The sequence below is a fragment of the Rhodococcus globerulus genome (assembly GCF_019334125.1).
GTDB lineage: Bacteria > Actinomycetota > Actinomycetes > Mycobacteriales > Mycobacteriaceae > Rhodococcus_F > Rhodococcus_F globerula.
Genome location: NZ_CP079698.1, coordinates 2,686,000 through 2,743,670 on the forward strand (window position 1 = coordinate 2,686,000; position 57,671 = coordinate 2,743,670).

The window sequence follows — 57,671 nt, forward strand, 5'->3', positions numbered from 1 at the left end:
CACGTACACAGCGCCTTCCGCACCCCGAGTGTCGCGTTGAGCGTCGTTGTTGCCACCGTGCTGGTCGGCGGTGGCACGTTCGCCGTGATCGGACGAGGCGTGTTCTTCGAAGATCTGCGCCTCACGGTGCGGGCAGCCGTGATTGTCGCCTACGCGCTGGTCGCGATCAGTTCCGTCGTATTCCTCACGCGCATCGGCGAAGACACACCCCGCGTACTTGCCGCAGCGTCCTGTGGCAGTGGTGCGGGCGCAGTTGTCCTCGGATACCTGGTGTACGCGAACATCGTTGATCACACGTACATCGCACCGATCGCAGTGCTGGTGATACTCAGTTCGGGCACACTATGGCAGTTCTATCTGCGTCGTCGCAGCCCTCAAAGCCTCCTGCACATCGGTGCCTTCGATCAGCCCGAAACCGAGGACGTACTTCCCGGCGCCGGAGTTTTCGGCACCGATGCCGCCGGCAATATCGTGCTGGTAGGCGAATCCGCTGCCGGTCCGCGCTGATGGTCGGTCGCCCGCGAGATCTCGGTGGACATGAACCGAGAGCAGTCCAGCGTGCATTGGCACTGCTCGAATCCGCAGCGCAACTCGGTTCCGGCGCCACCGCCAAGGACATTGCGGCGCTGGCCGGCATTCCTCCTGCGACCGCATACCGATTGCTCAACATCCTTGTCGCCGACGGCTACCTGGTCCGGATCGCGGATCTCTCCGGATTTGCACTCGGCCGACGCACCCGCGAATTAGCTGGAGCTGCTGCCGAACCCACCCCCGTGGACAACTCCGTACTTCTCGAAGAACTACGCGAACAAGTGCGCTACGGCGTGTATCTCGCGTCGTACGACAAGGGAAAGGTCCGGCTGATCGACCGCGACCCCGATCACGAACTCAGCGGCGAGCGCACCCTCGTGAGCGCGCTGCATGCGTCTGCCATCGGAAAACTGTTGTTATCTTCGCGGCCCGAACTGGCAGCCTCACCGCTCAAGAAGATCACCGCGCACACCATCACCGACGCCGACCACCTCGAACTCGAACTCTCCCGCATCAGACGCGGTGAGCCGGCGCGGGAGGTCGACGAGATTCGCATCGGCCGCTCAGCGCTCGCCGTGCCGATCAGCGACGGTCAGAACGGTGTTGTGGGCTCGCTTGCCGCTATCGGCCCGACCGGCAGATTGTCCACCGAGGACACCGGACTGGAAGCTTTGCTCCGCGACTATGCCGGCCGGATGGTCTCTCCATCATTGTGCCGAGCGAGCTGATCATCACAGCCCGAAGATTCGTTTCACGAAACCGAGGTGTTCGTCTGCCCACCCGATGAGTCCGAGCGTCTGATCCAGATTCTGCGGCGGAGTGCGCACCAGCGTGTCTCGTCTGACGAGGCGATCAAAATCGACCGTCGGGGAATCGAACTGCACACCGGCGCCGGCCATGATGTTCATCAACTCTTGGGCCAGAACCCCATAGGCCGCCGTGGTCGGATGAACGCCGTCCAGAGAGAACAATCCACCCGACGCTCGGCCGCCCATACCGTCCGCGGCCAGGAATCGTGAATCCGGCACGGGTGCAAGATCAGTCAATGCCTTGGGCAGTGGGTACGGCGTCCACCACGACGGTCTTGCGTTGACGTCGTCGACATACCGCCTCGATGCGACGCGCTCGAGTAGCCCCGCGACGTCGAAGAGGTGCCAGTCCTTGCCCACCCGGCGTGCACTCGCTACCGCCCGCTCGATCCCCGTGTTGTACAGGTCGATCGCCGTATCAACACTCCACGCCTGCGCTCCCGTGATGTGCTGATCGCGTCGTGGATCGAAGTCTGCGTCACGCACCCACGGCCGGGCGTAGTACGGAAAATATCGTGACCCTGTCTCGACTTTGCCACCCAACCCCCGCGCGATCGGGGCGATTGTCACGTGCGGCACTGTGCACAGGATGACGTGCTGAGCGTTGATCTTTCGGATAGCGGCAAGCACCTCGGCGTACTCCTGGGCAAAGTGATCGGGCTGCCACACTGTGTAATCCCGTTTGCCATCCGGGTCCCGAAACTTGTTGCCACTCCACTGCACTCGCAGGTCGGTCACGGTCCGCAGCGCATTGTTCGCCCCGAGAAACACGACCAAGGTTTCGATGCACTCCTTGCCCAGTTCGGCTGCCGCGTCGAACACCGTCATCTTCTTCTCTGCATCGGACCCTCGCGGCAGCACTCGCAATGCCGTCCGCTCGCCGTTGTTCTCGACAATCTGGCTGAGCAGATCGTCGTGTGGTTGATGCAGTGCCGCTTCACAACTCGCAGCGGTTTTCGTCAGAGCGTCGCGCACATCCCACCCATACACCGACAGGTTGTGATTGATTGCCGAGAACGTCGGCGCGACGCTACCCGGGCCACGCTCCCAGTAGTCCTCGACCTGATCCATGAATCCGCGCGCCGCGAACAATGCCAGCGGAATCTCCCACACGTCCGTCGAAGTTCCAAAGCGCTCTTCCAGTGTGCGCAGCAACAATTCGATGTTCAGCGGTAGCCCACCCGGGCCGCCGTAACGCGGGAATCGGAAGCTATCGAACCAGCCGAGTTGCCACGCGATGATCGACGGATACGACAGGTCCGTATTGAAGACCGCTCCACTCTGAAACCCTTGTGAGAGAGAATCTCCGATCACCACCAAGCGGTGGCCGACCGGCCCGGCGGCCGGAACTACCAGAATACCGAGTGTGGAATCAAATTTCGGAACGCGCGGACCTGCTGCCGCAGCCTCGACCACATCGGCCGGAGTGTCGGACGGCAGTTCCATGGCCGATCACTTCTCGGTCTCGGGATCGGTTTCCGTTTCGATCGACCTGGCCAGCTCGGCAGACCAGTCCTGATCGCGGATTTCGAAATCAGCGCGGTCGCGTCGGGCGATGGCTTTACCCCAAATAATGGCGATAGGCACGGCGCAGGCCACCCAGAGGATCAGTCCGCCGACAACAATCCACCACATAACCTGCAATTATGCCCGGTTTGGGGGAGATTCCCCATAGCTGACGTCTATCTGCCTGCTATCGCCGTCCGAAACGATTCCCGCGCCTGCGATTACCCGCCACAAACCATCCCCGTGCCGCAATACCGAACGCCACGAATGAGAACAGATCCGACACGGTGAGGCCGTTCTCCGGAGTCAGCGACCACAACACTTGCCCTTCGAGCGGGCCGTTGAGGAGCAGCCACATCAGCGCGGCAAACGCGGTGGCGATCGCGCTGATCCGCGAAGGCTTGACCAAACACACCGTGCTCGTCACAAACAGCAAGTTCATGAAGACCATGCCGTAGAACAACGCGGTCATACGTGCGGACTTCCGTCAGCCCCGGTTGAAGTTCAGGTACGCCTTCGACGGCGTCGGACCGCGCTGCCCCTGGTACTTGGAACCGGCCTCGGAACTTCCGTACGGAAACTCTGCAGCGCTCGACAGCTTGAGCAGACAGAGCTGACCGATCTTCATTCCCGGCCACAGCGTGATCGGGAGATTCGCGACATTCGACAGTTCCAACGTGATGTGGCCACTGAATCCCGGATCGATGAAACCAGCAGTCGAGTGCGTCAGCAGACCCAGACGGCCCAAGCTCGACTTACCTTCCAAGCGTCCGGCAAGGTCGTTGGGCAGCGAGCACACTTCGAGCGTCGAACCGAGGACAAACTCACCGGGGTGCAGCACAAAAGGCTCACCCTCCGCGGGCTCCACCAGGCTCGTCAGCTCGTCCTGGCGCTGCGCCGGATCGATATGCGTGTATCGCGTGTTGTTGAAAACCCGAAACAAACCGTCCAGGCGCACATCGACGCTCGACGGTTGGACCATCGAATCGTCGAACGGGTCGATTCCCAGGCGTCCAACGGCAATTTCGGCACGGATGTCACGATCGGAGAGCAGCACAGGTAGAGGTTACCGGGTCGCCACTTCAGCACAGACCAATCACCAGGCAGATCACACAATGCTGTGACGAACAGCTCGGGTTCTTGTGTCGCGAGAAATCGAGTGTAAGCACTCGTTACCTGGCGGGGCTCCCACACATCGGAAATGGCGTCTGATAACCTTCGGAAAGCACGTTGATCGGGGGCGAAAACCCCTCCGACCGGCTGCGACGCCGATGTAGTTCAATGGTAGAACATCAGCTTCCCAAGCTGAATACGCGGGTTCGATTCCCGTCATCGGCTCCATCTATGAACCGGGACCAATCGTTCCTCTGCGAACCGTCGCCGCCACTCAAAAGCCGGCATCAGATTCGCCTGCACACCACGGTGTCTCGAGCTCAGAATGCCGCGCAGTCGGTCGGACTCGATTTGCTCTGACACAGGTGAGAAATCGAGAGCTTTCGAATCGCAATCAGGCTATATCTTCCCTCCACGTCAGCGAAACATTACGGTTAGCCGTAAGGCAGGACTTTCGACCCTAGAATGCAATGTCAAAATTCCCATTCTGGTACCGAGAGCCAGTCCGTCTGCTTCAGTCCGCATCACCAATATTCATAAATACAGCAGCATGAGGTATGGATATGGGAGATGCGGCGCCGAGCGGACCAATCGCGGTAATACATGTTGCTACCGATTCACCAGGAAAGAGATATGACACCACCGAGTCCGACAGACGCAACAAGTTCCGATAATGCAAGCGACGACGGCGCGGGTCAACGCGAGCAGACGATCGCGGATTCTGCCGAACGCCCCATTCGCGACCCGTTCGCTGCGATCAACGAGGTGTATACGGATCCCGCGCTTGTCGCCGTCTTCGAAGGGCTGCGTGCCGCTGTCAGCGGCGAGCAATCACACGTGTGGTCGGCACTCAACGACAGTGCCCGCTTGCGCGCTGTCTACGACACCGGACTACTCGCGCCCGGACCACATCCCGAAGTCGATCAGATCGTCGGACTGACCATCGACGCGGTCGGGATCCCGAACGCTGCACTGAACATGATCACCGACGTCGAGCAAGTCAACGCCGCGATCGCCTCCCGCTCAGGCGACACCGGGGAACAACGGACCCATCCCCTCCCCGACTCACTCTGCGTCTACACAGTCGTGAGCGGTTCCCCACTCATAATCGACGACATCGCCGACCACCCGGTACTCAGGGATCATTCGGCCGCCCAAAGCGGCGTAGTGGGCGCTTACATCGGCATCCCGATCATCGACGACGCAGGTCATCCAGTAGGGACGCTGTGCGCGTGGGACAGCCAACCGCATCATTGGTCGAGTGGTGAGGTCCAGATCATGACCGACCTTGCCGACGTCGTCCAAAACGTAATCTTCGACAAATAAAAATACCGCTGCCGAGTATCTTTCGATTGCTGACTGTGACGCCGAGTCGCATTCAAACCAAGCGCGAGTTGCTACGGCAAATATCGTTAGGCCCCCTATAGAATGCGATTAATGGTGAATGTACGAATTGTCTGATTAATTCGGGATTGTCGTGGATGGAGTGGGAATTGCCGCAATTGTTGGAGGTCGAGACTTCGACCGCCCCCGGAGGCCCCCCACCTACTTCTTCGAATTCTCGTAAAACATTCGGGCAGCTCATTCGGACCGATCCGCTGAGCACCATCGTCAGTGTTTCCATCGATGTGTTGTCGGCGACAATCGCGGTGGCACTCGCATGGTGGTGGGCGCTCACATCAGTTTTGGTTCATCCACCCATGTGGTGCTTCGCACTCTTTGTTCCCCTGGTCGTAATCGTCATGGGCGCGCGGTCGTTGTATCGCCGCTCGCTCAACCGCCGATTCCTCGACGAGTTCTACGGGATCCTGTCCTCTGGCTCGATCGCAGCAATGCTGCTGCTGTGCGCGCTGGTCCTGTTCGGGATCACCGATCGCCCCGGTGCTGCCGTGACCAAACTGTGGGTGTGCGCGAGCATCCTGATTCCATTCGGCCGTCTGGTTCGCGTGGTGGTCCAACGACGCCTGCAACAGAACTCCCATCTCGTGTCCCCCACGTTGGTCATCGGATCCGGACAGCTCACCCAGCACGTGATCGCTCGGATGATCGCGGCTCCTGAACACGGCATGAACCCAGTCGGAGTGTTGTCGGACGAGTCCCCCATACGCAGTGACCAGGGGATGGAGACCGACCAGGTGCCGTACCTGGGCGCTGTTGATCGCCTAGAGTCCGTCATTGCCGAAACCCAGGCCGAACGCCTGGTCATCGCATTCACGAGAGTTCACGGTGAGCTGCTGACCGGAGCGGTCCGCATCGCCCACCGCCACGGACTTCGGGTATGGGTGGTGCCACGCATGTATGAAGTGATCGGCTCGAAGAGCCTCATCGACCACATCGGCGGCATGCCCTTGTTGTCAGTGCCTCACACCAATCCCCGAGGCTGGCAGTTCCGGGTCAAACACATCAGCGACAGAATCGTCGCCGGCTGCATCCTTCTCGTGCTGTCCCCCCTCTTCCTCACTCTCATGCTCTTGGTGCGCTGGAGTTCGCCGGGACCGATATTCTTTGCTCAAGAGCGGGTGGGGCGCAACGGCCAGATCTTCGGCTGCCTCAAGTTTCGTTCGATGCGGCTACCCGATCCCGACCACGTGACGTTTGTTCCGAAAACCGGTAGCGCACCGGGCGGCGTCGAGGGAACCGATCGACGGACCCGGATCGGAAAACTTATGCGGTCGACGTCGATGGACGAACTCCCCCAGCTGCTCAATGTCCTCCGGGGTGACATGAGTCTGGTCGGACCGCGTCCCGAACGTCCAGAGTTCGTAACCCTTTTCGAGGCGCAGATTCGCCGCTACGGTGAGCGACACCGGGTCAAGGCGGGCGTCACGGGTTGGGCTCAGGTCAACGGCTTGCGCGGACAGACTTCCATCGCCGACCGCGCCGAATGGGACAACTACTACATCGAGAACTGGTCTCTGTGGCTCGACATCAAGATTTTGATGCTGACCGTGCTGGCAGTTTTCAAAAAGGCCGAATGACGGGCGAGGCAGTCTTCATGCCTTCTCGGACGCGAGTCCGTTCGCTCGCTTCCCGCTGAGGAAGACCGAGTTGTATTCCGGCGCTAACCTCGCAGCAGCCACGTGATAGGGCACGAACATGAGCACCTCGGTGATGACAAACGAAAGAAATACTGCAGTGCTGGAATGGAAACTGAACAAGAAAGTCAGTCCGAGCACCACGTAAAGAGCAGTGTTCGCCGCCCTGAGCCAGAACACCATTTTTGTGCGCCCCGCCCGGCGCAGAGCCGCAAAGGGGATGGTTGTCACCAACATGCACAACTTCCACGCACAGGCAACTGCCAGAGCAACATACAGTGAACTGTTCCAAGCGGGGCCGAAAATCAGGCTCCACACACCCAGATAGGCACTAGCGAAGATCGCCACTGTTCCGACCACAATGATCATCGCAACGTTGGCTACCTCGCCTTTGTGTCCGTGGGCGAGTTGACGTACTCGGCCGTAGGCAAGAATCGGTTCGAGGATCCCCGAAATGGTTGATACAACCCGGAATCCAACAGCAGCTGACGGTCCGAGGACGGCCAGGATGAAAGATGCCAATGCCGGCTGGACCATACCGACTGTCGCAGTTTCGCCGGTGACCCACGCAGCCTTGGTCAGGTCAGGAGGAAAGCCCAGATCTCGGCGAGCAGGCAGAGGCCAACATCTGATGAGGATGGCCACGAGAGCTCCCGCTGCAAGAACCCTGACACAGTTGGAGTTGTCGTACACGGCAAGGACCAATGCGCTCAGGCAACCGGCCATAAGGATCGAAGCGGCAACCGATTCCAGCTTCCATCTACCCCGCACCACGCCGATCGTCCGGGCCATCAGCAAGCCCGACGACAGTCCCAGGACTCCGATCAGTGTGATGGCCGTTGGCGGAACCGCCGGACTCACAATGAGGAGGGTCCCGGATGCCAAGCTCATCAATGCTATCCACCAGGGCATCGATACTTTGTGATCCGCTTCCGGGGTGGCAAGGCGCGACTCGACGACGAATGCTGACAGCAGCTGCGCCACGTAAGTTCCGATCGCCAGCGAAACGGCAAGGCGGCCTTGTTGTTCGATGGGTGCAATGCGTGCGAATACTGCGATGAAAATTGCCGGGAAGGCGTTGAGTGCCAGGCCCGCGACGATTTGCACCAGTGGCTCAACGCGCTTCACGTCTAGCACTGATCGAATGCGCGTCACTCTCTGGCCTCGGAAGACGCGGTCCACATCATCGATTCTTCGAAATTGATGGCGATAACTGCTCCGTAACGCGGCAACCTAACGGTAATCACGTTGGCACTCAATTTGATCAAGTTAATTCCGAGTGGCCAGTGCGCATCCGCGCTTCTGTCCCGTAATGCACACTCCACCTGTAGTAGTGTATGCCACGGATTGGCTGCCGTGCTCGCTGAGATCGAGCCACTTTAAAGATGGAGGGAGCTCAGCGATGTATGGTTCGAGATCCTTTCCCCCTGATCGAAGTTTCATTCCTGCGCTGCCGCAGAATGATTCCGCAATGATGCACCAAGACAAACATGCATTTTGATTTCTCGCCGAAAGCGGCTGGCGATAACTCGCCCCAAAGCAGTACAGCGACATGGTGGCTCGCACCGGCCGTCCTAATCCTGTTACCCGTCCTGGGATCTTTCACTGCATGGGCGTCCCTGATCGGTTGGTGTTCGGCCGGCAAGTGTCCGGCCGGCTCACTGCTGAATTTGCGCGGATTCCTCCAACCCGCCCCTTTCACCATTGCCGGCGTGACGTTGCTTGCGGTTTGGTACGGCATGGTTGTGGTGCTCGCAACGATCGGTTGGAGATTGGGACTGGGCACAACGCCGACACGGGAGTTCGTCGAGCGAACAACCAGCACGAACTTCGAACGGCGCTACTTTTTCCTCATCCTCGCAGTGTCCACGATCGGCGTGGCGTATGCGTACTACCGAATTACTGCGGCGACATCCATTGTCGACGCCTTGACCACCCAGACCGGGAACGCCTTCACGGAGGCACTACCCGACTCGGCCGGAATCGCGACGCTTCGATACGCGACCATCCTGGCGGCACCCATCAGCGTTTACCTCTGGCGAAAAAAGGTGCTCCATCCTGGATTCGTACTGTGGGCCGTTCTTCTCCTGGTGGCAAACTCGATGGTCGCGTCCCGCCTCTCGCTACTGATGGCGGTCGTGGTGTACGTCGTCTTACAGACAGCGGTGCCCCGCAAATCCGTGGGCGCGGACCGTAAATCTCTGCGGCCTTGGCACATCATCACCGCTGTAGCGATCATGTTCCTGATGCTCACGGCGCTCAACTACGTCCGGAACGGCAACTACTACCGCGATGCGGGAGTCTCGAACCCGATCGCGATGAATCTCTATCAGTCCGGCGCCTATCTCGCCGTGCCGGCTCAGGTGTCCATGGGCGTGTCAGATGCGATCATGCGCGGCACTTTCGACAAGCCAGGGAGTGTCGTCGCCTCCGTGTCGGCGGCGCTGCCCAGCTTTCTGGTTCCGGCACATGAGGTCAGAGCAAAGGAGTCGCTCGGCGCAGACTCCTACGATTTTTCGGTCTCGTTTGCACCGAATTTCACAACTAACTCTGAATTCGCTGACATCTATACGGATTTCGGAGCGTGGGGGTGGCTATACACGCTCCTGCTGTTCCCGCTGGCCGGTTACGTTTTCGGTCGGTTCCTGACATACGGTCCAGTGATCGCCGGATCGGCAGGAGTTATCGCCTACTGTTTTGCCGAGGTATGGCGGATTCAGCTGCTTACGCAAGGAATTACCGTTTTCCTGGTCCTCCTGACGCTCGTCTGCGTGTTCGTGGCGGCACGAGGGCAGTCTCCCACCAAACTGGAAGACATGGTTTCGAGAGGAAATGTGAAGTCAAGTGACTGACAAGTTTGCAGGGACTACATATCGGCCGGGCAATGCTGGCAACGAATGGCTCCGCTCAGCGGTTGGCGCAGTTCGCAATCGATGGATCATCCTGCTTGTGTGCGCACTGTTCGGGGGCTTCCTGGGAGCGATCTTGACCAGTGTGCAGTCGCCGAGCTACGAATCTTCCGCGGTGATCTACCAGACGCCTCACTTCGGCGACACCGACGGTACAAGTCGTCAGCGTACTGAGGCGTACACGAAGTTGCTGAGCTCCGACTTCCTCATCGAAACTGCTCTTGCCAACACCGGATTGGAGATGTCGAACTCTGATGTGCGCGAAATGACCACGGCCAGTGCCAATGTCGGAAGCGCGATCCTGACGGTGACCGTGCGCGCGGAGGACGCCGATACCTCGGCGGAGCTCGCTAATGCTCTAGCGCAAGCACTTCCCGGTGCCGTTGCTGTTTTGGACGGGAGCACACCTGCACAACCGGCACCGGATCAGTCGGAAACCGTGGTTCCGGACCCAGTGCGATTGTCGGTGATCAGCCCGGCGGTGCCCGACGACGCTGAGGGCGGACCGCAGTATGTGCGCAATACCGCACTCGGTGTGATCGCCGGGCTTTTGGTGGGGTTGCTCTACGCATATCTGCGCAGTCAAATGAGCCGGAAAGTTCAGGATGTCGCCGCACTCGGCAAGTTTCTGTCCGGGCCGGTGCTGGCCGCCATTCCTGCGGACAAAGCGCTGGAAACCGGTGTTGTCGACTTCTCGAGAGAGAGCCCTGCCGCAGAGGCATTCCGCCGTCTCCGCACCGTGATCGCCGACCACGAACCCGGTCGGGGCGAATGCCGAACCATCATCGTTTCGAGTGCAGTCACCGGCGACGGCAAGACAGCGGTCGCGCTGAACCTCGCAATCGCTCTCGCTGAGAGCGGCAATGAGGTCGTATTCGTCGATGCCGCAGGAAGAGACGAAGCGAACGTGCGCTCCGGACGCCATGGTTCTGATCATGAAAAGAACCCATCACCAGCCGGGTTGATCGATTACCTACTCAATGGTGACGACATCGACCGATACATCTCTGCGAGTTGGCATCCGAAGCTTTCGTTCATCCCGGCGGGACGCACCGCGCCCGGCAAGTCCGAACTACTCGGGAGCACTCGGATGCGCAACGGACTCGCAGATCTTGCTGCTCGCGCAAACTACGTCATCGTCGATACCGCACCGATGGCTGACCGATCCGACGCCCTTGTGCTGGGACGCTGGGCCGACGGTGTCCTGCTGGTGGCGCGATCTGACCATACGAGGTACGCCGAACTGGGTGCTGTCATCGAACGTTTGTCGTTGGCCGAATTACGAGTCTGGGGCGTTGTACTCAATGACTCCCCGAGGCCACTGGCACGCAGCGCACGCAAACGCGGCGCACGATTGTCAGCGGCAAAGCTGCTCACACGCGAGTCCCGCCCGGTCAAAACAAACGTCTGACAGAAAACCGAGCGGCATCGAATTCGTCATCGGCAGGCGACGAAGACCGGCTCTCCCTTCGGCGGAGTGGTTGTCACGGTACCAACGCTCACTTCCGGGTTCGTAGGCGTGCCACCGACACAACTGTCACTGAAGATCAAAACAGGTAGCCACGACGAAGGGGCTTGCTCCCAAACCAAATCCGCAGCAACCACTGTCCCGGATGAGCCCTGGAACACGGCGAATGGTCCGCCGGCTTCGGAACCGAGCGGCGGACCCGTCACGGTCACGTTGAGCTGATCTATCGTGAACTGTGCCGAGTTGTCGGCTGAGAACGCCACCGCAGACTTCGCCGTCGTGATGGAGACGGTTCCCAGTGAAACATCTTGGGTCCTCTGCAGCCCGACAGCTCCGGTACCTGGACCTATTTCGGTGTCGATCACCGTGCAATCGATCAGCGAAATCCCGGTAACAGGCGGGGTTGCAATAGATTCCACGAGAACCGACCAGTAAAGACAGTTGTTAACGGCAACGCCCGTTACCTCTAGGTCGAACCGGCTGAAAGTGTCGCCAGGCGACCCGTTCGGTCTTGCGAGTACGTGCAGCCCTGTATGAGAATCCTCAACGGTGATCCCATCCAGCTGCACGCCGCGCGATGCCACATAGTGCCACCCGGCGCCCGAGTCCGGCGATGCCGAGTCGACCATGACACCTGCGCCGTTCGATACTCCGTCGACCGCTACTGCAGCTACCGTTGATCGATTGACCCCCGCCAAACGCACTCCGTTTGCCGCACCGCCCGACACTTGGACGTCGGTGACATCGAAGTCGGTGTTCGACCACTCGGTCAACGACGGGAAGGAAAAGGTCTCGGAAGCGTTGTCGAACTGGGCTTCTGGAGAGTAGTAAGTCACCAGTGCCAAACCGTCGTCACCAGTGTTTGTTGCTGAATACCTTTCGACGGTTCCACGTCGGCACGCGTTGAAATGGAGTCCGTCGGCCATGGTGTTCTCGACGTGAAGTCCGTCAACAGTGATGTCGGAAACGCCCATCATGATCACACCTGCCTGCGGGCTCGACTCGACTCTGCAGTCGCTCAACGTCACCCAACTAACCGGCCTGCCGGGTCCGGTCCATCCATCGGGCACTGCCGACGTGTCCGATGCATATCCCACAACTCGGATTCCGTCGCCCATCGACCGCAGCGCCGGCTGGCTTGCCCACCGCACTGCCACGTTGTGAAGAGACACACGCTCCAGCGGACCACGCAGCACGATGCCGTGGCTCGTGCCGGCGCCGTTGTCGTCCAGGTTGTCCATCAGAAGTTCGGCACCGGTGTCGAAGTCGATCGAAACGTCAGAGATCCCCACTATCGAGATAGCAGCGCCGCCTGCTGGATGACGCTGAGTAAAGCGGTACTGGCCGGACGGAAAAAGTAAGACGTCTCCAGATTTCAGTTCGGCGACGGCATTGCGAATGGCAATCGAGTCATCCTGTGTCCCATCACCAACCGCACCGAAATCGCGAACATCGATGACGTCACCGCCGCCCTCGACGCGGCGAACGGCGTTGAAGGATTCAGGCAGAGCGGCAGGCAGAGCCAACGCTGCCGGGAACATTCCGAGAAATTTGCGGCGCGACAGCGCCGACGACCAGTTAGCCAATGGGTACCTCACTCAGGAAGGAACATATCTTCTCGGCAGTAGCTGTTGACACGATCTCGGACTGGCGCCGCTTGACATGCAACTCTCCGCGATGACTCAACGACGCCCTGGCGTCTTCGTTGTCACAGTACTTCTTCACGAGGTCGGCCAAGGCTTCGGAATCATGCGGATCAAAATACTCTGCTCCGTCGCCGCACGTTTCCCTCAACACCGCGATGTCGGACGCCAGAACCGCGGTACCGGACGCCATTGCCTCCAGCGGCGGAAGACCGGCACCTTCGAAAAGTGAAGGCATAACCAATAAGTCCGCCTGAGCCACCAGAGCACGCAGACTGTCGAACGGAAGTCTGCCCGTTAACTGCACACGTTCACCCAGGCCTGCCACAAGCTGGTTGATTCGGTCGTCGAGTGTCCTGAGTGACTCATCGCCACCAGCTATCACCAGTGTGTGTGGGATGGAATCCGAGATCGTCGCAAATGCGTCCAGAAGCACCGGCAAGTTCTTGTGCCGCTTGATATTGCCGACATACAAAATGTAGGGGCGTTGAATTGGCGACGACGCCGGGTCGGCTTCAGAGAACCACACGTCGTCTACTGGGATCGGCGTCACCAGCACCTCGGATGAGGGTGCGATTGCAGCCATTGAACGGGCGGTGGCCTGGGACGGGGTGAAAATCGTTGCGGCCCGTCGTGCGCTGAGTTTCAGCATCGTCCACGCGTACGCGTTCTTTGCGCGATTCTGGTCGCTCAGCTTTTTGTCTTCGATATGGAGGGTGTCATGCACCGTGGAGAAGTATCGAACGTCCCGATTACGAGGAGACGTTAGTGCAAAAGGAAAGGGGTAGTGCGGAACCCACAGTGCCTGCGGACGGGTTGCCGACAATGCGCGACGCCACACACGTTGTTCATCCATTGAATACATTCGGGCCGCGGCGGGATCCGCAAAAATCACACGAGTTTCTTCGCTGGTGTCAGGTGCCGCATTTCGGTCGGCGAGGATGGCCAGCCGGAATCCACGTTCTTTCAGCACCTGCTCGAGCACGGGAATTTGGGTCCTGATGTAGGTGCCGATACCACTCTGACGAATATGTCGGGCATCGAACAACAGATCAACCGACTCGCCATCTCGGCTCGCCTGACCGGCACGGGGAGTATCCATAAGTGAATTGTTGCAGGTCCGTCAATTTGATGGAGATAATGATGCCCTGTCAAATGTCCGACTTTGCAGATGAAATGGTACCTTCGGCACGAAGGAACTGATCTTGTCGGATCACCGGTAGTTTCAGGTGCATTCACGGCAGCAAATGGCGACTTCGGCTGGGTATCAACAAAGCTCGATCAGCCGGATCGTCAGATAAAAGGGCACACACCAAATAACTGTCACACGTTGCGGGAGTCTCGAAGCAAACATGAACGAACCCAAATTAGCGATAGTGCACGAGCGATTCACTGAGATCGCGGGTTCCGAACATGTGGTCGAGCAACTGTCCTTGACCTGGCCGCACGCCGCCGTCCACGTGCCTCTTGCCCGGCCTGCAGGCATACCTGCAGGACTTTCGTCCCCTCCTGTCACGACATGGGTCGACGGTGCCTACCGGATGCTGGGAAGGTCTTCGTACGCACCGCTGATGCCGCTGCTGCCCAGCGCTTTTCGCGGCATGAAGCTGGGAGAGGTCGATGCGGTGGTGGTGAGCCATCACGCCTTCGCCACACAAGCAGCCTTCGCCACCGATGCGCCCGTGATCGCATATGTTCACAGCCCGGCGCGCTGGGCCTGGGATCCCGCCTTTCGCGCGCAGGAGTCGGGTGGCGCAGCTGGCGCAGCCGTGCTCGCGGCACTGGCGCAAGTGGCGCGTCGGGGCGAGTTGAAAGCTGTGAGTCGGCTCGACCAGGTAGTCGCGAACTCGACCGAGGTTGCCGACAGGATTCAACGCTGGTGGGGCAGAGAAGCCGTGGTGGTGCATCCACCCGTGGACACCCATGGCTTCACCCCTGATTTCTCGATCGACCGGGAAGACTTCTTCCTTCTTGCCGGCCGCTTGGTGCCTTACAAACGGCCAGACCTTGCAATTAGAGCCGCACGGCAGGCGGGCAAGAAACTCGTCGTTGTGGGCGATGGCCGATGGATGGACGTCTGCAAGGAGTTGGCAGCCGACGACACCGTCTTTGTCGGGCGAGTCCCCCACGATCAACTCCTGGATCTTTACCGGCGGGCCCGAGCCCTGCTGATGCCCGGTGTCGAGGACTTCGGCATCGTCCCGGTCGAGGCGATGGCAACCGGCACCCCCGTGATCGCTTTGGGCGAAGGCGGTGCGCTCGACACGGTTATCCCTGGAAAATCCGGTGTCCTCGTGTCCCCTGGCGACGACACAAAGGTGGTCAGCGGTCTCGCCGAAGCAATGGAAGCATTCGATCCAAGTGATTTCGATTCGAAGGTAATCCGCGCATGGGCCGAAGGCTTTTCACAGAAGGCCTTTGGAGAGAACATGATGAGAGTGGTTGACGACGTGCTTGGGAGTAGATGACCGGTAGGCGGTCGAACATGCCCAAGTAGAACCGGACGTGGTTCCGACGCCGGCAACACGAATTCGACACTGCGGTCCGCCGGAGCCCAATCCTTTGTGTGCGTCCGATATCAGGCAACGCAATCCCAGATTTCGATTCGGGTGGCGTAGCGGGTAATCCGCGTCCCGCAAATGACGGTACGACCGCAACTACACGGCGTGCCGAGTCGGCACTCGCGTGACTGACAACAACTCGACGCTCTATCGGTACTACAGCTATTCCCGCATAGCGCAGTCCGAGGTTTTCCAGTCCCCGTCCACCAAAACCCAGGGCATGTTCGTATCGAAGTCGGTTTCCTCAGCGAACGAGATGCCGACAGTTCCCTTACCGCTGTCCACTTCGGCGGTCACATCGGTCACTGTCCGGGGCGTCGCCTGAGCGACGTCGGAAAAGGCTTTGAACTCCTCCTCGGAGAACTTCTCTTGACATTCTCGTATGAAGAGAGCGTAAGCGGCCGACGCATCGCCCGAGTAGAAACTGGTAGCCCACTCTTCAGCAGCAGACTGCAGTGTGCCCACCGGATCTTCGGCCGCAGTCGGCGTTGATTCTCCACTGCAGCCAACGGTAAGCAGCGCAAAAGACACAACACCGGCGAACACAAACCTCTTAGCCATGAATTCTTCCCCTACCTCGGCATCACAAGTGCCACGGAGCATATGCCCAACCGACCAGAATGACTGCGTCAGCTGATTGTCGAGCTCTTAATCTGACATCCCTGGAAGAACATGGAACTCACACTTGTGGCGCTTGAACGCAATCGCGTCACAAATTCCGACATGTTTGACGCTGACCCGTTCCTGGTCAAAGCTGTAGCTCAGCGAGACGGGGTCATAGCTGTTGTCGCGCACAGCGATTGATATGTATCCCGGTGATCGTCGAAAATTTCGACGGAACGTGACATGTGCCCACATGCTGATCGGTTCGAGACAACGCAGACGGGAGAAAACCTTCAAACAATCGGGTTGGCCGGGACGCAGAGCGGTTAAACGATGTTCGCCATGGCGATACTTTCGACATCTCCTTCGATAGATCGGTCCACGAACCTTGTTGTCGCGCTATGTAGTACGGTCCTCCCGATCCGGGTTTTCGCGGAGTTGTTCCCACTGGCGGAGCCGGTCGGCGATGATGTGTTCGTAACCGTTGTCGGTGGGTTCGTAGAACCGTTGACGCGCCATGCCGTCAGGGAAATAGTTTTGGCCCGAGAATCCTGTTGCGGTCTCGGGGTCGTACTCGTAACCCGCTCCGTATCCGATGGACTTCATCAGACCTGTAGGGGCGTTGAGGATATGCGCGGGCGGCGGGAGCGATCCGGACCCCTTCGCCGCTCGCATCGCCCGGTTAAGGCCCCGGTATACCGCGATCGACTTCGGCGCGGTCGCAAGATATACGACGGCTTGTGCAATGGCGAGTTCCCCTTCGGGAGAGCCGAGCCTCTCATAGACATCCCATGCCGCAAGCGTCTGATGCACTGCGTGCGGATCTGCGATCGCGATGTCTTCATTGGCGAACCGCACGAGTCGCCGCGCGATGTAGAGCGGGTCCTCACCGCCGTCGAGCATGCGCGCCAGCCAATACAACGCAGCATCAGGGTCTGATCCGCGCATGGCTTTGTGGAGGGCGGAGATGAGGTTGTAGTGCCCTTCTTGCGACTTGTCGTACAGTGGCGCTCGTTTGTGCACCACCTGTGCCAGGCCGGCGGTGTCCAGCGGCGCGCTCTCCGGTGGCAGGGTGAGGAGTTGTTCGACGAGGTTCAGCAGGTAACGACCATCACCGTCGGCCATAGCGATCAAGGCCTCCGCAGCCCCCGTATCCACCGGGAGCGTACGGCCGGTGAGCTGCTCGGCGCGATCTACGAGGGTGCGCAACGCCGACTCGTCGAGCCGTTTGAGGACGAAAACCTGGCACCGAGAGAGCAAAGCGCCGTTGAGCTCGAAGCTGGGATTTTCGGTCGTCGCTCCGACCAACACAATCGTCCCGTCCTCGACGTACGGAAGAAACGAATCCTGCTGAGCGCGATTGAAACGGTGAATCTCGTCGACGAACAGCAGGGTGCCCTGCCCGATCTCTCGCCGCTTGCTGGCCGCTGTGAACACCTTACGAAGGTCCGCAACCCCGGAGAACGTCGCCGACAACGGCTCGAACATCAGATCTGTGCGTTCGGCGAGAAGCCTTGCGATTGTGGTCTTCCCACATCCGGGCGGCCCCCACAAAATCGTGGAAGACAGTTTTCCCTGTTCGATCATTCGCCCGATCGGGGCGTCCGGGCCAAGCACATGCCCCTGTCCGACGACATCCTCGAGTTGCGTGGGACGGAGCCGATCTGCGAGCGGGCGTGAGGTGTCATCGACCTCGAACAGCGACGCCGCGTCAGGATCTTTCGTCATCGCTGTCCTCTTTTCTCTGGCTGTCGGCCGCGCCCGCCGATCTGATTCCGGTTTGCTTCAGGTCTTCGATGCTCGGGCGCAATAACGTTCGCTGGGAGGCTGGAAGCTGCTCGGTCACCAATTCGTAGGAGTTGTGGACGAGTCTCTCGGCCAGCGAGGCAGTCACCGATTCTCCAGACCCAACGGACACCCAATGACGTTTGTCGAAATAACGTCCTCGCTCGATAGTGTCGTGTTCACCGATCAGGGCCGCCCCATGAGCAGGATCGACCTTCACAGTGATGATCGGCTCGCCCGGATCCTGCGTGACGACAAGGAACACGCGTCCGGCGACTTTGAAAACCAGCAGATGCTCGGTGAACGGGTATCCCTCCGTCACCCCCGGCAGCCCCTGGGCGGTAGTGCAGGCGAGCCGCTGTAACCGGGGCCCAGTCAGACTCACCCGTGTCGTCCGAACGTGTCGGGGTCGACCGGCCGCTCCCGCTTGGGCAACTTCTCGACAACCAACAGATACGACTCGACGACCAAATCGTCGACAAGCCCGGCATCGACAGAACCTCCCGGGTGAACGGTGATCCAGTGCTGCTTGTTCATGTGATAGCCCGCGGTGATATCCGTGTGCGACTGCCGGAGTGTTTCCCCGTCCGCGGGTGCTGCCTTGACGATCACGATCGGCTCCCCGGTCACCTCGGTCTGCAACATGAACACCTTCCCGCATACCTTCCACACCTTCCAGTCCTCACCGAACGGATACGTCAGCTCCGCGCCCGGCAGTTCCGTCGTGCGGGCTGCAGCTCGCTCCTGAAGTTCCATGCCCTGCACCATTACCCTCCCACCTGAATGTACGTACAAACGTACGCACCAGCGCCGACACACTTACACCGATGCGATCGCCCACGCCCAAGACGAGAAAGAGGTTCGCGAGATCCTGGTCGACGCAATCTGCGGGGACAGCCGAGCCACCGAACGAGAACTGCGACCAGCGCGCGAAATGTACGCCTACGGATCAATCAGTTCCGGAGTAGGCGACCTGATTCGTGCGGGCGAAGCCGCCGCCATCGCGGCCCTTGCCGTCCGCTTCTCCGAGCGAGCTGCCCACTCCCCGCCTCGCCGCGATTGTCGGCGAACAACCGGGCGTCGCCGTGTTGCACGTGCGCCGCGCACCCGGGGACGGAAACCCGCACGCCGCAGTCGTCCACTGGCTGAGTCTCGGCACCGGAACATACGGAACCGCATCATTTCCGACGCTCGATGCTCAACCCGTCACCATTCGTCCGGGCTCGGGTCAGGTCATCGCATACGTCGACCCCCAGACGATCGGAACACCGGGATTCGGGACCTTCTTCGTTCCCTGACACGGCGAATACTACAAAGTCGCCTTACTACCTTGAGCCGGAACGCTATTCGCACGTACCGCATCAGACCCGACGCACAAAAGATCGACCATGCTCACTCCATTGGGCCAATTCCCTTCGAAGACAATCCAAACGGCGGACCGCAAACCAGCCGACAAATGTGGCACGTAGCGGTCCGCGCGGTGGTGAGATGCCAGCATGGCTACCGCCGCCTTAGCGCGTCACGGCCGAAATGCTAGGAACTCCGGCCGCGGCGCCGTTCCCGAGAACGGCTTCCCGAGCGAATTCTCGACACTGTTGAAAACCACGAAGATGTTCGCTCTCGGCACCGGGGAGATGTTTCCTGACGATGCATGTAGAAGGTTGCTGTCGAACACAGTCATCGAACCCGCATCCCCCGCCAACACCTCTATTCCGTGGCGGGCGTAGAGCCTGGTGATCATCTGCTCGGCAGGAACACCGACCCGAGGCACTTCCTCGACCAAGGACTCCTCGAAGTAGCGGTCCGGCGTCGCCCCCGCGCACTGCAGGAAAGTTCGATGCGATCCGGGCATCACCATCAAAGGCCCATTGAAAAAATGATTATCGGTCAACGCAATTGACGCGCTCACCGCCCGGGGAGCCGGCATCCCGTCCTCTGCGTGCCACGTCTCGAAATCGGCATGCCAGTAGAACGCTCCGCCGCGGAAACCGGGCTTGTAATTCAACCTGCTCTGATGAACGTAGACCTCCGAACCGAGGATCTCGCGTGCGAGGGCTGCTGCCCCGGACTCGTCTACCGCCGCGCGCACCACCGGACTCAAATTCACGATATCGAAGATCGATCTGACCGCCGAGTAAGTTTTTTCCCGCACGATCCGCTCGTCACCGACAAGTTCGGGTGCGGTTCCCAAACGTTCGACTTCACTCAGGCACCGTTGCACTGAGCTCGTATCAAGGACACCACGACGAACCGTGAACCCGTTATCCTCGACATCGCGATGCTTCACTCGCATCTGCTCGCTCCACACAATCGGGTCGACACGGTCCAACTCGGTCGGGACGGTCGAGATCCGTGTGGCGTAACGATCAACAGTGACAACCATCAGTGTGAATTCTCCTACTCGTTGCTCGAACCGCGACGACGGCAGATGCGGCGCAACACACACGTGCGCACTTTCAAAACTTGCATCTACCGTGCGTCGAAAGGTCTTTCGTTTATAACACCGCGAGCAACACACACCCAAACGTGTTGGAAAACAACAGCTCTTATCCAACCGTGCACGAATACGCGATCCACGGACTGGGCCGCTGCAAAAACGCAGTGGTGGGCCCTGATGTCGCCCCAGTCGGACGGGGCGCAACGGACTGCGCACAACATGTGGCGCGGTTCCGGGTTTTCGGAACACGACCGAACTCGGTACCGATCTGGCGTCGATCACAAGAGGTGGCCGAAGCCTGGAAATGCTGGGTATCCTCCGGCGGTAGAGCACCCCAACCCAGGCTTGACGCAGCAACTGTCACAGCCTCAGTCGAGTCTGGTCAGCTCCGTCCGGTCGAGGGCACAATGATCACCTACCCAGCGCCCTCACGAGCTCAGGTGCTCAGTGCGTTCTCAGATCGATGGGTGACATTGAATCCGAAGTCCTTGTTAGACAAAGGATGTGGGAAAAGTTCTGGAACTAGCGCCCGCAGAGGCCTCTGCTTCCAGACCTGAATATCGCCCTGGACTTGGCGTGCGCCAATCCCCTCCCCACCGAACTCGCGCATTCCGCGGGCCCGACCATCCGGCACCCCATTTACGGCGCCTCACGCGCCGAGCGCATCACCGGCATCCATCCAAGGCACTACAACGATCAGATAGCGAACCCCCGAGGATCCGAACCAAATCGTCACCACAAGCAATAATTCGTTTCGAGGACCAGTACCGGACAGTGATTTCAGCCAAACATGATACTCATCATCGACCACGAAAAAGATTGTCATCGAAAGGAACCCATGAAGACAGAAATCAGTTGCGGGCCCGCATTCGCGCTGGCCGAAATCAGCGTCCCCGCCGGCGGATCCGTCCGTGTCGAAGCAGGAGCAATGGCGATGATGCGGGGCGACATCTCGATCACCACCTCGACCCGAGGCGGCTTCATGAAGGGACTCCGCCGATCCCTGGGTGGGTCGAGCTTCTTCGTCAACGATTTCGGCAGCGACCAAGGAGGTGTCGTAGGCGTCGCCGGCGCACTACCAGGCGACATAGTCGAAACCACCATCGACGACGAGACACCGCTGCTCGTCCAATCCGGCTGCTGGCTTGCATCAGACCCAACCGTCGACGTCGACTCCAAATGGGGCGGCAGCAAGGGATTCTTCAGCGGAGCCGGACTTGTCCTGCTGCGATGCAGTGGAACAGGCGAGATCCTGCTCTCCAGCTACGGCGCCATCCGCCCGATTACCCTCACCACGGGGGAAACCATGACACTCGACTCCGGCCATGTCGTCGCATTCGACGAATCCGTTCAGTACCGCATCCGCAAAGCCGGCGGCTGGAAATCGATGATCCTCGGCGGCGAGGGCATCGTCACCGAATTCACCGGGCCAGGCCGAATTTGGATGCAAACCCGCAGCGCAACAGACCTCGTCGACTGGCTCCGCACCCGAATGCCATCGAACAGCACCAGTAGCAACAGCAACAACAGCTGAGTCCTGAACGCAACAAACAAGTCGACGGCAGTCTCCGGGGGCGACATGCCCCCGTGTCCGTTCCGGACACCGATGTCCGCGATGTTGCGTTGCGGCCCAAGGTTCACCGAACCCGGAACAGTCGACATGTCATTTTCTCGTTGGACAGGTCAGGCCCTCGCCTTCCAGCGAGGGCCTGACCTGAGGACATGTTCGGTGCCGGTCGGAGGCGCCACTTCTTCCGGCTACCTACCTACAGGGGTGCAGTGATCGGGGCCTCGGGCGCATGCGTGACGGAGGTACGCCCCGTCTCGAGGTATTCGGTGACGGCCTGATCGATCACCGCGTTACCGCCCTGGATGCCGGCGCCGTGATCGCCGCCTTCCACGGTGACCAGGTTCGCCCCCATGTCGCGGGCTAGCTGCACCCCACCCTGATACGGCGTCTGCGGGTCGCGCAGCCCCTGCAGAACGAGCGGCGCCGTCGCCAGCCCCCGGTTGCTCAGCTCGGGCAACGCGGTTACGGGCGGCGCACCGGCGCAGAAGGTCCCGGCACTGTAGCCATACCCGATGAGCTCGAAGAGATCTCCGGTGATGAAGGTCGAGAAGAGCCAACCCGAGATACGGTCCGGCCGATCCGCGACACTGTTCTCGTTACACAACATCAGTGATTGCATCATCTGGGACTGAGCAATTCGCTCCAGCTCCAGCTCCGATATGTCGTTCATCCCGGCACCACTGGGAATCGCGTCGACACCGTCGCGGACTACCCGGGCCATGAGCGGCCAACTGTTCCGAGCTGGAAGCACCTGCCGCGTCATCACGTAGATACTCGACGACATTTGCGTGTGCGACGGATCGGCGAGTCCCCGAATGAATGCCTCGAACTGAACGCGCGCCGGCCCAGTCAGATCGACCCCGCTGCGGTAGGCATTCGCGAGTGCTTCGAGACCGGGCGGTACGTCACCGATTTGCGCAGGCGGCGGCGCAAGCGTCGGGTTACCACCGGCCTCCGCGACAATCCGGTCTGACCATCGCTGGTAGACCTTGAGCGGAGTCTCACCAAGCCCGTAGGTGTCGTTGTTGGCGGCGATCCAATCCATGAGGTCGTAGAAGCGAGCTTTGTAGCCGTCGTTCTGCTGCCACAACACGTCGTTCCACAACGAATTTTGGTCGACCGCGGAATCGAGAACCATGCGACCGGTGTGCTGCGGGAAAAGCGTCGCGTACGTGGATCCGAGAATTGTGCCGTAGGACAGACCGTAAATATCGATGACATCCTCGCCGAGCGCAACGCGGACCTGCTCCCAGTCCCTCGCCGTGTTCTCGGTAGTCAGGTGCGCAGTGGTGCCCGGCGCACCTGCCTCGCACGCATTTCGTGCCGCAGCCCCACCGAAACCGAAGCCTGCCGCCGTCGCCAGCTCAGGGCCCACTGCGCACGAAAGCGCGCCGGCGTACGGGAGTCCGCGCGGTTGAACTCCGATCACGTCCCACTGTGCGCGAATCGCGTCGGGCAGGACGTCGACGAACATTCTGTTCGAGCCGATCGCGTCTCCACCAGGTCCTCCGGGATTGGTGAACAGCACGCCTTTGCGCGAGCCCGGATCTTCGGCGCGGTGACGGGTTACGAGCACGTCGATCGTGCCGGCGTCAGGTTCTGCGTAGTTGCGGGGAACGGTGACCGAAGCACACTGATCGGATGCCGGATCAAGCTCGTATTCGGCCGGGCAGGACTCCCAATGAAGATCTCCACTCGGTGCCGGCTCCGCGGCGGCGATGGGTGCGACTCCGACGGAGATCACCGCGGTGACGCCGACGGTAAGAGTCACGAATCGACTGCGCCGTGAGAACGTAGTTTCTTTGCGCCGCATCAAATGCAAATTCCTGTCAATCCCCGACATACTCTCGCAGCCCCCTCGTAGTCAGTGTCGCAACGGCGGTGGCACCCACCCCGCCGCTTCGCTGCCAGTATTTCAGACGCACCACTGAATTCAGGAGTCACCCTCGAAGGTGTGGGCACCGATTCCTATGCTGCTGTAGCCGACATAGCCACGTGCTCGATCGAATCACTCTGCCCGCGAAACCATCTCGCCAAACGACGCGCAGAACGCGCAATAACGTTGGCGCACTGGCCCAACTGTGAAAACCACGGATCGGTGACGGTGTGCAAAGGTCAACGGCCCGTTTCGCGGGCGATGCGCATTGCGACGCGGCGGCCACGCCAGCGGCAATGTGCGATGATCGCCGCACGCCACAGCGGCTGATGATGGTGTATGCCGCCGCGCGAGTCGAAGTATGTGCGCGATCAAGGGTCGAGGCCGCTCGGAGTGAGTGCCGCGTGGGAGTCGAAGGCTTCGTCGAGGATGGTGAGCCAGTTGACAGCTCCCTCGTGCGCGCACCACTCGTCGTCGGCAAAGCTCACGATGGTGAAAGCAATTGCGGCAGTGAGTCGAACGTTCCGGTTGTCAGGGAAGGTACCTGGTCGTTTCGCCAGGACAGCTGCGACCTCGCGCTGCCATCGTTGAGCGACCAAGTGGGCACGCCCACGCAACACGGGAGTGTCAGCAACCACGCGGTGCTGACGCAGGCGGCGCTGACGCTCATCCCCGTGCACCTCGCGCACACGAAACATGCGTAACACCTGGTGGATCGCCTCGAGGTCCGGCTCGTGCGTCGGGCGCGCCTCGAGCGCGGCACAGAAGTCAGGGACCGTCCATTCGGCGTCGATGAAAAGGACTTCCTCCTTCGACCGAAAGTAGCGAAAGAAGGTGGTTACCGACACCTCGGCGTCGTTGGCGATTTCCTCGACCGTGGTTACGTCGTAACCATTTTCAGCGAACCGCTCTAAGGCGACATCAACAATGCGATGCCGCGTTGCAAGCTTCTTGCGTTCTCGTAAACCCATAGTGACCTCAGCGTACGGTGGACTGCCCAGGACCTGCCACACACGCGGCGTCACAGACAGCATCAGCCAATTTCGCGGACCAGTGGCGCGGTTTGAGAGTGAATAAAAAAGTGGTAGTTGACTAACATTTGGTAGTTGACTTATGATTTTCACGTAGTCGAGGCCTCCACAACTTCAGGACAACCCCACACAACGTGCCTGAAGGGCGCCGACACTACAGACTTGGTCACTGCCTGGCTTGCCACAGAGCGAGCGCCGGCAATGACCTGTGTACCGATGCGCGTCGCCACGAAAAGGACTGCGCGCCAAAGTGATCCAATTTCTGATCAATCGCATGTATCACCAGACGCGGACGCTGTAACTCAGCACCTGAATTCGGCCGATCCCCAAGAGAGGTAAAGAAATGGGTTCATCTAATCTTGCCGTCGATTCTCAAGCCCCCGATGTACACGAGAGCCGGCGCATGCGCATCACACCACTAAGTGCCAACATTGGAGCACTCGTAGAAGGGGTCAGCCTCAACGCCCTCAACGAAGACGAGTTCGACGAACTGCACCAGACCTTACTGAAGCATCACGTGATCTTTCTCCGCGATCAAAACTTGTCGGAAGCGGATCACGTCGACCTCGCAAATCGGTGGGGCACTCCGATGGCCAACCCGGTAGCGAAACTCCACGGCGACGAAACAGTCTTACATTCCGTCGAAAACAACGCGAAAAAGCCGCCGCTTGCAGACGGATTCCATACGGATCTCACCTACTGGCCGGAGCCACCTAACCTGGCCATCCTCTACGCGCTCGATATCCCCGCAGTGGGAGGCGATACCCTCTGGGCCAGTCTGTACGCCGTCTACGACAGTCTGTCTGACGAAATGAAGCGAGTGTGCCAGGACTTGCGCGCATTGCATAAGCCCTCCGACCACTTTATTCAGGCAAATGTGGCCATGTACGGAGCTGAATCCGAGCAGGTGATCCGGCAGAATCTTCAGGGCGCGGTTCTTCCGTTCGTCCGTACCCACGAAGAGACTGGGCGTCAAGCCTTGTTCCTGAGCTCCTTCATCGATCACCTTGTGGGCATGCACAGGCCGGAGAGCGATGCACTTCTCGGTTACCTGGGCAATCTCGTCAATAATCCGAATTATGCGGTTCGGTGGCGTTGGCGAGCGGGCGACGTCGCGATTTGGGATGAGCGCTGCACGAATCACCGCGCGCTTTCGGATCACTACCCTCAGTACCGGCTGATGCGCCGCTGCACGGTCGAAGGAGGGCGGCCCTTCTATCGCCCTGACGGAGCGTCGGAACCCTTGTTTGAAGGAACCTTCGCCTGACAACGATTCACCCTTTCAGGCGGACAGCGCAGAATGTCTCAATTGCGGGCGCGAGGTCGGACCGTGCCGAGATGCACGGTACACCTTGCCCCGAGATATCGTCCCAACTTGTAAACCACCGGTCACGCGCCTGTCGGGAACAGGTCGACGTCCTTGAGCTGCAACAGATTTAAGCCAAATGTGCTGACAGACAACCGCCTGAAAGAGGTGAATTCCAGATGGAACGAATGGAAACATCAATTGAGGTCAACTATGTAGGCGCCCTCGCTACACCAGTACAACGCGACGGCGAAGAACTGACCCGAAGGATTTTGGAAACAGACACCTACCGCACAGCGATGAGAAGCGTCGAAATGCTCTACGCGGCCGACCCGCAGGGCTCGACACCGGCTGGAAAAGCGACGATCGGCAGAGCTGCCCATTCACTGGCCACCGCAGCGACCCAATATGCCATCTGCTCGGACCCGGAAATTCCGATGCTCATGTGGGGCGTAACCGCTCCACACGAGTTTCAAGGACTGAGTTCCCCCAGGTCCGGTTTCGGAATCGAGAACCCGGACAACGTTTACCGGCACACAGCGGTATCAGGGTCCTCGACATATGAGATCCGCGGGAAGATCAACTACCCGAGACCTACTGAGCAACACTTCGAGCTGCGCGACGCCATCCCTGGGACCACCTCCCTCACCGCCGAAGGCGGCATACAACTCGCAGGGTTGCACAGCGACGACATCGCGGTCGAAGCGGACGGGTCTTTTGTCATCACTCTGGACGCCCAGCCCGCCAACGGGCGGACCAACCACATCCGGATCCCTGCAAAGCAAGATTCGTTCTTGATTATCCGGGACCTCCTCGACGACTGGTCAACGGAAAATGTTGTCCGCCTCGATCTGGTTCGGACTTCAGGTCCTGCGGCTCGCGAACCGCGAAGCTTGGAACAGCTCACTACACGTTCGGTAGAGTTGCTGACGCAGATGGCGCCGTTCTGGCTCGACTACTTCAACAAGTATTTCTATAGCGAGGCAACAAATTACGTGCGCCCGGCGCGTCTGCGTCCCGCAGGTCGCGGACTCTCGACGGGGGGATGGTTTGACCTGAACGATGGAGAAGCGTTGGTTGTCACCGTCGATCCACTGGGTGCTGCGTCCCTCGGCATTCAACTCTCCGACCCGTGGGGAGTGGCGTACGAGTACATCGATCGAACAAGTAGCTTGAATACCGTTCAGGCAGAGCCTAATCCGAATGGTACGTACTCGTTTGTCATTTCCCGTGAGGATCCCGGCGCCTACAATTGGCTCGACCCCGAAGGGCACAACTCGGGAATGGTTGCAGTCCGCTGGCAATCCCTGCCAGTCAACGCCCCCGTCGAGTTGGCCATCCGGCGCTCCGAGGTTGTCAAACTGGATCAACTCAGAGAGCGTCTACCGGCAGGTACTTCCTTCATCACCGCGCAGCAACGTGAACACCAGCAGACCTTCAGAGCCAGCAACTTCTTGCGCCGATACACCGACTAACGCAGTTGCAGGGGAAGGAAAATGACCCAAATCGATTTCGATGGAACTTCCATCACTATGAGCGGCGCGTCCGACATCGATGTGTCGGTCGAAGTGGACCGTTGAGCTATTATCGTTCCCCGCCTTGGGAACTGCGCATAATGACCGATCACTTCCACCAACGCGGGCAACGGAACTTGTCTCACAGGCGATACACGAATGCAGCCCGAAATTTGCGTGCTCGCAACAGAACCCGGCCGTCCGCAGGTTCCGGTCAGCGGGACAACTCAACCGCCACCATGGTGCACATCACACAATAGGGAATCTTCGCTGAAGATTTCACTCATCCTTCCATTTGGAGGCGTCCCAATGACTCGTAGCTCCCTTCGTCGTCCGCGCAGATTGACGGCTACCCTGGCGATCACCGCAAGCATGTTGCTCGCTTCGTGCGCAAACAGCGAATCAAACGGCGGTGCAGGGGAATCCGCAGATTCAGGTTCCGCGCTCGAGATCGGCATGGTCAACGAACAAACAGAGCCCGGCGCGCCCAACAAGGGTGGAACCTTGACGTTCAGCGGCTTCTCCTCGGTGACGACACTTGATCCGGCGAAGTCTCAGGTTGCCGGAGCCGTCGGTGGCAGTGAACTCGGAGCGATCTACGACTCGCTGATGCGCTACGACCCTATCGAGAAGACATTCGTTCCGCAGTTGGCACAGTCCCTCGAGCCCAGCAGCGACAGCAAGACCTGGACGTTGAAGCTTCGTGACGGCGTCAAGTTCAGCGACGGAACAGGTCTCGATTCCAAGGCAGTTGTCGACAGCATCAACCGTTACGTCACCAACAAGGGACCGCAGTCCAGCCTCTGGGCAGCCAAAGTCGCCTCCATGGACGCTCCGGACGCGTCGACGGTCATCTTCAACCTCATCGATCCGTGGACCGGCATTCAGTCGATGCTCTCCACCGGACCCGGCATGATCGTCGCCCCCACGGCGCAGCAGGGTGATCAGTTCACCCCGATCGGCGCCGGCGCATTCACACTCGAAAAGTTCACTCCCAACGAGGAACTGCTGCTCGCAGCACGGCCTGACTACCACGGCGGCGCACCGAATATCGACAAGCTCAAGCTCATCAGCATCGTCGGAGCTCAGCCCACCGCCGAGGCCCTCAAGACCGGTGGCATCGACGCGGCATACATGCGCACACTCACCCCGATCCTCGATCTGATCGAGTCCGGCTACCCGGGATTCATCGACATCCCGTCGCTCGGCTACATCGCAAACGTCAACATGGCAGAAGGTCGCCCCGGCTCGGACCTTCGTGTGCGCCAGGCAATGGCACTGGCCATCGACCCCGAAACGCTCAACACCCGCGTCAACAACGGCAACGGCCTGCCCGGCCAGGAAATCTTCCAGGACACCTCCCGCTGGCACAACGACGTCGCCCCAATCGGTGTGGATCCGGCCAAGGCCAAGGAACTGCTCGATCAGGCCAAGGCAGACGGCTACGACGGCAAAGTCACCTTCCTCTCCATCCAGGAGCCGTCCTCGCAGGCAACAGCCCTTGCTGTGCAGGCAATGCTCAACGCAGTCGGATTCGATGTACAAATCGAATACGTCACCAGCGCAAGCGACGTCACTAAGCGCGTCTTGGTGGATCACGACTACGACATGGGAACCGGCGCGCTCAGCCTGTCCGAGGCCGATCCTTTTGAACGCCTGTATACCAATCTCAAGACAGGTGGCCGCAACAACGCCACCGGTTACTCGGATCCCCAAATGGATGTCCTACTCGATGAACTCGGAGTCGCTACCACCGACGAGGACAAGAAAACCGTCCTCGCCGAGATCCAGCAACGCGCCACAGACACTGTCCCCTGGCAGATTTGGGGCAATGTCCCCACGCTGGACGTGTGGAACAAGAACGTGCACGGCCTCCAGCAGAGCATCGACGGAATCATGTTCTTCGACGAAGCGTGGAAGGAGTGATCCTGTTGGAGGCCAACAGCACAATGCCGGCTTCGACGTTCGATAATTGCGCCTCGCCGCGCGCACCATACCGGACTGCGTCATGACGCTGCCTGCGCAGGCTAGCGTTCCTGCAGAAGCATTCACCTACCTCGCCGACATGATCAGGGACTTCCCCGAAAAATTCGCACAACTGCCGATGCCCGACAATGCGATCGACGCCGCCGAGGGCAACCGACTGTTCCTGCGATATCTGACGATCGGGATCGAGCAATTCATCGAGTATACCGACCCCGCCTACCCGGACTTCCAGCAGAAAACCCGAGCCGGAGTGCGAAAGTTCGCGGGAGACAGCCCTGCTCAGCTATACGACTCGAGCCCCGTGTCGTCGAAGTACCAGTACATCGTCACGGGAAGCATGGCCGAGACGGAGCTCATCGAACTCACCGTCTACTCAGGCGATTTGAGTGGCGCCAACAAAACACCGCGACGTCTCATCGATGCGATCACAGAAGCCGAGATCGACACCACGACGGACGGCAACTTCACGCTCACAGTTGCCGCCGGGCATGAAGGACGCAACGGGGTAAAACTCGATACAGACGCCAGTGTCCTTTCGGTTAGGCGATATCTCCGTGATCCTCGCGTCGACAGGCCGCGGCCATTGTCCATTCGAAGAATCGGCGGGCCCGTAAATCCACCTCCCCTCACCGCTGATGCCTTGGCCACCGGACTCGAGCGCGCCGCGCAGTTCGCGTGGTTCAACACCCGAACTTGGGCACAGTGGGTGGGGACAACCAAGACCGAGAAGTTCAACGCCCTCAGCCCCATGCACGATTCGGGCGACATCTTTACCCCGGCCGGACACAAATACATGAACGGCTACTGGGCGGTGCCGGAGGGGTATGCGCTACGTATCTCGTTCACACCATCTACGGGAGCCTACTGGAGCTTCGTCCCGATGAACTACTGGATGGAGTCCCTCGAATGGCGCTTCGGCAACCGCGTCTTCGCCACCAGTTTCGATACCGAATCTGACGAAACCGGGCGGATCGAATTAGTTCTGGCGCATGATGATCCCAAGATTCCTGGCGCGACCTGGATAGAGACGCTCGGGCACAACGAGGGCACAATGGCGTTCCGATTCGCGCGCTGCCACAACGAATTACCCGAGACGACGATTGAACTCATCTGCCTGACAAAGGACTCGGGACAGGAGTAGGAGGGTCCGTTTCCGCCGGGTCGGCGCGGCCGGCTGGCCCGGCGATACATCGCATCACAAACGCTAGATGGAACTCCCGATGACACTCGGTATCGGACATGATGACCAGAGCGGCGGCGCAGTCATTCAAGGGGCGCGCGTTGCCGGTAGTGACAGTGCCTCGCGCGGAACGAACGCGTAAGCCTGACGCGCCTGATGACGCCGTTCGATCCGCTCTCGCAAGTCCTCGGTCATGTCGTGGTCGATCGGATCGATCTCCACCAGCCCCGGCAGCAGAGTGAACCGTTCGTTGCGCACGTAGTTGTAGACGAGGTGACGCGGCTTCGGAATTCGGTCACCCATCCACGGTCAGGAATCGATCCACGCTTTATCGAAGAGCAGGACCGCGTCCAGACTCGGCTGTACCCCGTGCACGTTCGCCTGCCACGGGATGAAGCTGGACAAGGCCCCAAGGGTGAGAAACGGGGTCGTCTCGTTCACCAGTGTCTGCACGTCGGTGAGTGCCGCTCGCTTCTCGGCATCACCTCGTGCGGACTGGACGGCCGCGAGAGCGGCGTCCATCCGAGGGTCCGCGTATCCGAGCGCGTTGTTGGTCGACGTCGACTGCATCGAACTGTAGAGCCTGATGAACGGCGCCGATTCGAAGAGGTTGAACGCCCCGTATGCGAGATCGAAATCATGCTGCGCATACATCTTTTTCACAAGGTCGGCCGTACTGTTCTGGTATTCGATTGTCACGTTGAAGCCGACCGACTGCAGCATCGCCTGCACTGTCAATGCCGATTGCTGTGCAGTGGGGTCGTTGAGGCCCACAAATGTGACATTGCCGTCGAATCCGTCCTTCTTCGCGGCATCGAGTAGCTCCTTGGCTTTTTCTGGGTCGACACCGACCGGACTCACGTCACTGTGCCACTGCGACCATGGTTGGAAAATCTCCGCGCCGGGTAGGCCCTTCCCCGCCAGCACACGCTGGTTGAACGTTTCGGTGCTGGTGGCATATGCCATAGCCTGCCGGACCCGAATGTCCGAGCCCGGACGCCCGGGACGATTGTTGATCAGCACGACGCTTCCCAAACTCGAAGTGTCGATATAGCCCGGTTGCTCGGTCGAGCGCATTTGGTCCACCAACTCAGCACCCCGCAGGTAGGTAGCCTGGACATCACCGGATCGCAACGCGTCAAGTTTCGCTTGGTCCCCGATAATCGGAACGAAGCGCAGCAACTCCAGGTTCGGTGCTCCGTCCCAGTAGTCGCCGCGCCGCGCGAGCAATAGTTCCTCGTTCGGTACGAACCGTTTGACGGTGAACGGTCCGGCTCCGACAGGTTCCAGACTGCCTCCCACTGTGGCTGTCGGAGCCACGATCATGCCGTGTCCACCGGCCAGCATCGCGGGAAACTCGGACCAGGACTGTTGCAGTGAAAATACGACCGTACCCGGGTCCGGCGTCTGCATACCGGCAACACTGCTCGTCCACACCTGCGCATTCGGGCCCTTGTTCGCGTTGTATCGATCGATGCTGGCCACTACCGCCTCCGACGTCAACGGCGTGCCGTCGCTGAACGTGACCCCCTCACGCAAGGTGAGGGTCCACGTACGTAATTCGTCACTGGGTTCGAGCGACTGCGCGAGCTGCGGCACGAACTCCCCGGACTCGATGTCGTACCTCATCAGAAGGTCGTAGATCGCAGCCATTTCTGTTCCGCCGGTCGCGCCCGATGCCTGAGACTTCGCTGGATCGAATCCTGTGACGAACGCGTACCCGGCATAGGTCAATGTGCCTCCCGGCACTGGGTCTCCAGCTGCCATCGGTCGCCCGACAATTCCGTTTTGCACCGTCGACGGCCGGGCCGAACTACCCGACTCGGTGGCGTTGCCGTCGCCGCCAGCGCATGACGTGAGAAGCAAACTGCCGACCACTAAACCGGTCACCACCCTGCCTACACCGAAAAACACCGAAAACCTCGAACGAGCCATTCTCAACCTCCAAGATTCGACGGGTGTCGCGCGTGGGAACCGGTGCTCGACGTGAGAGCGGAGGACCGGGAATATCTCTGGCGACAGTGCGGCAATTGTCTGCGGGAATCCGGGTGCGACTGAGATTGTCCCGGCCAGCGAGACTTCGTCTGGATCCCACCACTGTCCCAGATATCTTCCAGCCGTGGATGTTCCGAAGTCCGGCGACGCCGGCCACACCCGATGGAGCTTGCAGGGGTCCAGCGGCGCAAAGACGGCTCCCTTAAGCTGAAAACTTAATACCGGCCACATCACTGACCGAATCCACGGATCCATTTGGAGGCAACATGCCCGGCGGCGCCCGCAGCATCACAACTGCGTCGAAAGCCGACGGCCCTCCTACGCCGCCGTCGATGATTGCCCGCATGACTCTGATCCTCAGTGTGTTCGATGACCAATCGGCGCTGTTGAGTTTGGAAGAAGTAGCCCGTCGCACCAACTTGCCCCGATCGAGCACTCATCGGATCCTCGATCAGATGGTCCAGGCCGAATGGATTGACCACGGTCCCGACGGCTACCGCCTCGGACCCCTCGGTCTCGGCAAACGCACAGTCGACGATGTCGAACGGAAGGCCGCATTTCAAAATGAAATTCGTGCGGCCGCTGCCGATCTCCTGCATCAGCTGTACCTCCGCACCGGCATGGTTGTTCACCTTGCGGTATGGGACAACGGCAGCGAGGTCTTCGTCGACAAAATCGGGGGGCACTATGCCAGCGAACTCCAGATCAAAGTCGGCCACCGCGTTCCCGCGCATCACACGACCGGTGGTCGCGCAATGCTGGCCTGTCTCCCCGCCGAGCAGGTCGACCGTCACCTTCGACGCCGATTCGCTCGCGTCGGTGGAAACGCAGGCTGGGACATGAGGAGCTTGCACGCGGAACTCAACCGGATCCGTCAGCGGCAGGGCCTGTCCTTCGAGTCGGGGGCAAGCTCGGAGAGGCTCACCGGACAGGCCCTGCCGAGTATCGCTGCCGCTGTCCGCGGACCTCACGGACCTGTCGCTGCAATCTGCCTGTGTGGCGGCCAGAACTTAGACGCATTGCATCGCGCGTGGCCGCTAGTGCGCGATGTGGCCAACCGCATCTCCCGCAAACTGTTTCCGGACGCCACCACTGCTCAGGCGTCCGACTGACAACCCGCGGAGGTGGAAACATTTTCCACCGCCGCGGATCCGAAGCTGTTCAACCTACGGGGTTCTCGGCCACCTGCCGAACAATGTTGGCCTGCACTTCCTTCGTCCAGGACTCGACAGCCTTACTGGTGTCCATCTCGAATTCGAACCGCGCGACCATGTCCGGCGTAATGTCGGCGACGTCGACGTAGAACTGCTCGTGCCACCGACGCAACTGGTAGACCGGACCGTCCTCGGCGGAGAGCAATGGATTGTTGATCCGGGTTTTGTTCTTCCAAATCGCGACGTCCTGCTCGAAACCCTGAGAGATGAACGTCGAGTGGTTCCTGGCCAACTCGACAGCCTCGTCACCGAGCAATTCGGGGGTCTTCTTCACCGTCACCCCGTACATCAGCACGAACTTGTTCGCACTCACCGGATAGTGGCACGTGGCGAGCACCGAGTTGAGAGTCATCGTGTCGTACTCGTAGTCGAGTTCGTCGATCATGAACGACGGTCCGTAATAGGCGGCTGTCGAGTGACTGGCGACCAGGTTCGGTTTGCTGCCGTCGGTCACTTTCGGTCGCACATCCTCGCGGGAGCGGCCCTCGAAATACTGTACGGCAACATGATTTTCGAATACGTTCTTGAAGTAGACGGGGAACGAGAGATGAACATAGAAGAAGTGGGCCATGTCGACCACATTGTCGATGATCTCGCGGCAGTTGGTGTCTATCGTCAGCGACTTCCACACCCACTCGGTCCACTCTGCGTCCGCAGTCCTCATTACAGGGACAGCCACTTCCGGGGGCGGCGGATTGCCTTCGGGATCGTTCCAGACGAACAGTAGATCGTCCTGTTCCATCGCCGCCCACGACCGTGTCCGTGCTAGCGGCGGCACCCGGCGGGCGTACGGGATGTCCTTACAACGGCCGTCGCCGCCCCAACGCCAGTCGTGGAACGGACAGGCCACCGTGTCACCCTTGATGGCTCCCTGAGACAGATCTCCACCCATGTGGCGGCAGTATGCGTCCAGGATCTTCAGGGTGCCGGTGCTGTCTGCGAAGACGACCAGCTTGGTCCCGAATGCTTCTACGGGGTGCGGCTTTCCACCCCTGAAACTATCGGCAAGACCCAGGCAGTGCCAGCCGCGGGCAAATCGTGTGGGGGCCGCTCCATCGTCGATAATGCGGATCTCGGTTTCGTCGATCTGTGTCGAAGTCACGCGCTGTTGTCCTCTCAGCAGTTCGGGTGATTCGCAACAACGGTGCGGTGATGTCCGCCCCGTGCCGCAGTATCGGGACTGTAATTGCGGCAGAGACTCTTCCCGAATTCGTCTCGATAATCGAGACCACCGTGACCAGCTGAAGGACCGGCCGATATCGATGAGCGAGACTGTTCCGGAAGAGCCCAATTCGACGATTAGCCTCCTGTCTTTGCGGTCTGCCCGGGACCGCGCCGGCCGGAACCGAATCGACCAATGCTGGAGGCACGTCATGAACACCCGCACCGGAAAACCAAAAATCGATGTCTTGTCGCCCGGCAAACTGGGCCCGCTTACTCTGCGGAACCGTGTCATCAAGGCTGCGACGTTCGAGGGGTTGACCCCGCAAGGCGTTGTCACGGACCAACTCATCGAGTTTCACCGCCAGCCTGCAGCCGGCGGTGTCGGGATGACCACGGTGGCGTACTGCGCAGTTGCGCCGGACGGACGCACTGCGGCCGGCCAATTGCAGTGGACAGATGAAACAGCACCCGGCATGCGCCGACTCACCGACGCCATCCACGCCGAGGGCGCCGCGGTGTCCGCGCAGATAGGCCATGCCGGGCCGGTTGCGGCATCGAAGCACATCGGTTATCCCGCGCTCGCCCCCTCACGTGCCTTCCGTGTGACGACTCAGAACTTTTCCAAGCCCGCGACCGTGGCTGACATCACTCGCATCACCGAGGCCCACGCTAACGCGGCCCGACGTGCGGTCGAGACCGGATTCGACGCCGTGGAAATGCATTTCGGCCACAACTACCTGATCTCGTCGTTCCTGTCACCAAAGGTGAACAAACGCAAGGACAATTACGGCGGGAGTCTCGAGAACCGGGCACGCTTTGCCCGAGAAACGGCCCGCGCCGTCCGCGACGCGGTCGGCGACAAAATCGCGATTCTTGCGAAGCTCAACATGGACGACGGTGTGCCGGGTGGATTTTGGCTCGACGAGTCCATTCAGGTCGCCAAGTGGTTAGAGGCCGATGGCTCGGTGGACGCGCTCGAACTCACCGCAGGTTCATCGTTGTTCAATCCGATGTACCTTTTCAAAGGTGATGCCCCACTGCGCGAGTTCGCGGCGGTCATGCCCCAGCCCACCAAACTCGGAATCCAGACTGTCGGCAAGCACTTCCTCAAGGAATACCCATACAAGGACGGTTATCTACTCGACGACGCCAAGCAGTTCCGGTCCCAACTGACACTTCCCTTGGTACTTCTCGGCGGTATCACGAACAAGAAAATCATGGACGAAGCTATGAACTCCGGCTTTCAGTTCGTGGCTGCCGGACGCGCACTGTTACGGGATCCGGACATGGTCAACCACCTGATCGAGGACGCGACCACCGAATCGTTGTGCAATCACTGCAACAAATGCATGGTGGCTTTCTACGGCGGGACGCACTGCGTGCTTCGCGTTCCGAATCCCACTGTGCACAAACGATAGTGTTCGCGGTCTCGATCACCGGAATGCTTCGCTTCACATCTGGTTCCGGCGGCACTATCTGATTGCGGAAGTTCACCACACCACCCACCGCGGTCTTGCCTTCCGTATTCGACACAAGCGAACTGGTCTCACCACACGTATTGGAGTTGCACCGTGACAACTAGCCAAAATCCCACCGATAACACTGCGACAGAGCAGGTTTGGGACGAAGAGTATGACGTCGTCGTTGTCGGGTCAGGTGGTGGCGCACTCACTGCGGCCTACACGGCGGGTGTCGAGGGCTTAAGGACGTTGGTCCTCGAGAAAACACCTCTTTTCGGAGGCGTCACCACGTACGCCGGAGCGGCAATATGGTTCCCCGGCAACCAAATCGAGATGGAAGGTGATCCGGGCGATTCCATAGACCTGGCTCGCGAATACCTCTCCCACCTACTCGACGACTCGGCGAAAGCCCACTACGAGACGTATCTCGAGACCGGGCCTACACTGGTCGACTTTCTGACAGCTCACCCGGACATCAGCTTCACGTGGAACAAGTTTCCGGACTACTTCGATCGGCCCGGCCGACGGACCGGAGGGCGGTCCATCTGGCCAGCACCTATCGAATACGAGAAGGTAGGAGAGTTCCTCCCGTTCCTGCGGCCCGCGTTGGTGTTCGACCGAGCGAATGAGCCTCACCCCGAAGCACCGATCACTCAAGGCCGCGCTCTGATCGCAAGTCTGCTCCTCGCTGGACGAAGCACCGGTAACGTCACTTTCCGCACCGAGACGCCCGTCATGGATCTCGTCGTACAGGACGGCCGCGTGATCGGGGTGCAGGCTGAACATCACGGCCGATCGATCCATGTCCGTGCCACCCACGGCGTCGTGATCGCCGCCGGCGGTTACGAATCCAATGCAGGTCTGCGCACCGCAACGAATACCCCCGGTGACGCGGCCTGGACCATGTCACCGGCCGGCGCCAACACTGGAGATCTCATCACCGCGGGCATCCGCATCGGTGCCGCAACGGAACTCATGGGTGACGCATGGTGGAATCCCGGCATTGAACTCTCGGACGGCCGGCCCGCCGTACTCGTGTGCATCGCCGGAGGAATCATGATCGACGGTTCGGGGACGCGATTCTGCAACGAGGCCTCACCGTACGACCAGGCAGGACGGCGAATGGCCGGCAACCTCGCAGACGGCAGCACCTCCGGCGGGACACCCCGCGAGCCCGCCTGGTTCGTCTTCGATTCCCGCAACGGGGGCAAACTTCCCGCCATCTCGTTACCGGGCGATGCCCCGGAGAGGTGCATCGCTGCGGGCACCTTGGTGCGTGCGGATTCGGTTGTCGAATTGTCCGAAAAGATCGGTGTGCCGCCGCAGGCTCTGGCCGACACGGTCACAAGGTTCAACGACGCGGCGTCGACCGGTGTAGACGCGGACTTCCACCGCGGCGAGGATCCGTACGACTTGGCATTCGCTGCCGGAACCGGCCCCAACCCGGCACTGGTGCCGCTGGATCAGGGACCCTATTACGCCGCACGCATGGTGATCGCGGACCTCGGAACCAAGGGCGGTCTTCGCATCGACACCGATGGCCGAGTACTGAAGAAAAATGGCGGTGTACTTGGCGGGCTCTACGCTTGCGGCAACAGCACTGCGTCGATGACCGGGCACACCTATCCCGGACCGGGCCTTCCGATCGGCTTGTCGATGCTGTTCGGATACCGAGCAGTCAAACACATCGCCGCCGCGCGCTGAGTACGAAATAGCGAAATGGTCCGGGAGATAATCTCTTCCGGACCATTTCGGTTATCACTCGCCTCAGGAGACTTGGATATCTCCCGGGCCCCAATAGGCGCGCATCCGCATGATCTCACCGCGCTCGTTGAACGTGAACGTATCTATCGGCGCGGACGTGTACGTCTTGTCGCCGGCCTTCGAGATAACGCTGAAGTGCGCGGCGGCCTCGTTCCCCGCGACCCGCACCACGCGTGCCTCGGTGACGTTCTCCATGGCTGTGGCCCGGTTGTAAAATTCCTCGAGTGCAGCCCGGCCGACCTTCGGCGCGCTGCCCACAGGATCCTCGGCGCTGCCGTCTTCGGCATAGAGTGAGGCTATCTCCGCACCGGTCCCCTCCTGCAGCAAATGGATGTAGCGCTCCACGACGTCGCGCAGTTCTTCGGACGAAGCCATTGTGAACCTTTCTCTCAGAGTGGTGATGCAGGTATAGCGACGAAAACGCGATTGCGCGTCAGAGGCTGCGGGGACGGTCGAGGTGGCCCGCGATGAACAGACCCTCCGCCGAAACGCAGACGCCGCCGTCCGCGGCGGCAATCGCGCCCACGGTATGGATCTTTCGCCCCTCGACGGACGTCTGACGGGCAGTGACCACAAGCGGTTCGAACAACGGTGTAGTCCGGTGATAGCGGACCTTCAGCCAGCCGGTCATCCCACTCGTGCCTGCATATCCGTTGGCACACCCGAGTGCGTGATCGAGGACCAGTGCCGCGACGCCACCGTGAACCATGCCCGGAGGGCCTTGATACGGCAGCCCGAGCGTGGCCTCGCCGCGAATCGATCCGTCGGATCTGCCACGAAAAAGGAACGGCGGGGCAATCGGGTTCTCGGTACCGGAAACCGGATCGTGGCGGTTCGTTCCGTCGCCCGCCCACATCTCGACAAGGCGGGCGTCGATGCCGGACGAGTGCTCGTCGAGAGTGTCGGCAATTGCGTGAAGTTGGTCGCGGATCTGTTCGAGATGCGGGTTGTTCCTCCCCGTCCGCAGCAGCGAATCCATGATCCGTCGGGCCGCGTCCGCGGCGTCCTCGATCACGTGCCCGGCGCGCGGCGCGGACACGTCGACTTCCAACGGATCCAGGACCTCGTGGTGCTTGTTCACAATGCTCTCTCCTGCAAGGCTGTTACGGCCGAGTTCCCTCGATGACCACTCTGCGCATCAGCCGCGGCTCGGTGTAATCGGGTACGGCGTAGTGCTGAGTACAGCGGTTGTCCCAGAACGCAATCGAGTTCGGCTCCCAACGGAATCGCACCTGAAACTCCGGCTGCTGGACGTGATCGGTCAACAGAGACAACACTTGCGCATTCTCCCGTTCGGACAACCCAACCAGTCTGGTGGTGAACAGGCTGTTGACGAACAACAGCTTTCGCCCGGTGTCCGGATGTGTGCGGACGACGGGATGCTCACGTGGAGGGAAGCGCTTGTGGACTGCCTCTCGATTTCCCTGCGAAATCTTTGCGGCATCGTTGACCGCGGTCATCCCGTCAAGCATCCGCTGCATCCGCGAAGACAGCCCTTCATAGGCAGCGTACATATTGGCCCATAGCGTATCTCCGCCCACGATCGGTAAACGGATTGCTCGCAGGATGCTTCCCAGCGGCGGAAACTCCATATAAGTGGCGTCGCTGTGCCAGTTGTCGGCAGATTTGTCTGGTGCACGATCCTTTCCGCCGCCGTCGTTGTCGAGGCGATGCACCTCGGGAATCTCGTCAGAGACGGCGGGCGCGAACGGGAAGTGCTGCAGGGTACCGAAGTTCGCACCGAAGTCGCGATGCTGGGAGTCGGTGATCGACTGGTCGCGAAAGAACAGCACCAGGTGCTCGTGCAGTGCCTTGGTGATGCTCTCGACAGTCGCTGTATCGAGCGGCTTCGTCAGGTCGACTCCACCGATCTCGGCTCCGATAACGCCGGTCGACTGGATCACTGTCAACGAGGTCGAACTAGTCATCGCATTCCTTTCGTCGCACGGAAAACGTACGGATTCCATTGCTGTCCAGCTATTTCCGTTCGTTCGAGGACGAACATATGCGGAATTCGCTGGTTGCCTACAACCGTCCTGCTGATCGAGACTTCCACTTGGCGGCCAGGGCATTCCCGCTGATCGAGACAATGGTGAACGCGCGCGAAATGGCGATTAGCGTCTGGTTCCATGACCACCACGACAGTGACTCCCGGCGCGTCGTCGGGCACGTTCATCCTCGGCGGCGACGTCGAAGTCAACCGGCTGGGATACGGCACCATGCACCTCGCCGGCCCCGGTGCGTGGGGCGCTGGGCGCGACCGCGACGAAGCCATACGCGTGCTGCGCCGAGCCGTCGAACTCGGCGTCACATTCTTCGACACTGCCGACGTCTACGGCCCCTTCGTCACCGACGAACTGATTCGCACCGCGCTGCACCCATACCCGGACGAGCTGGTCATCGGTTCGAAAGTCGGGTCGTCGAACCAGGGCGCGGGTAAGTGGGCACCGATCGGACGGCCGGAATACCTGCGCCAACAGACTCTGCTCAACCTCCGACACCTCGGCTTGGAACGTATCGATCTGCTCCAGCTGCACCGCATCGATCCGCAGGTGCCGTTGGAGGACCAGATCGGCGAACTGAAATCGATGCAGGACGAAGGGTTGGTGCGGCACGTCGGACTCTCCGAAGTGTCTGTCGACGAGATCAAGGCCGCGTCGGCCATTACACAGATCGTGTCAGTACAGAATCGCTTCAACCTCGCCGACCGCGCATCCGAAGACGTCCTGGACTATTGCACTGCCGAAGGCATGGCCTTCATCCCGTGGTTCCCACTGGCATACGGGAAGCTGGCACGGCCGGGCGGAATTCTCGCGTCTCTCGCGAGTAAGTACGACCGAAGTCCCAGCCAACTCGCCCTCGCGTGGTTGCTGCGACGCTCCGGCGCCATTCTCCCTATCCCCGGCACGTCCTCGGTGCGGCACCTCGAAGAAAACATGGAGTCCGCGCGTATCGACCTCACCGACAACGAGTTCGACATGCTCAGCGCGCTAGGCCGAGCCGAAACGGAAAAAGGAACCAGATGAATCTTCACGGCCGGAAGCCGAAGGTAATCCTCGCGATGAGCGAATTGTTCACCCTGCTCGACCCTTCCGAGGAGCACCGCCACATCGAATTCGCCCGCGTAGCCGAGGAAGCCGGCATCGAGGGTCTTTTTGTCAGCGAACACGTGGTCATGGGTCCCAGCGCCGGAGCGATCGGCAGGCCGGAGAATCCGAGACAATTCGTGAGGCCGGGGATGCAGGATCCTGCCACTCCCTGGCCGGCTCCGCTCATCAAGCTAGCTGCGTTGGCAGGTGCGACATCAACCATCCGGCTGATCTCGGCTGCGCTGATCGCACCGCTTCGCCACCCGATCCTGTTGGCCAAGGAGATGGCCACGATGGACATGATGACCAACGGCCGCTTCACCGTCCTGCCGAGTGTCAGTTGGCACGACGAGGAGTATCGCTCCCTGCAGATCGATTTCAGCACCCGCGGAAGGCAGTTGGACGAGCACCTGGCGATCTGGAAAGCATTGTGGGAGGAGACACCGGCCGCGTACGACGGCGAGTTCTACCAGTTCTCAGATACGTACTTCGCGCCGAAACCACGGGCCGATGGAATCAAGATGTGGTTCGGAGGTACCGAACTTCGCCCAAGTCTCTTGCAGCGCATCGCAACTTATGCAGACGGCCTATTTTTGGGCTTTCCGCTCGAGATCGAGCATCGCACGGCACTCGACAAGGCAATGAAACAGGTCGGACGCACGTCCGAGGATCTCGAGATCACCGGCTGGCTGGTACCGTCCTTCACCGACAACCACAGCGTTGCCGACATCGACGCGACCCTCGACGCCCACCTGGAGAGACTGGTCGACCACGGCTGCGACCTCATTGCGATCAAACCGTCATGCTTTATCGATGATCCGGATGAAATGGGTGAGTTCTGTCGCCACGTCCTCACCCGTATCGACGAGAAGTTCTGATCGGAATCGACGTCGCCTCTGCCGCAACAACAATGCTCACCGGCGCAGCCACAAAAACCGACATATCGCTGCTGGCAAAAACCTTTCCATCCGTCTCGTCCACACGGATCGCCAACCACACCCAGACCACGGGCGGTGGAAAGTCATGTGGACGTGAGGATTCAGTTCGCAGATTGTGCCTGTGCTCTTCCGAGGTGTATGAGCCGCCATTCGAATCGTCGATGACCACGAACGTCGCGGGGATCGGACGAAATGAGCCACGACGCTACGGATTCTGCACGTCACCAGGCCCGAATTCCGGCAGTTCCATGATCGCGCTCAGCAGATCAGCCATCCTCAATTCGATATTGACACGGTCGGAGCCCGCAACGCCTGTGTTGTTCAGGATTTCACTTCCGAACAGGGACCAGCCGGCAATAGCAGCGAGCCCGAACATGATGCGTACATCCACCGAGTCGGACGACTGACCGCTCCGAGCGAGGATGGTGCCACCGTCGGCTTCGTCTGTAGGAAGTAAATCCGTTCGACCGTCCAAAGTCAGCCACGTTGCTATTCGTACATAGTCGGGATCTGCAACACCTACAAGAAAGAGACGACGCATAGCCTCTGAAAGTGATTCCACATTTTCGACGACGCTCGCAGATTGTTGACTATTGCGCGCAAGGACCGCGCGCAGGATGTCGTCCTTGTTGCCTAGATGTTTGTGAATGAGTCCGAGATTGACCCCGGCATCTTGAGCCAGCTCCCGAAGCGTTACCGACATCCCCTTGGCAGCGAACTTGGTTCGGGCCGCTCGCAATACCGCGTGCCGTACTTCGTCTCTGCCCCAGGCTTTTCCCACTGACTTCTGCTCGACCACCCCTTGACAGTAGACGCTTGTCTACTGTCAAATCAACGGGCACCGAAAAGTGACCTAACTCATTTCGTACTTGCTGTCGGGTCGTGCTGAGGTGATGGTCCGCGTCCCCGAGACGCATCCTGCTCGCCGAGCACAGCAATACACCTGGACACCGGGCCTCACCCGGGGTCCACGAACCGCCCCGAGCCCTGCCGATTCGTCACGACGTCAACCAAACCAGTTCAGCCGAACGTCTGACCACATCGGCAGTTCCACGACCAGTCAGTGCCGTAGCCGCACCTGCAACGATCAGAGGGAAGGACAACTTCTTACGCCATGGAACGACGCGTTCCACGTCCCCATCATATTTCGAAGGACAGTGCTGAGTTGATCACCACAGATGAAGAGAGTGAATTACCCTCTCCAACTACGCCTTTCTGCTAGTCCAGAACGAGACGGCAAGCGTCCGAAATATCCTGGGAAGTTCATCCAGGGTGGACACCATTTACTTGCTACTCGTTCATTACCGATCTCGACCGAGCCGAGCATCGTCCGCAGGTCGCATGGTCAGTCCCCCAGTACGAAGGACTTTCAGTAGATCTACGCCCAATAGATATTAGCGACGACAACTTTCGTCGCCTGGACCGTCGGAGCCTAACCCCGGAATTCAACTTCCCGGGCAGAGGTGTACGCACACATCGACCGAACGAACACGAATACCGGCCAGACAGAAGCAAATCCGGATCCCGGGGATATCCGCTACTTCCGGCGAGCGGGACAACATTCAACACCAGGCACATCACATAACGAGGAATCTTCGCTGGAGATTTCACTCATATTCAACTTGGAGGCGTTCACATGATTCGCAGTCCCCTTCGCCGCAGCCGCAGATTGACCGCGGCCACCCTGGCAATCACCGCAAGCATGTTCCTGGCGTCATGCGCCGACAACAGCTCGAGCGGCGGCGGTGAATCCGTCGAGTCGGGATCCTCGCTGAAGATCGGAATGGTCAACGAACAGCCGGATCCCGGCACACCTACCAAGGGCGGGACGCTGACATTCAGCGGATATGCAGCAGTGACATCGCTCGATCCGGCCAAAGTTCAGATCGCCGGATCTGCCGGTGGCAGTGAACTCGGCGCGATCTACGACGTGCTGATGCGCTACGACCCCACCGAACAGACGTTTGTTCCTCAGCTGGCACAATCCCTCGAGCCCAGCAGCGACAGCAAGACATGGACGCTGAAGCTTCGTGACGGCGTCAAGTTCAGCGACGGAACGACTCTCGATTCCAAGGCAGTTGTCGACAGCATCAACCGCTACGTCACCAACAAGGGACCGCAGTCCAGCCTCTGGGCAGCCAAGGTCGCCTCGATGGACACCCCCGACGCAACGACGGTTGTCTTCAACCTCGTCGACCCGTGGACGGGTGTCGAGTCGATGCTCTCGACCGGACCCGGAATGATCGTCGCCCCGACCGCGCAACAGGGTGATCAGTTCACCCCGATCGGCGCCGGCGCATTCACACTCGAAAAGTTCACCCCCAACGAGGAACTACTGCTCAACGCTCGCCCCGACTACTACGGCGGCGCACCGAATATCGACAAGCTCAAGCTCATCAGCATCGTCGGCGCACAGCCCACCGCCGAGGCCCTCAAGACCGGCGGCATCGACACCGCGTACATGCGCACGCTCACCCCGATCCTCGATCTGATCGAGAACGGCAACCCCGGCTTCATCGACATCCCGTCGCTCGGCTACCTCGCAAACGTCAACATGGCCGAAGGTCGCCCCGGAGCGGATCTCCGGGTGCGCCAGGCAATCGCAATGGCGATCGACCCCGAAACCCTCAACACCCGCGTCAACAACGGCAAGGGCCTTCCCGGACAGGTGATCTTCCAGGACACCTCCCGCTGGCACAACGACGTCGCCCCAATCGGTGTGGATCCGGCCAAGGCAAAGGAACTGCTCGATCAGGCCAAGGCAGACGGCTACGACGGCAAGATCAGCTTCATTGCGATCCAAGAACCCTCCGCGCAGGCAACCGCTCTCGGCGTGCAGGCAATGCTCAACGCCGTCGGTTTCGACACGCAGATCGAGTACGTCACCGGCGCAGGTGATCTCATCAAGCGCCTGTACGTCGACCGCGATTTCGACATGAGCTCGGGTGCGGCCAGCCTTCCTGAGGCGGATCCGTTCGAGCGCCTCTACACGAGTATCAAGTCCGGCGGCAGAAACAACATCACGGGCTACTCCGACACCGAAATGGATTCCCTCCTAGACAAGTTGGGTGTCGCGACCACCGACGAGGACAAGAAGGCAGTCCTTGCGCAGATTCAGGAACGCGCCAACGAGACCGTGCCGTGGATCGTCTGGGGCAATGTCCCGAACCTGGTCGTGTGGAACACGAACGTCCACGGACTTCAGCAGAACATCGACAGCATGATCCTCTTCGACGAAGCATGGAAAAACTAGACTCGACCATCTGTAGGAGACTGCTGCCGGCCTGATCGTTCATCGATCAGGTCGGCACAGCCGAATCCCTGTCCGGCGCCAGACAGCGACGAGGAGACCACTCTTACGAGCTGCGCACCGGACCGGTACGCAGCTCGTAAGGGCCCACCCGGCGGGCAGTCACATGCACGACTGCGGCTGACCCCTGCGTAACCCAACATGCGATCACGCGACTTCAGCGGGTGGGCCATGTGTGCACATCACCAGCAACCAGTCCGGCGCCGCCTAAAGTGTTGTTGCGACTTTCCACGCCGTGTGCATGGCACCCTCGATGTAATCGACCTCGACAGCGTCACCGACAACACGTACGTCAGGCACCACACCTGCCAATGCATCGGCCAGCGGCGCCTGAGCCGACACACCCGAGGCGACGACAACCATGCCGGCCGGAGCTGTCAGAGTCTTGTCGCCAGCACGGAACTCGACGTGCTCCTTGGTGATTCGCTGCACCGTTGAATTACGGTGAATCTTCACACCCACCTCCTTGGCATGGCGCACAGCGGTCCATCGGCGCGGCATCGCCATCGGAACGCCCAACTGCTGGCCTTCTTCGATCAACGTCACGTTGCGACCGCGCTCGGCCAAGAACTCCGCAAGTTCGAGTCCGACAAGCGAACCGCCGATGACCACGACGTTCTTGCCCATGGGCAAGAACTTGCGGGTCACCGCACGAATCGCGGCGGGGCTCTTGGTGATTCCGGAGAGCTTGCCCAGCTTCGCCATGGTCCGCAGGAACGGCGGAACCTGCGAGGTGTCGCCGGCCCCGGTCATCAAGGCGCGCAACGTGTCACCGGTGTGCACGTGCGGGAGGTCGCCGCCGGGAACGGACGGGCGGTCACGAACAGCGCCGGTGGCCACTACAACTACGTCGGCGCCCAGTGCCTTGATCGAAGCGACTGTCGCCTCGGTGTTCAGCCGGATATCGACGCCCAAGCGCGAGGTTTCGACCTTGAGCCAGTCCAGCAGACGACCGTTGTCCGGCGTCGTGAGGCTCGAGAACCAGAGCGTGCCGCCGAGCCGATCCGACTTGTCCACCACCGTAACTCGGTGTCCACGTTCGGCCGCCACGCGAGCAGTCTCGAGTCCGCCTGGGCCCGCGCCGACAACAACCACGTGCTTCGGGGCTGCGGTGCGCACGAACGGAATCAGCATTTCATTTCCCAGAGCGGGGTTCACCGCACACAGCGGAGTATCGTCCCAGAAGTTTTCCTGAACGCACACATAGCAATTGATGCAGGGGCGGACCCGCTCCGGCGTCCCGGCTTTGAGTTTGTTCACCAATTGCGGATCGGCAAGCAACTGGCGACCCATTGCCGCAAAGTCGGCCTTACCTTCGGCGATTGCCTTCTCGCCGACTTCGGGCAGTACGCGGCCCACGGTGATTACCGGAATAGACACGGCCTTTTTCACTTCGCCGGCCAGTTCGATATACGCGCCCACCTTGTCCGGCAGCGGGCCGTCGGTGAAGTTCGAGAAGGAATTGCGGGCCCAGCCGGTGACATGGATGGCATCGGCGCCGGCAGCCTCGAACAGCTTCGACGCCGCAACAGCTTCGTCGGTGGTCAGGCCGTCGTCCTCACCGAATTCGCGTCCCGCGACGCGGAGCAGTACCGCCAGCGAATCGCCGACCTCCGCCTTCACTGCTCGGATGACCTCGACAGCCAAACGCGCCCGGTTCTCCAGGGAACCACCGTAGTTGTCGGTGCGCTTGTTATCTGCTCGGCTCAAAAAGCCGCCGAGAACGTAGCCGTGGGCGCAGTGAATTTCGACGGCATCAGCGCCTGCGGCCTTCACTCGCCCGGCAGCTTCGGCGAAAGTGCGCACCAACCAGTCGATGTCGTCCTGGGTGGCCTCGTGATAGGTGTCTTGCTTTCCTGCGGTAACAGCTCCCATCTTCTTCAGCTCTTCGGGAGTATTGTCGGCCAGAGCAGACCTGTCACGGGGAGCAGAAGGCGTCGACGGGACCAGCATCGGGCGGTCCTGGACCGTGTCGATCCGTGCGATCCTGCCGTGGTGCGTCATCTGAACGCACAGCTTGCTCCCTGCTGCGTGGATGGCGTCGGCAAGCGCCGTGAGGCCGGGAATGAACCGGTCCTCGGACAGGCCCGGTTCCTTGGTGCTTGCGGATCCGGCTGGGTAGGCGACAGCGCAAGCACCGGTGATGATCAATCCGGTTCCACCAGCCGCGCGCGCCACGAAATGGTCGATGTCGCCCTTCTCGATTTCACCGTCTTCGCAGAGGTTCATGTCCATGGCGGGCAGAACTACGCGGTTGGGCACGGTGATGGGGCCGATGGTCCCGGGTGCGAGCAAGTGCGGGAAGGTCTGGTTGCGGATCACGAGTAGACGCTAAATCTCCTGACAACGCCACATTGCACAGTTCCCGACCATCGAGATGTCACCGGGCGTGCCCGTCGAGACAGTCCGCAATCACATCGGCAAACTCGCCACCGGAAAGCATTGGGGACTGTGCCGTAACGTCTGGCGATAGTGCGGCTACCGCCCAATACCTCCAACTTCAGGAAACGACGTGTCCTCTCCCCCTGTCGCGTGCCGGGGTCTCCGGCCGCGAGCGAGAAGCTCGCGGTCAGACTGGTTTGAGGAGGGCCGGGGTGTCGTTGCGGAGCGAGTTGACCGCGGCCTCGACTTCGTAGGATTCGAGGTGCGCTTCAATGACCGAATTCAGCAGCGCGTAAACGCCTTTCGAGGCTAGGGCCCGAGCCCTGCTGATGCCCGGCGTCGAGGACTTCGGCATCGTCCCGGTCGAGGCGATGGACACCGGCACCCCCGTGATCGCTTTGGACGAAGGCGGTGCGCTCGACACAGTTTCCCAGGAAAGTCCGGTGTTCTCGTGTCCCCTGGCGACGATGCGAAGGTGGTCAGCGGTCTCGCAGAAGCAATGGAGGCATTCAATCCAAATGATTTCGATGCAAAGGTAATTCGCGCATTGGCCGAAGGCTTCTCGCAGAAGGCCTTTGGAGAGAAAACGATCAGAGTGGTCCTCCCACACGAGACCACCATGTTGGGACGGCATCCGCAGACCCGTCTCGGTGAAGGCCTGAAACGCGAACCGACACCGCGTCGCCGGTCACATGACTAGAGTCGACCCGTATGACTGCACTCAACGCTATCGGACGTATCGGCGCCACTGCCCTTGCGACGCTCGCGATCTCCGGCTTCCTGATGTCGGGGACCGCGGCAGCGGCGCCGAGCACGGTTCCGTTCCAGGTCGACCCCTTCATCCCGCTCGTCGATCTACCCACGCCCCGCCTTGCCGCGAGCGTCGGCGAAGAACCGGGCGCCGCCGTGTTGCACGTGCGCCGCGCACCCGGGGACGGAAACCCGCACGCCGCAGTCGTCCACTGGCTAAGTCTCGGAACCGGAGCATATGGATCCGCATCGTTTCCGACGCTGGATGCTCAACCCGTCACCATCCGTCCGGGCTCGGGTCAGGTCGTCGCATACGTCGACCCCCAGGCGATCGGAACACCTGGCTTCGGCACCTTCTTCGTTCCCTGAAACCTGCGTAACCGTCAAATTATGGTCCACTCGAACTTCGCGATGTCGCCGACGGTGAGTTCAAACAGATCCTGCCCTACACGCTGCCGCAGACTCTCGGACACGACGTCGCAGGCACCGTCACCCGGCGTACGCGCGCCAAAAGGCCGCCCGAGGAACCTCAAAGTGATCAACACGCAGAGCGAGGGCGCTGGTAGCGCATGTACAAGTATTCGGCTTCGAGCAATACGTGCCGGAGCTGCAACGCCTGGGGAACCTCGAGTGGCGGGGCAGCGATCGGCCCGGAGACTGGTTGGGGTCCCGCCAGTTTCGGGGAGAGAGTAAAGCACATGTCGTCAACGAGATCGTGGGCCACGAGGGTAGACAGAAGGGCTGGGCCTCCTTCACAGAGCACACGCATCAACCCGCGATCGCGTAGGCCCGCGATCATCGCGACCGGATCAACATAGTCGTCCCCAGCCACCATGATCTCGACACGGGACCGCACATCGGGACCGAATGTGGCGGCCGCCTGTGCACTGGTGACGACAATTGGGCGCGGCCCTTCTGCGGTGAACAGCGCCGATTTCCAGGGAAGGTCACCGCTGTGCGTGACAACCGCAACGGGCGGCAACGACACTTGCCCGCACGCGTCGCGGCGGTATCGACGGAGTTCCGCATCGAGCGTTACAGGTCCGTACCGTTCCGCGCGTATCGTTCCGGCGCCGACTAGGAGCACATCGCAGTAGGCGCGCAGGGACCTCAGCAACTGATGATCAGCAGTGTTGGAGATTGGGCGTACTCGACCGTCGAATGCAGCGGCCCCGTCGAGGCTCGAAACCATGTTCACTCGAACCCCTTCGGGGGCGTCGGCGTAGAAGTCGTGAAGGGTGCGGCCTTGGGCGTCTATGGGAAATAACGATCGCCACCGATGCACTGTCATGCGTCGTGTCCGGGTTCGAGCGCTCGAACGTCCGCGAACGTGATGTACTCGTCGAGTTCTTCAGGTGCGTAACCGGTTTCGGGTTCGAGCAGGAAAGCAACATGGTCACCCGTGTCCACCTGTTCGAGGATGCGCCCAGCGAACCAGGCCTCGACTTCTTCGAGAATTGGAAGCCCGAAAGGCCCATGACTCCACTCGCAGCGTGTGAACTTGTCGATATCGTCGCCCGTCGACTCCCCGAACAGCTTCGCTATCGTGTCGTTTCTGCGGGGGATGAGGTGTACGGCCAGATGCTCGGCGGCGGCAGCGAGTCGGTAAGTGTGGTTCTTGTTCGACAGACCGATGAGGAAACGCGGAGGCGAAATACTGATCTGCGAGGCGAAACCGACGAGGCACCCCGCCCGCTGGTCTCCCACCTGAGTGGTCACGACGAACATCGGATAATTCAGTGCCCCCACGATCCGCTCGAAGGCACCGCTGTTCGGCGAATCAAGGTTCTCACTCGAATCCTGCATCGTTGCTCCCTTCACTCCGCTAGCTACCCCTACGGGAGGGAGAGCGAACTGCGATGTCCTTATTGCACAGCAACCCATTCTCACTGTTGCCGATTATCTATATCAGATGGTATAGATTTGAGGTAGCAAGAGATGCACATACCGATGGACAAAAATCAGATCAGGTGCTGCCAGGCGCAGAGCATGACGTCGGGAAAATTCTCCTGGCACCCCAACACCTCGGGAGCTGGACAATGACGATGATCGGCATTACACCCGCTGAGAGCGGCACGACACGCGCTGGCGGCTCGACTGCGCGCCGCCGAACTCACTCAACGAAGCTCAGGAAAGCCTCGTTGAGCTCCCGGGGCAGCCACACCTGAATCTCTTTATCCAGTTCTACGCCGGCGAGTGAGGATAACCAATGGGCAAGTGGGTTTCCCTGCCATGGGACGTATTGCGCTTGCAATACACGGTAATTCGGTTTCCGCTGACACTTCTGGGGCGCCTGGTCGTACGCGCATTCGACACCGATGCGCCATGTCGGCTCACGTACCAACAGATGCTCGAATCGATCGACGGTACAGCGGGGACCATTCTCGGTGACCGCACCCTGGCCCGCCGAGCACAGGCAGAGATAGGGCCCACCAGCACGGAAATACCGTCGCCGACAAACTACAGTCCCCCACCAGTGGCCTTCGATTCGGACTCACATGTACGAACCGAATCCCCCGAGGATGGACGACTGCACGCGCATCACATGGCGGATTGGCGATAGGCCTGGCCCGATCGGCACCACTTACCCGTCCAATGACATAACACCTTTGCGCCACATCGAAGTTCAGCCCACACTTCCCACCACCTTCTGACTCGAAGTCAACTTTCGGAAAAGAAATCGAGGAGGCACAGTGCCCAAGAAGAAGCCCACAAAGAACCCCCAGATCCCCGGGGTACCAGGCCCAGTAACACCGCCTCTGGAAGAACCAACCGAGCCGAGCGCTCCATTGCCACCGAAAGACGATCAACGCGCCCCACAACTTCGCACTGCAACAGCCGAAGTCGTCGACGGCCCTGACTACGCGCGTGGACAGCAGGGTGAATATCTGACCACCGCACAGGGCGCCCGCCTTTACGACACAGACCACTCTCTCAAAGCCGGAGAACGCGGCCCAACTCTGCTCCAGGACCACCACTTACGGGAAAAGATCACCCACTTCGATCACGAGCGGATCCCCGAGCGCGTCGTTCACGCCCGCGGCGCCGGCGCCCACGGAGTGTTCCGCGCCTTCGGTGCCGCTGAAAAGGTCACCAAGGCAGGCTTCCTCCGCAGAGGAGTCGAAACCCCCGTATTCGTTCGCTTCTCCACAGTGCTCGGCTCACGCGGCTCGGCAGACGCAGTCCGAGACACTCGCGGCTTCGCCACCAAGTTCTACACAGCCGAAGGAACATTCGACCTGGTCGGCAACAACATCCCGGTCTTCTTCATCCAAGACGGAATCAAATTCCCCGACATCATCCATGCCGCGAAACCACATCCCGACCGCGAGATCCCGCAAGCACAAAGCGCACACGACACATTCTGGGATTTCGTCTCCCTCCACACCGAAGCCACCGCGCACACCCTCTGGAACATGTCCGACCGCGGTATCCCCCGTTCGTATCGAATGATGGAAGGATTCGGCGTTCACACCTTCCGTCTTCTCAACGACGACGGAGAAACCTCGCTCGTGAAGTTCCACTGGAAGCCGCGCCTGGGTGTGCACTCGGTGGTATGGGAGGAAGCGCAACTGATCAACGGGTTCGATCCCGACTTCCACCGCCGCGATCTCGCCGACGCCATCGAAGCGGGTGCGTACCCGGAATGGGAACTGGGCATCCAAATCTTCCCCGACACCCCCGAGCAGATGTTCGAGGGCATCGACCTCCTCGATCCCACCAAATTCGTTCCCGAGGAACTGGCCCCGGTTCAACCGATCGGGGTGATGAAGCTCAACGCGAACCCGACCAATTTCTTCGCCGAAACCGAACAGATCGCCTTCCACCCAGGGCACCTCGTGCCCGGTATCGACGTCACCGACGACCCGCTACTGCAGGCCCGCCTGTTCTCCTACCTGGACACCCAGATCAGCCGGCTGGGTGGACCCAACTTCGGTCAGATCCCGATCAACCGCCCACACGCACCGGTCAACGACACGTTCCGCGACGGAATGCACCAAAGCGCAGTACATTCCGGTGTCGCCCCCTACAAGCCGAACTCACTGGACGGGGGTTGTCCCTTCATGGCCGGCGCAGAGTCCGGGGCGTTCGTCGAAGTACCGGTAGCGCTCGAGGCCGCTACGAAACGTCGCGGCGCGCCAGCCACATTCGACGACCATTACTCGCAGGCGCGTCTGTTTTACAGCAGTCTCACTGTCATCGAACAAGACCATGTCGCACAGGCATACACCTTCGAACTGGGAAAGTGCTACGAACAAACGATCAAGGAACGAGCCCTCGGTGTGATCGCCAACATCGATCCCGACCTGTGCGCGAAGGTCGCCGCCGGCCTTGGCCTCCCGGCCCCGCAGCCGTCCGTCCCGTTCGACGACGCACCGATGCCTAGCTCTGCCCTGTCCCAGATCGGCGCGCAGTGGCCGGTCACCGGCCGGGTGATCGGCATCGTCGCCGATGAGAACTCCGACCTTCCCGCCGTCGAAGCGATAGTGTCAGGTCTCGCAGAAAGCGGGATAGTGCCGCTGGTGATCGCCCCGCACGGCGGCACATTGGTCTCGGACTCGGTCACTGTCCCCGTCTCGCGCACCTTCGACACTGCACGATCGATCGAATTCGACGCTCTTCTGCTCGCCGGGGCACCTGCAGACCCACGAGTGAATATCCTCCTGTCGGAAATGTTCCGGCACGGCAAGGCCATCGGGGGGTGGAACGACGGGATAACACTCCTCGGCAGCGCTGGCATCGCTGATTCGGACGGCGTCGTGACCGGGGAGGACGGACCGTCGGTGCTCGAACAGGTAGTGACGCTGCTCGCATCGCATCGAGTCTGGAGTCGACTCTGAGCAACGGCCGGTGAGTGGGCAGTTCCGATCGGCACAGAGGACTGGAAACTGCCCACTCACCGCGCCCGCGACGGTGCCGTCGCGGGCCAGCGAACAAAAGTCGAAGCGTCAAGATTTCAGCTCGAAGTCACGATCGATGGGTAAGTGACTGAATCTGAGTGGCGGCACGGCCACAGTTCTGAGTAGCGGCACAGCCACAGTTCTGAGTAGCGGCACAGCCACAGTTCTGAGTAGCGGCACAGCCACAGTGAAGACAGGATGACCCTTGCAGAAACGACGCGCCTCACAGTCGGTGAACCTGGACGAGACTGAACAGTCCGACATGAACGGACAGCGAAACATTCTCGCCCGGGCCATAACTGGGCCACTTCTTTTCATCTTCATACTCGGCGACGTTCTGGGCGCCGGAATCTATGCATTGGTCGGTGTCATCGCCGGTGAGGTCGGGGGCGCGGTCTGGGTGCCGCTCCTGGTAGCCCTGGCGATGGCGTTGCTGACAGCGACGTCGTATGCCGAATTGGTAACGAAGTATCCGCGCGCCGGCGGTGCCGCGGTGTTCGCGCAACGAGCGTTCCGTAAACCGCTCGTCTCGTTTCTCGTCGGCTTCTCGATGTTGGCAGCGGGAGTGACGAGCGCAGCGGGACTTGCACTGGCATTCTCCGGCGACTATCTCAAAGCCTTCGTCGACGTGCCCACTGTTCCGGCTGCACTCGTGTTCCTGTTACTCGTGGGCCTTCTCAACGCGCGAGGCATCAAGGAGTCGATGCGCGCAAATGTTGTCATGACAGTCGTCGAGGTCACCGGTCTGGTGCTGGTCGTCGTCCTCGCGTGCGTCGTGCTGGGGCGCGGTGACGGAAACTTGACTCGCCTCGTCGAGTTCGACGACAGCCGTTCCCCGGCATTAGGGGTGCTGGCTGCTGCGCTGCTTGCTTACTACTCGTTTGTCGGCTTCGAGACGTCCGCGAACGTTGCCGAAGAGGTGAAGAACGTGAGCAAGGTCTACCCACGTGCCCTGTTCGGAGCTTTGGTGACGGCAGGCGTCGCCTACGTGCTCGTGGGATTCTCGGCTTCGGTAGTTCTGCCCGCCGATGAACTCGCCGAGTCGTCCGGTCCGCTGCTGGCAGTAGTGTCGGCGGCCGACGTCGGTTTTCCACCTCGACTGTTCAGCCTGATAGCGCTCGTCGCCGTCGCCAACGGTGCGCTGCTGACGATGATCATGGCTAGTCGGCTCACTTATGGAATGGCATCCGAAGGGTTGCTTCCCTCATCGTTTGCGAAAGTACTTCCGCAGCGACGCACCCCGTGGTTGGCAATTGTCGCCACCACTGTTGTCGCCATGGGTTTGTGTCTGACCGGGTCGCTGTCTGCATTGGCTGAGACGGTGGTGTTGCTATTGCTGGTCGTCTTTATCAGCGCAAATATCGCCGTACTCGTTTTGCGTCGTGATGTGGTGAAGCACAGCCACTTCCGAGCGCCGACCATCTTCCCGATCCTTGCTCTTCTCACCTGCGTCGCGTTGCTCACGCAGCAGAGCGCGGCGACTTGGCTACGCGCCGCAGCGCTACTGGCGGTCGGGATAGTTCTCTACGCCCTCTCACACCGCGCCACGAAAAATGACACAACGAGCTCCAACGCGTAACCATAGGACGAGTTTTCTGCTACCGCCGCGCTCCCGCGAGGAGGCTAGATTGGTGTAGCGGGTCCTGGCAACTACAGGAACGACGAATATTCCGACCGAGGAGTTTAAATGGCGAAGACGGATCGCAGCGACAAAACCCCGAAGGCTGGACATCCCGGCCCCAAAGACAAGGGCGAGGGCGGTGGTATGGCTACGCGCGAGCAAGCCGCGGAGTCTGCTCCGAACTCAACTGATGAAAAGAAAAAGCGTCAGTCATAGTCCTGATTGATCAATCGCTTTGGATCAGGACTTTCCCTGAGTCCGGTGCCCAACGAACCGTCGACTGTAACCGATGTCGCGCGCGAAAATGCGAGGTACATGATTGATCGTCGAGTTGTCGTACAACTCCGACGAAGAATTCGTTGAGCGCCCGGAGTGGGTTGATCAGGCGTGGTAATCGCGCCGTTCGAATAGTGCGTTTCTCTGCCTATGGCGGCTGCTGGGCATCGTTCGTAGCGCCGTTCGAAGCCCGGTCCGCAGTCGTGGGGCCGACGTCTCGGACTTGGACAAGATGGTGCGGAATTTCAGTTCGGAAGCAGTCTCAGGGGCGTCGTCGGCTGTCGCACGGAGAAATCGGTCGGGCAGAGACAGTTTGTGAATGGTGCGTAGAGTTAGAAGATACTGCCGTGCAAGGGAACCCGTGGTGTAGGGCAGATCATATTTTTCGCACAGCGCACGGACCTGGGTGGAGATTGCCGCGTAGCGGTTGCTGGGGAGGTCTGGAAATAGGTGATGTTCGATCTGGTAGCAGAGGTTGCCGCTCAGGAACGCCATCACCGTCCCGGCACGGAAGTTAGCTGAGCCGAGCATCTGTCGCAGGTACCATTCCCCGCGAGTCTCGTTCTCGAGTTCGGCGACGGTGAACTTCTCGGCGCCGTCGGGGAAATGCCCGCAGAAAATCACCACATATGCCCATACGTTCCGTAGCAGATTCGCGGCCAGATTCGCCGTCAAAGTCCGTCGCCACCGACGTCCGCTGAGGGCGGGGAAGAACAAATAGTCCTTGCCCATTTGCCGGGCGATCTTGCCGACCAAGGCTCGTGTATCGGCAGATTTTTCGGAGTCGGTGTCGGCGTGGTCCTGTTCGGAATACAGGCTATGCAGGGCTATACCCCATTCGAACGTCGCCGCTAGCAACAGATTCCGCAGCGGCTGAAAGAGATTCCCCGGACGCCACGGCTGGTCCCGGGTGATGCGAAGCACGCCGTAGCCGAGGTCATCGTCCATCCCCACGACGTTGCTGAACACGTGGTGGCGATAGTTGTGGGAATAGCGCCACTGCGAGGAGAGCCCAACCATGTCCCACTCCCATGTGCCGGAGTGAATTTCAGGGTCGTTCATCCAGTCCCATTGACCGTGGGAGACGTTGTGCCCGATCTCCATGTTCTCGACGCTCTTGGCCACCCCGAGAGCCGTTGCCCCGATTACCCACGCGGGCGTGGTTCTGGTGCCGTGGATCAACAGCCGCGCAATGACATCGAGTACTCGCTGAAACGCGATGGTGCGGCGGATGTATGAGGCGTCCGCTCCGCCGAGCGATTCGGCGACTGCTCGGCGGATGTCGTTCAGTTCGTCGCTGAGCGACTCGACGTCTGCTGCGGCGAGGTGCGCGTATTCCTTGATGTCGGAAATGGCCATCAGTGTGTTCCTGCAGTGATTCCCGCGGGTGTTGCTGTCGTGACGCAGCCGCATGCGGGGAGGCGGTCAGTAGTAGTGGCGCCGACCGGCCACTGCGTGGCCCATCGAGCCCATAATCTCCAGCACCGCTCCGATGACGACGAGTGCGATCCCGACATACAACAGGACAGGGACGCTGATCACCACGCCGACGATGGCGAGGATGATACCGAGAATAATCATGATGATTACCTGATTTCGGAGTTGAAGGAAGGTACGGTGCTCTGCACGACATGCACGGCGGGAATCTTCTTCCTCTAGGGCGCTTCGTCGGTGCCGACACAGCGCGTTGTCGATGATTCGATGACGTGCCGTCCGATCATTGTGTGATGCTGCGCCTAGCCGTAGCCCCAGATGTTCGACGGCCAAAAGGAATTCGACGGTCGAAAGAGACCACAGGTGGTCTTTCAAGGCTCACCGGGGCCCTCCTGGCCACTACGTTCAATGTCCAGTGAACGCCGCGTTTCCCCAGCTGTCAACGCTGTATATCTACGCTTCCGGCCTACAGTGTTAGGTAGTCGAAAGGAGACGGCGATGGCGAAGTCC

Annotated in this window: 53 protein-coding genes, 1 tRNA gene and 2 pseudogenes (2 of these 56 only partly in view); 28 read left to right on the top strand and 28 right to left on the bottom strand. The window is 60.3% G+C overall.

What is annotated here, in order from left to right:
• Together KYT97_RS12115 and KYT97_RS12120 are read left to right on the top strand one after the other, a co-directional pair.
• Positions 1-507, top strand: the final stretch of a protein-coding gene (locus KYT97_RS12115; RefSeq protein WP_219112366.1) for an APC family permease. The gene continues 999 nt to the left of window position 1, outside the view; the window shows 507 of its 1,506 coding nt (coding positions 1,000-1,506); its start codon lies beyond the left edge, outside the window; the stop codon is at positions 505-507.
• Complete coding sequence (locus KYT97_RS12120) at positions 507-1,259, top strand: IclR family transcriptional regulator (protein ID WP_092802675.1); 753 nt, start codon at positions 507-509, stop codon at positions 1,257-1,259. Before KYT97_RS12115 ends, KYT97_RS12120 begins: the two co-directional genes overlap by 1 nt.
• 3 nt (positions 1,260-1,262) lie before the next feature.
• On the opposite strand, the gene KYT97_RS12125 is transcribed toward KYT97_RS12120, so the two are convergent.
• The 4 genes from KYT97_RS12125 to dcd are packed head-to-tail and all read right to left on the bottom strand — an operon-like array spanning position 1,263 to position 3,903.
• Complete coding sequence (locus KYT97_RS12125) at positions 1,263-2,786, bottom strand: hypothetical protein (RefSeq protein ID WP_219112368.1); 1,524 nt, start codon at positions 2,784-2,786, stop codon at positions 1,263-1,265.
• A gap of 6 nt (positions 2,787-2,792) precedes the next feature.
• Positions 2,793-2,975, bottom strand: coding sequence for a hypothetical protein (locus KYT97_RS12130; protein ID WP_033235757.1), 183 nt, complete (start codon positions 2,973-2,975; stop codon positions 2,793-2,795).
• 58 nt (positions 2,976-3,033) lie between these two features.
• Positions 3,034-3,318 carry a hypothetical protein gene (locus tag KYT97_RS12135; RefSeq protein WP_095886885.1) on the bottom strand — a complete coding sequence of 95 codons (285 nt, stop codon included), beginning with the start codon at positions 3,316-3,318 and terminating at the stop codon, positions 3,034-3,036.
• Positions 3,319-3,333: 15 nt separating this feature from the next.
• Complete coding sequence (dcd, locus tag KYT97_RS12140; protein WP_033235759.1) at positions 3,334-3,903, bottom strand: dCTP deaminase; 570 nt, start codon at positions 3,901-3,903, stop codon at positions 3,334-3,336.
• A gap of 210 nt (positions 3,904-4,113) precedes the next feature.
• Between dcd and KYT97_RS12145 the strand changes: the two genes are divergently transcribed.
• The 3 genes from KYT97_RS12145 to KYT97_RS12155 all read left to right on the top strand — a co-directional run bounded on the left by KYT97_RS12145 (position 4,114) and on the right by KYT97_RS12155 (position 6,937).
• Positions 4,114-4,187 (top strand) — tRNA-Gly (locus tag KYT97_RS12145).
• 405 nt (positions 4,188-4,592) lie between these two features.
• Positions 4,593-5,285, top strand: coding sequence for a GAF domain-containing protein (locus KYT97_RS12150; RefSeq protein WP_072782266.1), 693 nt, complete (start codon positions 4,593-4,595; stop codon positions 5,283-5,285).
• 155 nt (positions 5,286-5,440) lie between these two features.
• The gene (locus KYT97_RS12155) at positions 5,441-6,937 is read left to right on the top strand and encodes a sugar transferase (protein WP_245006087.1); all 1,497 of its coding nucleotides are present in this window, start codon (positions 5,441-5,443) and stop codon (positions 6,935-6,937) included.
• Between the two features lie 15 nt (positions 6,938-6,952).
• Here KYT97_RS12155 and KYT97_RS12160 read toward each other — a convergent pair whose 3' ends face one another.
• A complete protein-coding gene (locus KYT97_RS12160) occupies positions 6,953-8,122 on the bottom strand; it encodes a polysaccharide biosynthesis protein (protein ID WP_245006088.1) in 1,170 nt (389 codons plus the stop codon).
• A gap of 584 nt (positions 8,123-8,706) precedes the next feature.
• Between KYT97_RS12160 and KYT97_RS12165 the strand changes: the two genes are divergently transcribed.
• Both KYT97_RS12165 and KYT97_RS12170 read left to right on the top strand, forming a co-directional pair.
• A complete protein-coding gene (locus KYT97_RS12165) occupies positions 8,707-9,846 on the top strand; it encodes a hypothetical protein (RefSeq protein WP_143547514.1) in 1,140 nt (379 codons plus the stop codon).
• Positions 9,839-11,314: a tyrosine-protein kinase domain-containing protein gene (locus KYT97_RS12170; RefSeq protein WP_219112370.1), complete on the top strand. Its 1,476-nt coding sequence runs from the start codon at positions 9,839-9,841 to the stop codon at positions 11,312-11,314. The genes KYT97_RS12165 and KYT97_RS12170 overlap by 8 nt, the downstream gene beginning before the upstream one ends.
• 26 nt (positions 11,315-11,340) lie before the next feature.
• Here KYT97_RS12170 and KYT97_RS12175 read toward each other — a convergent pair whose 3' ends face one another.
• Both KYT97_RS12175 and KYT97_RS12180 read right to left on the bottom strand, forming a co-directional pair.
• On the bottom strand, positions 11,341-12,957 hold the full coding sequence (locus KYT97_RS12175; protein ID WP_219112372.1) for a glycosyl hydrolase family 28-related protein: 1,617 nt from the start codon (positions 12,955-12,957) through the stop codon (positions 11,341-11,343).
• Entirely contained in the window at positions 12,950-14,116 is a 1,167-nt protein-coding gene (locus KYT97_RS12180) for a glycosyltransferase family 4 protein (RefSeq protein ID WP_219112374.1), read from the bottom strand. Before KYT97_RS12180 ends, KYT97_RS12175 begins: the two co-directional genes overlap by 8 nt.
• Positions 14,117-14,366: 250 nt before the next feature.
• Between KYT97_RS12180 and KYT97_RS12185 the strand changes: the two genes are divergently transcribed.
• Positions 14,367-15,482, top strand: a complete 1,116-nt coding sequence (locus tag KYT97_RS12185) for a glycosyltransferase (RefSeq protein ID WP_219112375.1) — start codon at positions 14,367-14,369, stop codon at positions 15,480-15,482.
• A 255-nt stretch (positions 15,483-15,737) separates the two neighbouring features.
• Here the strand turns inward: KYT97_RS12185 and KYT97_RS12190 are convergent, their stop codons facing one another.
• Positions 15,738-16,136: a hypothetical protein gene (locus KYT97_RS12190; protein ID WP_219112376.1), complete on the bottom strand. Its 399-nt coding sequence runs from the start codon at positions 16,134-16,136 to the stop codon at positions 15,738-15,740.
• Positions 16,137-16,247: 111 nt separating this feature from the next.
• Between KYT97_RS12190 and KYT97_RS31095 the strand changes: the two genes are divergently transcribed.
• Positions 16,248-16,379 (top strand): hypothetical protein, encoded by a 132-nt coding sequence (locus KYT97_RS31095; protein ID WP_280639077.1) that lies wholly within the window; start codon positions 16,248-16,250, stop codon positions 16,377-16,379.
• 198 nt (positions 16,380-16,577) lie between these two features.
• Here KYT97_RS31095 and KYT97_RS12195 read toward each other — a convergent pair whose 3' ends face one another.
• From KYT97_RS12195 to KYT97_RS12205, 3 genes are read right to left on the bottom strand one after another with little or no spacing between them, the layout of a single operon-like run.
• Entirely contained in the window at positions 16,578-17,906 is a 1,329-nt protein-coding gene (locus tag KYT97_RS12195) for a replication-associated recombination protein A (protein WP_219112377.1), read from the bottom strand.
• Entirely contained in the window at positions 17,890-18,285 is a 396-nt protein-coding gene (locus KYT97_RS12200; RefSeq protein ID WP_202026117.1) for an MmcQ/YjbR family DNA-binding protein, read from the bottom strand. Before KYT97_RS12200 ends, KYT97_RS12195 begins: the two co-directional genes overlap by 17 nt.
• A 59-nt stretch (positions 18,286-18,344) precedes the next feature.
• Entirely contained in the window at positions 18,345-18,719 is a 375-nt protein-coding gene (locus tag KYT97_RS12205) for an MmcQ/YjbR family DNA-binding protein (protein ID WP_230590280.1), read from the bottom strand.
• Between the two features lie 224 nt (positions 18,720-18,943).
• Here KYT97_RS12205 and KYT97_RS12210 point away from each other — a divergent pair, with 224 nt between their 5' ends.
• Positions 18,944-19,261: a hypothetical protein gene (locus tag KYT97_RS12210; RefSeq protein WP_245006089.1), complete on the top strand. Its 318-nt coding sequence runs from the start codon at positions 18,944-18,946 to the stop codon at positions 19,259-19,261.
• A gap of 221 nt (positions 19,262-19,482) precedes the next feature.
• Here KYT97_RS12210 and KYT97_RS12215 read toward each other — a convergent pair whose 3' ends face one another.
• Complete coding sequence (locus KYT97_RS12215; protein WP_219112378.1) at positions 19,483-20,346, bottom strand: phytanoyl-CoA dioxygenase family protein; 864 nt, start codon at positions 20,344-20,346, stop codon at positions 19,483-19,485.
• Between the two features lie 703 nt (positions 20,347-21,049).
• A complete protein-coding gene (locus KYT97_RS12220; RefSeq protein WP_181317469.1) occupies positions 21,050-21,211 on the bottom strand; it encodes a hypothetical protein in 162 nt (53 codons plus the stop codon).
• Positions 21,212-21,238: 27 nt separating this feature from the next.
• Between KYT97_RS12220 and KYT97_RS12225 the strand changes: the two genes are divergently transcribed.
• The gene (locus KYT97_RS12225) at positions 21,239-21,934 is read left to right on the top strand and encodes a TIGR00266 family protein (RefSeq protein WP_045064328.1); all 696 of its coding nucleotides are present in this window, start codon (positions 21,239-21,241) and stop codon (positions 21,932-21,934) included.
• Between the two features lie 232 nt (positions 21,935-22,166).
• Here KYT97_RS12225 and KYT97_RS12230 read toward each other — a convergent pair whose 3' ends face one another.
• Complete coding sequence (locus KYT97_RS12230; RefSeq protein ID WP_219112379.1) at positions 22,167-23,813, bottom strand: alpha/beta fold hydrolase; 1,647 nt, start codon at positions 23,811-23,813, stop codon at positions 22,167-22,169.
• A gap of 404 nt (positions 23,814-24,217) precedes the next feature.
• Positions 24,218-24,817 (bottom strand): TetR family transcriptional regulator, encoded by a 600-nt coding sequence (locus KYT97_RS12235; RefSeq protein WP_162487722.1) that lies wholly within the window; start codon positions 24,815-24,817, stop codon positions 24,218-24,220.
• Positions 24,818-25,280: 463 nt separating this feature from the next.
• Here KYT97_RS12235 and KYT97_RS12240 point away from each other — a divergent pair, with 463 nt between their 5' ends.
• From KYT97_RS12240 to KYT97_RS12255, 4 genes are all read left to right on the top strand, one after another.
• Positions 25,281-26,144 carry a TauD/TfdA dioxygenase family protein gene (locus tag KYT97_RS12240; RefSeq protein ID WP_219112380.1) on the top strand — a complete coding sequence of 288 codons (864 nt, stop codon included), beginning with the start codon at positions 25,281-25,283 and terminating at the stop codon, positions 26,142-26,144.
• Positions 26,145-26,482: 338 nt separating this feature from the next.
• Positions 26,483-27,658 (top strand): DUF1214 domain-containing protein, encoded by a 1,176-nt coding sequence (locus KYT97_RS12245; protein WP_165826241.1) that lies wholly within the window; start codon positions 26,483-26,485, stop codon positions 27,656-27,658.
• Positions 27,659-28,006: 348 nt separating this feature from the next.
• Positions 28,007-29,623: an ABC transporter substrate-binding protein gene (locus KYT97_RS12250; protein WP_219112381.1), complete on the top strand. Its 1,617-nt coding sequence runs from the start codon at positions 28,007-28,009 to the stop codon at positions 29,621-29,623.
• A gap of 82 nt (positions 29,624-29,705) precedes the next feature.
• Positions 29,706-30,824 carry a hypothetical protein gene (locus KYT97_RS12255; protein ID WP_219112382.1) on the top strand — a complete coding sequence of 373 codons (1,119 nt, stop codon included), beginning with the start codon at positions 29,706-29,708 and terminating at the stop codon, positions 30,822-30,824.
• 82 nt (positions 30,825-30,906) lie between these two features.
• On the opposite strand, the pseudogene KYT97_RS31320 reads toward KYT97_RS12255, so the two are convergent.
• The 3 genes and pseudogenes from KYT97_RS31320 to KYT97_RS12265 all read right to left on the bottom strand — a co-directional run.
• Positions 30,907-30,984, bottom strand: a pseudogene (locus KYT97_RS31320) (thiolase family protein); the annotation flags it as partial.
• Positions 30,951-31,166, bottom strand: coding sequence for a hypothetical protein (locus KYT97_RS12260; protein WP_219112383.1), 216 nt, complete (start codon positions 31,164-31,166; stop codon positions 30,951-30,953). The gene KYT97_RS12260 and the pseudogene KYT97_RS31320, both read right to left, overlap by 34 nt.
• Positions 31,167-31,172: 6 nt before the next feature.
• A complete protein-coding gene (locus KYT97_RS12265) occupies positions 31,173-32,753 on the bottom strand; it encodes an ABC transporter substrate-binding protein (protein WP_245006091.1) in 1,581 nt (526 codons plus the stop codon).
• A 371-nt stretch (positions 32,754-33,124) separates the two neighbouring features.
• On the opposite strand from KYT97_RS12265, the gene KYT97_RS12270 reads away from it, so the two are divergent.
• A complete protein-coding gene (locus KYT97_RS12270) occupies positions 33,125-33,970 on the top strand; it encodes an IclR family transcriptional regulator (RefSeq protein WP_245006092.1) in 846 nt (281 codons plus the stop codon).
• 49 nt (positions 33,971-34,019) lie between these two features.
• Here KYT97_RS12270 and KYT97_RS12275 read toward each other — a convergent pair whose 3' ends face one another.
• On the bottom strand, positions 34,020-35,174 hold the full coding sequence (locus KYT97_RS12275; RefSeq protein WP_245006093.1) for a 3-ketosteroid-9-alpha-monooxygenase, oxygenase component: 1,155 nt from the start codon (positions 35,172-35,174) through the stop codon (positions 34,020-34,022).
• A gap of 271 nt (positions 35,175-35,445) precedes the next feature.
• Between KYT97_RS12275 and KYT97_RS12280 the strand changes: the two genes are divergently transcribed.
• Complete coding sequence (locus KYT97_RS12280; protein ID WP_095886907.1) at positions 35,446-36,654, top strand: NADH:flavin oxidoreductase; 1,209 nt, start codon at positions 35,446-35,448, stop codon at positions 36,652-36,654.
• Positions 36,655-36,807: 153 nt separating this feature from the next.
• Complete coding sequence (locus tag KYT97_RS12285) at positions 36,808-38,400, top strand: FAD-dependent oxidoreductase (protein WP_219112386.1); 1,593 nt, start codon at positions 36,808-36,810, stop codon at positions 38,398-38,400.
• Between the two features lie 63 nt (positions 38,401-38,463).
• On the opposite strand, the gene KYT97_RS12290 is transcribed toward KYT97_RS12285, so the two are convergent.
• Genes KYT97_RS12290 through KYT97_RS12300 form a run of 3 tightly spaced genes read right to left on the bottom strand, consistent with a single transcriptional unit; the run spans position 38,464 to position 40,388 of the window.
• On the bottom strand, positions 38,464-38,835 hold the full coding sequence (locus tag KYT97_RS12290) for a nuclear transport factor 2 family protein (RefSeq protein WP_219112387.1): 372 nt from the start codon (positions 38,833-38,835) through the stop codon (positions 38,464-38,466).
• 58 nt (positions 38,836-38,893) lie between these two features.
• Positions 38,894-39,541, bottom strand: a complete 648-nt coding sequence (locus tag KYT97_RS12295; protein WP_245006094.1) for a PaaI family thioesterase — start codon at positions 39,539-39,541, stop codon at positions 38,894-38,896.
• 22 nt (positions 39,542-39,563) lie between these two features.
• Positions 39,564-40,388: a TauD/TfdA dioxygenase family protein gene (locus KYT97_RS12300; protein WP_219112388.1), complete on the bottom strand. Its 825-nt coding sequence runs from the start codon at positions 40,386-40,388 to the stop codon at positions 39,564-39,566.
• 201 nt (positions 40,389-40,589) lie between these two features.
• Here KYT97_RS12300 and KYT97_RS12305 point away from each other — a divergent pair, with 201 nt between their 5' ends.
• Both KYT97_RS12305 and KYT97_RS12310 read left to right on the top strand, forming a co-directional pair.
• Positions 40,590-41,486, top strand: coding sequence for an aldo/keto reductase (locus tag KYT97_RS12305; protein WP_219112389.1), 897 nt, complete (start codon positions 40,590-40,592; stop codon positions 41,484-41,486).
• Positions 41,483-42,427 (top strand): LLM class flavin-dependent oxidoreductase, encoded by a 945-nt coding sequence (locus KYT97_RS12310; protein ID WP_219112390.1) that lies wholly within the window; start codon positions 41,483-41,485, stop codon positions 42,425-42,427. The genes KYT97_RS12305 and KYT97_RS12310 overlap by 4 nt, the downstream gene beginning before the upstream one ends.
• A gap of 265 nt (positions 42,428-42,692) precedes the next feature.
• Here the strand turns inward: KYT97_RS12310 and KYT97_RS12315 are convergent, their stop codons facing one another.
• The gene (locus KYT97_RS12315) at positions 42,693-43,286 is read right to left on the bottom strand and encodes a TetR/AcrR family transcriptional regulator (protein WP_245006095.1); all 594 of its coding nucleotides are present in this window, start codon (positions 43,284-43,286) and stop codon (positions 42,693-42,695) included.
• An 837-nt stretch (positions 43,287-44,123) separates the two neighbouring features.
• On the opposite strand from KYT97_RS12315, the gene KYT97_RS12320 reads away from it, so the two are divergent.
• Positions 44,124-45,740, top strand: coding sequence for an ABC transporter substrate-binding protein (locus tag KYT97_RS12320; protein WP_219112391.1), 1,617 nt, complete (start codon positions 44,124-44,126; stop codon positions 45,738-45,740).
• 264 nt (positions 45,741-46,004) lie between these two features.
• Here KYT97_RS12320 and KYT97_RS12325 read toward each other — a convergent pair whose 3' ends face one another.
• The gene (locus tag KYT97_RS12325) at positions 46,005-48,119 is read right to left on the bottom strand and encodes an oxidoreductase (protein ID WP_219112392.1); all 2,115 of its coding nucleotides are present in this window, start codon (positions 48,117-48,119) and stop codon (positions 46,005-46,007) included.
• Between the two features lie 371 nt (positions 48,120-48,490).
• Here KYT97_RS12325 and KYT97_RS12330 point away from each other — a divergent pair.
• Positions 48,491-48,780, top strand: a pseudogene (locus KYT97_RS12330) (glycosyltransferase); the annotation flags it as partial.
• 110 nt (positions 48,781-48,890) lie between these two features.
• Positions 48,891-49,298, top strand: coding sequence for a hypothetical protein (locus KYT97_RS12335; protein ID WP_095886917.1), 408 nt, complete (start codon positions 48,891-48,893; stop codon positions 49,296-49,298).
• Between the two features lie 169 nt (positions 49,299-49,467).
• On the opposite strand, the gene KYT97_RS12340 is transcribed toward KYT97_RS12335, so the two are convergent.
• Together KYT97_RS12340 and KYT97_RS12345 are read right to left on the bottom strand one after the other, a co-directional pair.
• Positions 49,468-50,220, bottom strand: coding sequence for a pyrimidine reductase family protein (locus KYT97_RS12340; protein ID WP_219112393.1), 753 nt, complete (start codon positions 50,218-50,220; stop codon positions 49,468-49,470).
• Positions 50,217-50,735, bottom strand: a complete 519-nt coding sequence (locus tag KYT97_RS12345; protein ID WP_219112394.1) for a flavin reductase family protein — start codon at positions 50,733-50,735, stop codon at positions 50,217-50,219. Before KYT97_RS12345 ends, KYT97_RS12340 begins: the two co-directional genes overlap by 4 nt.
• Before the next feature lie 403 nt (positions 50,736-51,138).
• Here KYT97_RS12345 and KYT97_RS12350 point away from each other — a divergent pair, with 403 nt between their 5' ends.
• The 4 genes from KYT97_RS12350 to KYT97_RS12365 all read left to right on the top strand — a co-directional run bounded on the left by KYT97_RS12350 (position 51,139) and on the right by KYT97_RS12365 (position 55,667).
• The gene (locus KYT97_RS12350) at positions 51,139-51,492 is read left to right on the top strand and encodes a hypothetical protein (RefSeq protein WP_219112395.1); all 354 of its coding nucleotides are present in this window, start codon (positions 51,139-51,141) and stop codon (positions 51,490-51,492) included.
• 130 nt (positions 51,493-51,622) lie between these two features.
• Positions 51,623-53,770 (top strand): catalase, encoded by a 2,148-nt coding sequence (locus tag KYT97_RS12355; protein ID WP_219112396.1) that lies wholly within the window; start codon positions 51,623-51,625, stop codon positions 53,768-53,770.
• Positions 53,771-54,092: 322 nt separating this feature from the next.
• Entirely contained in the window at positions 54,093-55,409 is a 1,317-nt protein-coding gene (locus KYT97_RS12360; RefSeq protein ID WP_116103679.1) for an APC family permease, read from the top strand.
• A gap of 108 nt (positions 55,410-55,517) precedes the next feature.
• Complete coding sequence (locus KYT97_RS12365; RefSeq protein ID WP_165826239.1) at positions 55,518-55,667, top strand: hypothetical protein; 150 nt, start codon at positions 55,518-55,520, stop codon at positions 55,665-55,667.
• A gap of 165 nt (positions 55,668-55,832) precedes the next feature.
• Here the strand turns inward: KYT97_RS12365 and KYT97_RS12370 are convergent, their stop codons facing one another.
• Both KYT97_RS12370 and KYT97_RS12375 read right to left on the bottom strand, forming a co-directional pair.
• Positions 55,833-57,086 carry a fatty acid desaturase family protein gene (locus tag KYT97_RS12370; RefSeq protein ID WP_172936486.1) on the bottom strand — a complete coding sequence of 418 codons (1,254 nt, stop codon included), beginning with the start codon at positions 57,084-57,086 and terminating at the stop codon, positions 55,833-55,835.
• Between the two features lie 66 nt (positions 57,087-57,152).
• Positions 57,153-57,308 carry a DUF6131 family protein gene (locus KYT97_RS12375; protein WP_092802765.1) on the bottom strand — a complete coding sequence of 52 codons (156 nt, stop codon included), beginning with the start codon at positions 57,306-57,308 and terminating at the stop codon, positions 57,153-57,155.
• 351 nt (positions 57,309-57,659) lie between these two features.
• Between KYT97_RS12375 and KYT97_RS12380 the strand changes: the two genes are divergently transcribed.
• A protein-coding gene (locus KYT97_RS12380) for a TetR/AcrR family transcriptional regulator C-terminal domain-containing protein (protein WP_033231553.1) crosses the window boundary here: on the top strand, positions 57,660-57,671 show its 5' end (the start). Its footprint extends 714 nt past the window's final position; the window shows 12 of its 726 coding nt (coding positions 1-12); its start codon is at positions 57,660-57,662; its stop codon lies off the right edge, out of view.

Excerpts from the sequence above, each read along its gene's own strand:
- KYT97_RS12120 (WP_092802675.1), top strand. The coding sequence starts at position 507 with ATGGTCGGTCGCCCGCGAGATCTCGGTGGACATGAACCGAGAGCAGTC.
- KYT97_RS12125 (WP_219112368.1), bottom strand. The coding sequence starts at position 2,786 with ATGGAACTGCCGTCCGACACTCCGGCCGATGTGGTCGAGGCTGCGGCA.
- KYT97_RS12130 (WP_033235757.1), bottom strand. The coding sequence starts at position 2,975 with ATGTGGTGGATTGTTGTCGGCGGACTGATCCTCTGGGTGGCCTGCGCC.
- KYT97_RS12135 (WP_095886885.1), bottom strand. The coding sequence starts at position 3,318 with ATGACCGCGTTGTTCTACGGCATGGTCTTCATGAACTTGCTGTTTGTG.
- KYT97_RS12150 (WP_072782266.1), top strand. The coding sequence starts at position 4,593 with ATGACACCACCGAGTCCGACAGACGCAACAAGTTCCGATAATGCAAGC.
- KYT97_RS12155 (WP_245006087.1), top strand. The coding sequence starts at position 5,441 with ATGGAGTGGGAATTGCCGCAATTGTTGGAGGTCGAGACTTCGACCGCC.
- KYT97_RS12180 (WP_219112374.1), bottom strand. The coding sequence starts at position 14,116 with ATGGATACTCCCCGTGCCGGTCAGGCGAGCCGAGATGGCGAGTCGGTT.
- KYT97_RS12185 (WP_219112375.1), top strand. The coding sequence starts at position 14,367 with ATGAACGAACCCAAATTAGCGATAGTGCACGAGCGATTCACTGAGATC.
- KYT97_RS12190 (WP_219112376.1), bottom strand. The coding sequence starts at position 16,136 with ATGGCTAAGAGGTTTGTGTTCGCCGGTGTTGTGTCTTTTGCGCTGCTT.
- KYT97_RS31095 (WP_280639077.1), top strand. The coding sequence starts at position 16,248 with ATGGAACTCACACTTGTGGCGCTTGAACGCAATCGCGTCACAAATTCC.
- KYT97_RS12195 (WP_219112377.1), bottom strand. The coding sequence starts at position 17,906 with ATGACGAAAGATCCTGACGCGGCGTCGCTGTTCGAGGTCGATGACACC.
- KYT97_RS12205 (WP_230590280.1), bottom strand. The coding sequence starts at position 18,719 with ATGGAACTTCAGGAGCGAGCTGCAGCCCGCACGACGGAACTGCCGGGC.
- KYT97_RS12215 (WP_219112378.1), bottom strand. The coding sequence starts at position 20,346 with ATGGTTGTCACTGTTGATCGTTACGCCACACGGATCTCGACCGTCCCG.
- KYT97_RS12225 (WP_045064328.1), top strand. The coding sequence starts at position 21,239 with ATGAAGACAGAAATCAGTTGCGGGCCCGCATTCGCGCTGGCCGAAATC.
- KYT97_RS12230 (WP_219112379.1), bottom strand. The coding sequence starts at position 23,813 with ATGTCGGGGATTGACAGGAATTTGCATTTGATGCGGCGCAAAGAAACT.
- KYT97_RS12235 (WP_162487722.1), bottom strand. The coding sequence starts at position 24,817 with ATGGGTTTACGAGAACGCAAGAAGCTTGCAACGCGGCATCGCATTGTT.
- KYT97_RS12240 (WP_219112380.1), top strand. The coding sequence starts at position 25,281 with ATGCGCATCACACCACTAAGTGCCAACATTGGAGCACTCGTAGAAGGG.
- KYT97_RS12245 (WP_165826241.1), top strand. The coding sequence starts at position 26,483 with ATGAGAAGCGTCGAAATGCTCTACGCGGCCGACCCGCAGGGCTCGACA.
- KYT97_RS12250 (WP_219112381.1), top strand. The coding sequence starts at position 28,007 with ATGACTCGTAGCTCCCTTCGTCGTCCGCGCAGATTGACGGCTACCCTG.
- KYT97_RS12255 (WP_219112382.1), top strand. The coding sequence starts at position 29,706 with ATGACGCTGCCTGCGCAGGCTAGCGTTCCTGCAGAAGCATTCACCTAC.
- KYT97_RS12260 (WP_219112383.1), bottom strand. The coding sequence starts at position 31,166 with ATGGGTGACCGAATTCCGAAGCCGCGTCACCTCGTCTACAACTACGTG.
- KYT97_RS12270 (WP_245006092.1), top strand. The coding sequence starts at position 33,125 with ATGCCCGGCGGCGCCCGCAGCATCACAACTGCGTCGAAAGCCGACGGC.
- KYT97_RS12280 (WP_095886907.1), top strand. The coding sequence starts at position 35,446 with ATGAACACCCGCACCGGAAAACCAAAAATCGATGTCTTGTCGCCCGGC.
- KYT97_RS12290 (WP_219112387.1), bottom strand. The coding sequence starts at position 38,835 with ATGGCTTCGTCCGAAGAACTGCGCGACGTCGTGGAGCGCTACATCCAT.
- KYT97_RS12300 (WP_219112388.1), bottom strand. The coding sequence starts at position 40,388 with ATGACTAGTTCGACCTCGTTGACAGTGATCCAGTCGACCGGCGTTATC.
- KYT97_RS12305 (WP_219112389.1), top strand. The coding sequence starts at position 40,590 with ATGACCACCACGACAGTGACTCCCGGCGCGTCGTCGGGCACGTTCATC.
- KYT97_RS12310 (WP_219112390.1), top strand. The coding sequence starts at position 41,483 with ATGAATCTTCACGGCCGGAAGCCGAAGGTAATCCTCGCGATGAGCGAA.
- KYT97_RS12320 (WP_219112391.1), top strand. The coding sequence starts at position 44,124 with ATGATTCGCAGTCCCCTTCGCCGCAGCCGCAGATTGACCGCGGCCACC.
- KYT97_RS12335 (WP_095886917.1), top strand. The coding sequence starts at position 48,891 with ATGACTGCACTCAACGCTATCGGACGTATCGGCGCCACTGCCCTTGCG.
- KYT97_RS12340 (WP_219112393.1), bottom strand. The coding sequence starts at position 50,220 with ATGACAGTGCATCGGTGGCGATCGTTATTTCCCATAGACGCCCAAGGC.
- KYT97_RS12345 (WP_219112394.1), bottom strand. The coding sequence starts at position 50,735 with ATGCAGGATTCGAGTGAGAACCTTGATTCGCCGAACAGCGGTGCCTTC.
- KYT97_RS12350 (WP_219112395.1), top strand. The coding sequence starts at position 51,139 with ATGGGCAAGTGGGTTTCCCTGCCATGGGACGTATTGCGCTTGCAATAC.
- KYT97_RS12360 (WP_116103679.1), top strand. The coding sequence starts at position 54,093 with ATGAACGGACAGCGAAACATTCTCGCCCGGGCCATAACTGGGCCACTT.
- KYT97_RS12365 (WP_165826239.1), top strand. The coding sequence starts at position 55,518 with ATGGCGAAGACGGATCGCAGCGACAAAACCCCGAAGGCTGGACATCCC.
- KYT97_RS12370 (WP_172936486.1), bottom strand. The coding sequence starts at position 57,086 with ATGGCCATTTCCGACATCAAGGAATACGCGCACCTCGCCGCAGCAGAC.
- KYT97_RS12375 (WP_092802765.1), bottom strand. The coding sequence starts at position 57,308 with ATGATTATTCTCGGTATCATCCTCGCCATCGTCGGCGTGGTGATCAGC.